This is a genomic window from Micrococcus sp. 116 (assembly GCF_902506395.1).
GTDB classification, from domain to species: Bacteria; Actinomycetota; Actinomycetes; order Actinomycetales; family Micrococcaceae; genus Micrococcus; species Micrococcus luteus.
The window spans coordinates 727,691-784,006 of record NZ_LR732370.1 but is presented as its reverse complement, the minus strand read 5'-3'; the positions used below and the strand labels follow the sequence as shown (position 1 = coordinate 784,006).

At 73.0% G+C, this 56,316-nt stretch carries 45 protein-coding genes, 4 tRNA genes and 2 pseudogenes (1 of these 51 running past the window's edge); 15 read left to right on the top strand and 36 right to left on the bottom strand.

Features of this window, described 5'->3' with window-relative positions:
* Together rplU and CITRIK5_RS03680 are read right to left on the bottom strand one after the other, a co-directional pair.
* On the bottom strand, nt 1-283 hold the 5' portion of the coding sequence (gene rplU, locus CITRIK5_RS03685) for a 50S ribosomal protein L21 (protein WP_002853919.1). Its footprint begins 23 nt before the window's first position; only the first 283 of its 306 coding nucleotides appear in the window; its start codon is at nt 281-283; the stop codon falls past the left edge of the window.
* A 232-nt stretch (nt 284-515) separates the two neighbouring features.
* Nucleotides 516-3,845, bottom strand: coding sequence for an Rne/Rng family ribonuclease (locus tag CITRIK5_RS03680; protein ID WP_370448954.1), 3,330 nt, complete (start codon nt 3,843-3,845; stop codon nt 516-518).
* A 244-nt stretch (nt 3,846-4,089) separates the two neighbouring features.
* On the opposite strand from CITRIK5_RS03680, the gene CITRIK5_RS03675 reads away from it, so the two are divergent.
* A complete protein-coding gene (locus CITRIK5_RS03675) occupies nt 4,090-4,749 on the top strand; it encodes a vitamin K epoxide reductase family protein (RefSeq protein ID WP_041104903.1) in 660 nt (219 codons plus the stop codon).
* Nucleotides 4,750-4,835: 86 nt separating this feature from the next.
* Here the strand turns inward: CITRIK5_RS03675 and ndk are convergent, their stop codons facing one another.
* Both ndk and CITRIK5_RS03665 read right to left on the bottom strand, forming a co-directional pair.
* A complete protein-coding gene (gene ndk / locus CITRIK5_RS03670; protein WP_012750845.1) occupies nt 4,836-5,258 on the bottom strand; it encodes a nucleoside-diphosphate kinase in 423 nt (140 codons plus the stop codon).
* 75 nt (nt 5,259-5,333) lie between these two features.
* Nucleotides 5,334-5,678, bottom strand: a complete 345-nt coding sequence (locus CITRIK5_RS03665; protein ID WP_354436019.1) for a DUF4233 domain-containing protein — start codon at nt 5,676-5,678, stop codon at nt 5,334-5,336.
* On the opposite strand from CITRIK5_RS03665, the pseudogene CITRIK5_RS12420 reads away from it, so the two are divergent.
* Nucleotides 5,653-5,715: pseudogene (locus CITRIK5_RS12420) on the top strand (hypothetical protein); the annotation flags it as partial. The gene CITRIK5_RS03665 and the pseudogene CITRIK5_RS12420 sit on opposite strands and share 26 nt — an antisense overlap.
* 115 nt (nt 5,716-5,830) lie before the next feature.
* Here the strand turns inward: CITRIK5_RS12420 and CITRIK5_RS03660 are convergent.
* The 13 genes from CITRIK5_RS03660 to CITRIK5_RS03600 form a co-directional block, all read right to left on the bottom strand.
* Nucleotides 5,831-7,384: a folylpolyglutamate synthase/dihydrofolate synthase family protein gene (locus CITRIK5_RS03660; RefSeq protein ID WP_073115424.1), complete on the bottom strand. Its 1,554-nt coding sequence runs from the start codon at nt 7,382-7,384 to the stop codon at nt 5,831-5,833.
* Nucleotides 7,384-10,800 carry an isoleucine--tRNA ligase gene (ileS, locus tag CITRIK5_RS03655; protein ID WP_113914190.1) on the bottom strand — a complete coding sequence of 1,139 codons (3,417 nt, stop codon included), beginning with the start codon at nt 10,798-10,800 and terminating at the stop codon, nt 7,384-7,386. Before ileS ends, CITRIK5_RS03660 begins: the two co-directional genes overlap by 1 nt.
* A gap of 278 nt (nt 10,801-11,078) precedes the next feature.
* Nucleotides 11,079-11,714 carry a TIGR03085 family metal-binding protein gene (locus tag CITRIK5_RS03650; protein WP_101965499.1) on the bottom strand — a complete coding sequence of 212 codons (636 nt, stop codon included), beginning with the start codon at nt 11,712-11,714 and terminating at the stop codon, nt 11,079-11,081.
* Nucleotides 11,715-11,795: 81 nt separating this feature from the next.
* Nucleotides 11,796-13,226 carry an FAD-dependent oxidoreductase gene (locus CITRIK5_RS03645; protein ID WP_123244141.1) on the bottom strand — a complete coding sequence of 477 codons (1,431 nt, stop codon included), beginning with the start codon at nt 13,224-13,226 and terminating at the stop codon, nt 11,796-11,798.
* The gene (cobA, locus tag CITRIK5_RS03640) at nt 13,223-14,491 is read right to left on the bottom strand and encodes a uroporphyrinogen-III C-methyltransferase (protein WP_113914188.1); all 1,269 of its coding nucleotides are present in this window, start codon (nt 14,489-14,491) and stop codon (nt 13,223-13,225) included. Before cobA ends, CITRIK5_RS03645 begins: the two co-directional genes overlap by 4 nt.
* Nucleotides 14,488-15,411 carry an ABC transporter permease gene (locus tag CITRIK5_RS03635; RefSeq protein WP_041104780.1) on the bottom strand — a complete coding sequence of 308 codons (924 nt, stop codon included), beginning with the start codon at nt 15,409-15,411 and terminating at the stop codon, nt 14,488-14,490. Before CITRIK5_RS03635 ends, cobA begins: the two co-directional genes overlap by 4 nt.
* A complete protein-coding gene (locus CITRIK5_RS03630) occupies nt 15,401-16,126 on the bottom strand; it encodes an ABC transporter ATP-binding protein (RefSeq protein WP_036316899.1) in 726 nt (241 codons plus the stop codon). The genes CITRIK5_RS03635 and CITRIK5_RS03630 overlap by 11 nt, the downstream gene beginning before the upstream one ends.
* A 31-nt stretch (nt 16,127-16,157) precedes the next feature.
* Complete coding sequence (locus tag CITRIK5_RS03625; RefSeq protein WP_036316896.1) at nt 16,158-17,498, bottom strand: sulfate adenylyltransferase subunit 1; 1,341 nt, start codon at nt 17,496-17,498, stop codon at nt 16,158-16,160.
* The gene (gene cysD, locus CITRIK5_RS03620; RefSeq protein WP_002855962.1) at nt 17,498-18,433 is read right to left on the bottom strand and encodes a sulfate adenylyltransferase subunit CysD; all 936 of its coding nucleotides are present in this window, start codon (nt 18,431-18,433) and stop codon (nt 17,498-17,500) included. The genes CITRIK5_RS03625 and cysD overlap by 1 nt, the downstream gene beginning before the upstream one ends.
* Before the next feature lie 32 nt (nt 18,434-18,465).
* The gene (locus CITRIK5_RS03615; RefSeq protein ID WP_036316893.1) at nt 18,466-19,191 is read right to left on the bottom strand and encodes a phosphoadenylyl-sulfate reductase; all 726 of its coding nucleotides are present in this window, start codon (nt 19,189-19,191) and stop codon (nt 18,466-18,468) included.
* Nucleotides 19,188-20,903 carry a nitrite/sulfite reductase gene (locus CITRIK5_RS03610; RefSeq protein ID WP_036316987.1) on the bottom strand — a complete coding sequence of 572 codons (1,716 nt, stop codon included), beginning with the start codon at nt 20,901-20,903 and terminating at the stop codon, nt 19,188-19,190. The genes CITRIK5_RS03615 and CITRIK5_RS03610 overlap by 4 nt, the downstream gene beginning before the upstream one ends.
* A 117-nt stretch (nt 20,904-21,020) precedes the next feature.
* Nucleotides 21,021-21,770 carry a sirohydrochlorin chelatase gene (locus CITRIK5_RS03605; RefSeq protein ID WP_036316890.1) on the bottom strand — a complete coding sequence of 250 codons (750 nt, stop codon included), beginning with the start codon at nt 21,768-21,770 and terminating at the stop codon, nt 21,021-21,023.
* Nucleotides 21,771-21,813: 43 nt separating this feature from the next.
* Entirely contained in the window at nt 21,814-22,608 is a 795-nt protein-coding gene (locus CITRIK5_RS03600) for an SDR family oxidoreductase (RefSeq protein ID WP_036316887.1), read from the bottom strand.
* Between the two features lie 139 nt (nt 22,609-22,747).
* Here CITRIK5_RS03600 and valS point away from each other — a divergent pair, with 139 nt between their 5' ends.
* Both valS and CITRIK5_RS03590 read left to right on the top strand, forming a co-directional pair.
* Nucleotides 22,748-25,432, top strand: coding sequence for a valine--tRNA ligase (gene valS, locus CITRIK5_RS03595; protein WP_100058645.1), 2,685 nt, complete (start codon nt 22,748-22,750; stop codon nt 25,430-25,432).
* Nucleotides 25,433-25,793: 361 nt separating this feature from the next.
* Nucleotides 25,794-26,129, top strand: coding sequence for a hypothetical protein (locus CITRIK5_RS03590; protein ID WP_123243907.1), 336 nt, complete (start codon nt 25,794-25,796; stop codon nt 26,127-26,129).
* An 83-nt stretch (nt 26,130-26,212) separates the two neighbouring features.
* Here CITRIK5_RS03590 and CITRIK5_RS03585 read toward each other — a convergent pair whose 3' ends face one another.
* From CITRIK5_RS03585 to CITRIK5_RS03555, 7 genes are all read right to left on the bottom strand, one after another.
* Complete coding sequence (locus CITRIK5_RS03585; RefSeq protein ID WP_036316880.1) at nt 26,213-26,830, bottom strand: DsbA family protein; 618 nt, start codon at nt 26,828-26,830, stop codon at nt 26,213-26,215.
* A gap of 62 nt (nt 26,831-26,892) precedes the next feature.
* A complete protein-coding gene (gene clpX, locus CITRIK5_RS03580) occupies nt 26,893-28,191 on the bottom strand; it encodes an ATP-dependent Clp protease ATP-binding subunit ClpX (RefSeq protein ID WP_036316877.1) in 1,299 nt (432 codons plus the stop codon).
* A 167-nt stretch (nt 28,192-28,358) separates the two neighbouring features.
* Nucleotides 28,359-29,024, bottom strand: coding sequence for an ATP-dependent Clp protease proteolytic subunit (locus CITRIK5_RS03575; RefSeq protein ID WP_041104792.1), 666 nt, complete (start codon nt 29,022-29,024; stop codon nt 28,359-28,361).
* Between the two features lie 41 nt (nt 29,025-29,065).
* Entirely contained in the window at nt 29,066-29,680 is a 615-nt protein-coding gene (locus CITRIK5_RS03570) for a ClpP family protease (RefSeq protein ID WP_169577765.1), read from the bottom strand.
* A 267-nt stretch (nt 29,681-29,947) separates the two neighbouring features.
* Nucleotides 29,948-31,402, bottom strand: coding sequence for a trigger factor (tig, locus tag CITRIK5_RS03565; protein WP_036316981.1), 1,455 nt, complete (start codon nt 31,400-31,402; stop codon nt 29,948-29,950).
* Nucleotides 31,403-31,444: 42 nt separating this feature from the next.
* Nucleotides 31,445-31,518, bottom strand: a tRNA-Pro gene (locus tag CITRIK5_RS03560).
* Nucleotides 31,519-31,601: 83 nt separating this feature from the next.
* On the bottom strand, nt 31,602-32,495 hold the full coding sequence (locus tag CITRIK5_RS03555) for an SDR family oxidoreductase (RefSeq protein WP_036316872.1): 894 nt from the start codon (nt 32,493-32,495) through the stop codon (nt 31,602-31,604).
* A 76-nt stretch (nt 32,496-32,571) separates the two neighbouring features.
* On the opposite strand from CITRIK5_RS03555, the gene CITRIK5_RS03550 reads away from it, so the two are divergent.
* Nucleotides 32,572-32,642 (top strand) — tRNA-Gly (locus tag CITRIK5_RS03550).
* Nucleotides 32,643-32,764: 122 nt separating this feature from the next.
* Here the strand turns inward: CITRIK5_RS03550 and CITRIK5_RS03545 are convergent.
* The 4 genes from CITRIK5_RS03545 to CITRIK5_RS03530 form a co-directional block, all read right to left on the bottom strand.
* Nucleotides 32,765-33,676: an Fpg/Nei family DNA glycosylase gene (locus CITRIK5_RS03545; protein ID WP_063190232.1), complete on the bottom strand. Its 912-nt coding sequence runs from the start codon at nt 33,674-33,676 to the stop codon at nt 32,765-32,767.
* A complete protein-coding gene (locus CITRIK5_RS03540; protein WP_060974239.1) occupies nt 33,677-34,150 on the bottom strand; it encodes a ribose-5-phosphate isomerase in 474 nt (157 codons plus the stop codon). It lies immediately after the preceding gene.
* A gap of 86 nt (nt 34,151-34,236) precedes the next feature.
* Nucleotides 34,237-35,802: an NAD(P)/FAD-dependent oxidoreductase gene (locus CITRIK5_RS03535; protein ID WP_049146108.1), complete on the bottom strand. Its 1,566-nt coding sequence runs from the start codon at nt 35,800-35,802 to the stop codon at nt 34,237-34,239.
* 14 nt (nt 35,803-35,816) lie between these two features.
* Entirely contained in the window at nt 35,817-36,671 is an 855-nt protein-coding gene (locus tag CITRIK5_RS03530; RefSeq protein WP_049146105.1) for an alpha/beta fold hydrolase, read from the bottom strand.
* Between the two features lie 181 nt (nt 36,672-36,852).
* On the opposite strand from CITRIK5_RS03530, the gene CITRIK5_RS03525 reads away from it, so the two are divergent.
* From CITRIK5_RS03525 to CITRIK5_RS03510, 4 genes and pseudogenes are all read left to right on the top strand, one after another.
* Nucleotides 36,853-37,623, top strand: coding sequence for an IclR family transcriptional regulator (locus CITRIK5_RS03525; protein WP_168196734.1), 771 nt, complete (start codon nt 36,853-36,855; stop codon nt 37,621-37,623).
* A 155-nt stretch (nt 37,624-37,778) separates the two neighbouring features.
* Nucleotides 37,779-40,400, top strand: coding sequence for an aminopeptidase N (gene pepN / locus CITRIK5_RS03520; RefSeq protein ID WP_051995310.1), 2,622 nt, complete (start codon nt 37,779-37,781; stop codon nt 40,398-40,400).
* 91 nt (nt 40,401-40,491) lie between these two features.
* A pseudogene (locus CITRIK5_RS03515) lies at nt 40,492-40,923 on the top strand (OsmC family protein); the annotation flags it as partial.
* A gap of 168 nt (nt 40,924-41,091) precedes the next feature.
* Nucleotides 41,092-41,565: a globin gene (locus CITRIK5_RS03510; RefSeq protein WP_158184944.1), complete on the top strand. Its 474-nt coding sequence runs from the start codon at nt 41,092-41,094 to the stop codon at nt 41,563-41,565.
* Nucleotides 41,566-41,602: 37 nt separating this feature from the next.
* Here CITRIK5_RS03510 and CITRIK5_RS03505 read toward each other — a convergent pair whose 3' ends face one another.
* On the bottom strand, nt 41,603-42,310 hold the full coding sequence (locus CITRIK5_RS03505) for a hypothetical protein (RefSeq protein WP_036316853.1): 708 nt from the start codon (nt 42,308-42,310) through the stop codon (nt 41,603-41,605).
* Nucleotides 42,311-42,387: 77 nt separating this feature from the next.
* Here CITRIK5_RS03505 and CITRIK5_RS03500 point away from each other — a divergent pair, with 77 nt between their 5' ends.
* Nucleotides 42,388-43,407 carry an acyl-CoA thioesterase II gene (locus tag CITRIK5_RS03500; RefSeq protein WP_036316850.1) on the top strand — a complete coding sequence of 340 codons (1,020 nt, stop codon included), beginning with the start codon at nt 42,388-42,390 and terminating at the stop codon, nt 43,405-43,407.
* 84 nt (nt 43,408-43,491) lie between these two features.
* Here the strand turns inward: CITRIK5_RS03500 and ettA are convergent, their stop codons facing one another.
* The gene (ettA, locus tag CITRIK5_RS03495; RefSeq protein WP_036341629.1) at nt 43,492-45,174 is read right to left on the bottom strand and encodes an energy-dependent translational throttle protein EttA; all 1,683 of its coding nucleotides are present in this window, start codon (nt 45,172-45,174) and stop codon (nt 43,492-43,494) included.
* A gap of 99 nt (nt 45,175-45,273) precedes the next feature.
* Nucleotides 45,274-45,822 carry a single-stranded DNA-binding protein gene (locus CITRIK5_RS03490; protein WP_036316845.1) on the bottom strand — a complete coding sequence of 183 codons (549 nt, stop codon included), beginning with the start codon at nt 45,820-45,822 and terminating at the stop codon, nt 45,274-45,276.
* A 198-nt stretch (nt 45,823-46,020) separates the two neighbouring features.
* On the opposite strand from CITRIK5_RS03490, the gene CITRIK5_RS03485 reads away from it, so the two are divergent.
* A tRNA-Arg gene (locus tag CITRIK5_RS03485) sits at nt 46,021-46,094 on the top strand.
* A 115-nt stretch (nt 46,095-46,209) separates the two neighbouring features.
* Nucleotides 46,210-47,655, top strand: a complete 1,446-nt coding sequence (locus CITRIK5_RS03480; protein ID WP_036316975.1) for a DUF2079 domain-containing protein — start codon at nt 46,210-46,212, stop codon at nt 47,653-47,655.
* Between the two features lie 36 nt (nt 47,656-47,691).
* Here the strand turns inward: CITRIK5_RS03480 and CITRIK5_RS03475 are convergent, their stop codons facing one another.
* From CITRIK5_RS03475 to mptB (CITRIK5_RS03465), 3 genes are read right to left on the bottom strand one after another with little or no spacing between them, the layout of a single operon-like run.
* Nucleotides 47,692-48,999 (bottom strand): glycosyltransferase family 87 protein, encoded by a 1,308-nt coding sequence (locus tag CITRIK5_RS03475; protein ID WP_235186460.1) that lies wholly within the window; start codon nt 48,997-48,999, stop codon nt 47,692-47,694.
* A 60-nt stretch (nt 49,000-49,059) separates the two neighbouring features.
* Entirely contained in the window at nt 49,060-50,733 is a 1,674-nt protein-coding gene (gene mptB / locus CITRIK5_RS03470) for a polyprenol phosphomannose-dependent alpha 1,6 mannosyltransferase MptB (RefSeq protein ID WP_083325332.1), read from the bottom strand.
* Between the two features lie 50 nt (nt 50,734-50,783).
* Nucleotides 50,784-52,439 (bottom strand): polyprenol phosphomannose-dependent alpha 1,6 mannosyltransferase MptB, encoded by a 1,656-nt coding sequence (gene mptB / locus CITRIK5_RS03465; protein ID WP_036316838.1) that lies wholly within the window; start codon nt 52,437-52,439, stop codon nt 50,784-50,786.
* A 90-nt stretch (nt 52,440-52,529) separates the two neighbouring features.
* On the opposite strand from mptB (CITRIK5_RS03465), the gene orn reads away from it, so the two are divergent.
* On the top strand, nt 52,530-53,156 hold the full coding sequence (gene orn, locus CITRIK5_RS03460; protein ID WP_002857127.1) for an oligoribonuclease: 627 nt from the start codon (nt 52,530-52,532) through the stop codon (nt 53,154-53,156).
* Nucleotides 53,157-53,259: 103 nt separating this feature from the next.
* Nucleotides 53,260-53,335, top strand: a tRNA-His gene (locus CITRIK5_RS03455).
* On the opposite strand, the gene CITRIK5_RS03450 is transcribed toward CITRIK5_RS03455, so the two are convergent.
* On the bottom strand, nt 53,314-53,889 hold the full coding sequence (locus CITRIK5_RS03450; RefSeq protein ID WP_369814512.1) for a hypothetical protein: 576 nt from the start codon (nt 53,887-53,889) through the stop codon (nt 53,314-53,316). The two genes, CITRIK5_RS03455 and CITRIK5_RS03450, sit on opposite strands and share 22 nt — an antisense overlap.
* A 208-nt stretch (nt 53,890-54,097) precedes the next feature.
* On the opposite strand from CITRIK5_RS03450, the gene CITRIK5_RS03445 reads away from it, so the two are divergent.
* A complete protein-coding gene (locus tag CITRIK5_RS03445) occupies nt 54,098-54,403 on the top strand; it encodes an antibiotic biosynthesis monooxygenase (protein ID WP_010078879.1) in 306 nt (101 codons plus the stop codon).
* Here CITRIK5_RS03445 and CITRIK5_RS03440 read toward each other — a convergent pair.
* Entirely contained in the window at nt 54,319-56,238 is a 1,920-nt protein-coding gene (locus CITRIK5_RS03440) for a cation-translocating P-type ATPase (RefSeq protein WP_159833705.1), read from the bottom strand. The genes CITRIK5_RS03445 and CITRIK5_RS03440 overlap by 85 nt on opposite strands.
* Nucleotides 56,239-56,316: the final 78 nt, after the last annotated feature.

The window sequence follows — 56,316 nt, the reverse complement described above, 5'->3', positions numbered from 1 at the left end:
CCGTGGACAGCTCAGAGCGGTGGCCCTGGCGCTTCTTGTAGCCGGTCTTGTTCTTGTACTTCATGATGACGACCTTCTTGCCACGGGAGTGGGAGACGACCTCGGCGGTCACCTTCACACCGGCGGCATCGGCGCCAGCCTTGACCTCGTCCCCGTCCACCAGCATCAGAGCGGGCAGCTCGACGGAGCCACCGGTCTCAGCGGGAACGCGGTCAAGGGTAACGAGGTCTCCGACGGAAACCTTCTCCTGGCGGCCGCCAGCGCGGACAATCGCGTACACCACTTGGGACTCACTTCTCTCGACGTTTCAATGGATCAGATCGGGTTCTGCTCGCCCGCACCTCGACCGCGGCTGCGTCCGGGTCCGGCGGTCCCTCACCGGGACATGCGGGAGCGTGCGGGCGGTGAACACCGATGGTCCAGCATACTCGCTGCCGGGCATCCGGACCAAACAGAGGCGTGTCGGCGCGTCGCCGCCGCCCTGGGCAGGCCCGGGGCGGCGGCACCGACGACGGTCAGCGGCCGCGACGGGCCAGGTCGGCGGCCTTCACGCCGACGCCGAGCATCACCGGGGCGGCACCCTGCGGCTCGGCGGGGGTGGACGCCTCGGCCACGGCCGCCGTGAAGCGGCCGCCCTGGGCGCCGCTGGGCGCGGCCTGGACCTGGACGTGGACGCCGTCGGACGACACGGCACGACGCGAGCGCCGGCGCGGCGATCCGGGCGCCGGGGCCGCCTGGGCCTCGGTCGGGGCGTCCGCGGCGGACGCCTGGTCCGCGTCCGCCGTGGGCTCCGCCGTCGGCTCGGTCGCCGCAGGCTCCACCATCACGGCCTCCTCGACGGCGGCCGGGGCGGCGGGCTGCTCGTGGACCTCGGTGGCGTCCGTGGACTCCTCGGGCGAGGGCTCGGTGGCCTCCACCGGAGCCGCGTCCGTGCGGTCGGCCGTCCGCTCGGCGGACGCGTCCGCACCGGCGGCCGGACGGACGACGCCGTCGCTCGAGGCCCGGCGGGACCGGCGGCGCCGGGGCGCCAGGGCATCCTCGGCGGGCACGGGCGCCGAGGCATCCTCGACCGGCTCCGATGCGTCCTCCGCGGGCGCGGCCGCCGAGGACTCGGCGTCCGCGGCGTCGTGCCGCGACGGCGTCGCGCGCTCCGCGCCCTGGTCCTCGGCGTCGGTCTCGGTCGAGGCCGCCTCGCCGTCCCGCCGGGACCGCCCACGGCCACCCCGACGACGCCGGGACCGGCGGGGACGGTCGTCCTGCGCGTCCGCGTCCTCCGGGGACTCGGCCTCCTCGGCCTGCGCGACCGGGTCCTGGTGCTCGGGGGCCTCGGCGGCGGCCGGCTCGGCCTCCTCCTCCGTCTGACGGGGCTGATCGGCGGACTCGGCGGGGCCGTCGTCGTGTGACCGCGCGGCATCCTCAGAGCCCGCGACCTCGGCGCCGGTGTCCCCCGACTCCTCAGCGCGGCCCCGGCTGCGGCGGCGGCCCCGACGACGCCGGCGACGCGGCGTCTCCTCCTCGTCCGTCCCGGCCGGCTGCCCGGCCTCCGCGGGCCCGGCCGACGCGGCCTCGACGGCCTCGGCCGCGGAGTCCTCGGCGGCGTCCGCCGCCTGCTCGGCGGGGGCGGACTCCTGGGCGGGGGCCTCGTCCTCGGCCACCTTGCCGGAGGCCTTCGCGATCGAGTGCAGGGCGACCCGGGCGGCCTCGGCCCGCTCACGGCGCTGCCGCTCGTCCTCCGAGTCGGCGTGCTCGGCGCCCGTCGTCGTGGCCGCGGCGGCGTGGGCGTGCTCGCCCTCGCCGTCGCCCCGACGCCGGCGACGACGGCGGCCCTCCGCCTCGCCGCGCTGCTCACCGCCGGAGCGGCCCCGCTCGACCGGCGTGTCCTGGATGAGGATGCCGCGGCCGGCGCAGTGCTCGCAGGTCTCCGAGAACACCTCCACGAGCCCGGTGCCCATGCGCTTGCGCGTCATCTGGACCAGGCCGAGCGAGGTCACCTCGGCGACCTGGTGCTTCGTGCGGTCCCGGCCCAGGCACTCCACGAGACGGCGCAGCACGAGGTCGCGGTTGGCCTCGAGCACCATGTCGATGAAGTCGATGACGATGATGCCGCCGATGTCCCGCAGGCGCAGCTGCCGGACGATCTCCTCGGCGGCCTCGAGGTTGTTCTTGGTGACGGTCTCCTCGAGGTTGCCGCCGGAGCCCGTGAACTTGCCGGTGTTCACGTCCACCACGGTCATGGCCTCGGTGCGGTCGATCACGAGCGAGCCGCCGGAGGGCAGGTACACCTTGCGCTCGAGCGCCTTGTGGAGCTGCTCGTCCACGCGGTGGGTGGCGTACAGGTCCTCGCCGTCGTGGTCCTCCGGCACCCAGTGGTGCAACCGGTCCAGCAGGTGCGGGGCCACGTAGGTCACGTAGGCCTCGATGTTGTCCCACGTGGCCTCGCCCTGCACGAGCATGGCGGAGAAGTCCTCGTTGAAGACGTCGCGGACCGTCTTGATGGTCAGGTCCGGCTCGGCGTAGAGCAGCTCGGGGGCGAGCACCTTGGTGCCGGACGCCTTCTCCTGGATGCCCTCCCACTGGGCGCGCAGACGGTTGATGTCGTTCTGCAGCTCCTGCTCGGAGGTGCCCTCGGCCGCGGTGCGCACGATCACGCCGGCGTCCTGCGGCAGGTGGTCCTTGAGGATCTTCTTCAGACGCGAGCGCTCCACGTCCGGCAGCTTGCGGGAGATGCCGGTCATCGAGCCTCCCGGCACGTACACGAGGTAGCGGCCGGGCAGGGAGACCTGGCTGGTCAGACGGGCGCCCTTGTGGCCCACCGGGTCCTTGGTGACCTGGACGAGCACGGTGTCGCCGGACTTGAGCGCGTTCTCGATCTTCCTCGGCTTGCCGTCCAGCTGGGCGGCGTCCCAGTTGACCTCGCCCGCGTAGAGCACGGCGTTGCGTCCGCGGCCGATGTCCACGAACGCGGCCTCCATGGACGGCAGCACGTTCTGGACCTTGCCCAGGTACACGTTGCCGATCATCGAGTCCTGCGTGGTGTGCGAGACGAAGTGCTCGGCCAGCACGCCGTCCTCGAGCACGGCGATCTGGATGCGCTGGTCGCGCTGGCGCACCAGCATCTTGCGGTCCACGGCCTCGCGGCGGGCCAGGAACTCGGCCTCGGTGATCACGGTGCGGCGACGCCCGCCCGAGCGGGAGTCGCGGCGGCGCTGGCGCTTCGCCTCGAGCCGGGTGGAGCCCTTGACGCTCTGGACGGTGTCCGAGGCGGTGCTCACGGCCTGGCGCGGCGCGCGCACGCGGGTGACGGTGTGCTCGGGATCGCCGGCCTCGCCGCCGTCGAGCTCCATGTCCACCTCGCCGCGGCGGCGTCGGCGGCGCCGGCGGGAGACCACGGCGCCCTCGGCCCGGTCCTCGGACTCTCCGGCGTCCTCGTCCTCGGAGCGCTGCCGGGACGTGGTCTCGGTGCGCAGGACCTCGATCAGGTTCGCCGGCACGGCGAACGGGTCGGTCGGGTCGACCTGCAGCGTCGGCGCGCTCGGCTCCTCGGGCGCGTCCGCGGCGTCGTCGGACGCGGGGGTCCGCTCCGGCTGAACCGCCCCGGCGGCGGTGTCCGCCGCGGTCTGCGTCACGGCCTGCTCGGCCGTCTCCTCCACGCGTTCGTCTGCGCGGGTCGTGTCCTCGTTGTTGGCCGCCATGGCAGCACCTCCCGCCGACCGACGACGCCACACTCGCCGCCGCCCGGCGTGTCCGCGTCCGCCGCCGGCCGCGTTGCCCCGGGCGCCGTGCGCCACGGGTGCGCCGGGAGGCGGACTCCGAGAAGTCATCGGGTGGACCGCGTCGACCGTCAGGGCCCGGCGCGGAACCGCTGCGCCCTCGAGATCGGGGCCTGGGCGTCACGTGCCGTCCGCCGGCCGGCGCACGGACGCGCACGGGCGAAGCCCGGCGTCCACCTCCCGCACGATGCTCGACGCGGGGGCGCCTCGGCGGCGGCCCGACGTCGGGCGCGCAGCGGGCTGCCCCGCGGTGTGGCCACGGGACGGCCAGGGCCGATTCTCTCACATCCGCCCCGGGCACGCGCCTAGAATCGTGTCCATGCCTGCGACCCCGCTGACGGACGACATCCGCCTCTCCCCCGCCGACGACATCCCCGCCGAGGAGGCCCGGCTCACCTGGTACGCCCGGCCCGCGGGCACGGCGGCGCTGCTCCTGATCACCTCGCTCGTGGCGCTGACGGCCACCATCATCATCATCGTCGAGCGCGCCCTCCTCACCGCGGACCCGACGCACCGCACGTCCTGCGACCTCAACCCGTGGGTGTCCTGCGGCCAGGTGATGCAGTCGTGGCAGGCCCACACCTTCGGCTTCCCGAACACGTACATCGGCGTGGTCGCGTTCTCCGTGCTCATCACCGTGGGGATGTCCCTGCTCGCCGGCGCCCGCTTCGCCCGCTGGTACTGGCTGCTGATGAACGCGGGGATCCTGGCGGGCTTCGCGTTCTGCGTGTGGCTCTGGTACTCGGCCGTCTACAGCATCGGCACGCTCTGCCTCTACTGCATGATCGTGTGGGCCATGGTCATCGCCCAGCTCGTGCTTGTGACGTCCCGGAACCTGCAGACCGGCACGCTGCCGGCCCCGGCCGGTCTCGTCCGCCTCGCCCGGGAGCTGGCCTGGCCCGTGATCGTGCTCCTCTACGTCCTGGTGTTCGCCTCGATCCTGCTGGAACTGGGCCTCGGGGTCGTCGGGATCGACTGAGCCTAAGCTCCCCCACCGGACACGACGACGGCGGCCGGTCACCCCACCAGGGTGACCGGCCGCCGTCGTGCGGGCCCGGAACGGGCTCAGCCGAACCAGATCGCGAGCTCGCGCTCGGCCGAAAGGGTCGAGTCCGAACCGTGGACGAGGTTCTTCTGGACGGCCTCGCCCCAGTCCCGGCCCAGGTCGCCGCGGATGGTGCCCGGGGCGGCCACGGTGGGGTCGGTCTTGCCGGCCAGCGAGCGGAACCCCTCAATCACCGAATCGCCCGTGACGCGCGCGGCCACCACGGGGCCGGAGGCCATGAACGCCACCAGCGGCTCGAAGAACGGCTTGCCCTGGTGCTCCTCGTAGTGGCGCTCCAACATGGCGCGGGTGGGCGTGAGCATCTTCAGGTCGGCGATCACGTAGCCCTTGCGCTCGATGCGCGCGAGGATCTCGCCGACCAGGTTGCGGGCCACCCCGTCCGGCTTGATGAGGACGAGGGTCTCTTCGGTGTGGTGCGTCATGGGGTGTGCTCCTAGCGTCGTCGGACGGCCGCGAGCGCGGCCCGGTTCCCGCTCCACCCTAGTGGGGCCCGGGACTCAGCGTCCGTGCTCGGCCTCCCAGGCGGCCTCGAGGCGGTCGCGCTGGGCGTTCTCGACGTCCATGGCACCGCCCTTGATCACGGCGTACGCCCACGTCAGCGCGAAGAGGGCCCCCACCACGAACATCGAGTACTCCCAGAAGCCGGAGGCCAGCAGGACGGCCTGGATCGCCCAGCCGATCGCGATGCCGACGGGCTTGCGCACCAGGGCGCAGGTCAGCACCGCGACGACGGCCAGCGCGGAGTAGCCCGCCACGAACCACCAGGCGCCCGGCTCGTCCCGGTGCATGCCGAACAGCATGAGCCCGAGGAAGAAGATGAGCACCGCCTCGAGCATGAGGATCGTGGAGGTGAACAGGGCGCGCACGGAGCGGCGGCGCCGACGAGTGCCGGGGCGCCACTGCCGCTGGGCTCGCGTCTCGCGCTCGGGGCGCCAGGACTCGTCGCCGAAGCGCCCCTGCTCCGGGGCGCCTCCGGTCTCCGGCTGGTCGGGGCTCATCGGTCCTCCTCCGTCCGGCGGCGGGCGCCGGCGTCGTCGCGGTCCTCGAGCAGCTCGAGGATCTCCGGGTCCAGGTCGTCCTCGTCGGCGTCCGCCAGCCCGACGGCGTCGAGCAGGTCGGCGGGGTCGAGGCCGCGGGCGGCCACGGTGACGGGGCCGGCATGGCGGGGCTCGCCCACGAGGGTGCGGACCTCGGCGGCCAGGGTGATCGAGCCGAGCACGAGCACACCGCCGCCGGTGCCGGAGGCCAGTTCGTCCGCGCTCGTCTCGAGGGCCTCCGCGCGGCCGACCGCCCACTCGAGGGCGTCCGGCACGGACTCGGTGGCGTACACGTCGTCCTCGGGCCAGCCGGCGTCGACGGCCATGCGGGCCAGCTCCCCGGCCGGGATGGCGCGGGCCGAGGAGGACTGCGTCACCGCGAGGTCCTCCACGTCGTCGCCGAACGCCCGGTAGAGCGCCGCGAGCATGCCCGGCGCGTCCTTCTCCTGGAGGATCCCGACGACCAGCGAGAGGCGGGTGAAGCCGAACGCCTCCTGCACCGCACGGGCCGTGGCCCGCACGCCGTCCGGGTTGTGGGCGGCGTCCACGATGAGCGTGGGGGCGGTGCGCAGCACCTCGAGCCGGCCGGGCGAGGTGACCTGGGACAGCCCCTCGCGCAGCAGCTCCTCGTCCAGCGGTCGCTCGCCGCCGCCCAGGAACATCTCCAGGGCCGCCACGGCCACCGCGAGGTTCTGCGCCTGGTGCTCCCCGAGCAGCGGCAGGAACAGGTCCCGGTACTCGGCCGCGAGGCCACGCACGGACACCTGCTGGCCGCCCACGGCCAGGGAGCGCTCGAGCACGCCGAACTCGACGCCCTCGAAGCGGAACGGCACGTCGGCCGCCTGCGCCGCCTCGAGCAGCACCTGGGCGGCGTCGCGCTCCTGGGCGGCGGAGACGAGGGCGCCGCCGGGCTTGATGATGCCGGCCTTCTCCTCGGCGATCTCGGCCTCGGTCTCCCCCAGCAGGTCCGTGTGGTCCAGGGAGATGGGGGTGACCACGGAGACGACGGCGTCCGCGACGTTGGTCGCGTCCGTCACGCCCCCGAGGCCCACCTCGAGGACGACGACCTCCACGGGCTCGTCCGCGAACACCGCGAAGCCCAGCGTGGTGACCGCCTCGAAGTACGTCAGCGGGACCTCGCCCGCGGCCTCGAGCTCCGCGTCCACGGTCTGCACGATCGGGAGGATCTCCCCCCACACGCGCACGAAGGTCTCGTCGGCCACCGGGGCGCCGTCGATGCTGATCCGCTCCGTGACACGCTGCAGATGCGGCGAGGTGTAGCGCCCGGTGCGCAGCCCGTAGGCGCGCAGGACGGCCTCGACCATCCGCGCCGTGGACGTCTTGCCGTTGGTGCCGGTCAGGTGGATCACCGGGGCCGCGTGCTGCGGGTCGCCGAGCAGCGCGAGCACGCGCCGCATCGGCTCGAGCCGCGGCTGCATCTTGTTCTCCGGGGCGCGGGCGAGCAGGTCCCGGTAGACCTCCTCGACCGTGCCCGGGGCGTCCCCGCGCATCACGCGTCCGCCTTCGCGACGGTGACTGCCACGGTCTTCATGGCGTCGTCGGCCGGGTCCTTGCGCGGGTCGGCCGCACCGGAGTCCACGAGCTCCAGGTCCACCGTGAGGGTCTCCTCCGCGACGAGGCCGCGGTGGGCCTCGAGCGCCGCCACGACGGCGGTGGGGCCCTCGATCCGCGTGCGCACGCGGTCGGAGACGTCCAGGCCGGCGTCCTTGCGGGCCGCCTGGACGGCGCGGACCACGTCCCGGGCGGTGCCCTCGGCGGCCAGCTCCGCGGAGACCTCGGTGTCCAGCACGAGGAAGCCGGCGGTGCCGGGCAGCACGCCCACCGCGGTCCCCTCGGGGGCGCCGGTGGAGACGGTGCGCAGCTCGTAGAGCGCGGGGGCCAGTGTCACGGTCTCGCCGTCGGCGAGCGTGACCGCCAGGCCCTCGGCCGTCTCCTCGTACGCGCCGGCGTCGACCGCCTGCTTCACGAGCGGCACCTGCCTGCCGAACGCCTTGCCGAGCTCGCGGAAGTTCAGCTTCAGCTCCGTGCCGATGCCGTAGCGGGCGATCGCCTCCTCCGAGAGCTCGGTGAGCTCGACGTCCTTGAGGTTCAGCTCGTCCGCCACGATGCGGGCGTAGGTGCCCTCGAGGCCCGCCGCGTCCGGGACGACGACGGACAGGCGGGGCAGCGGCAGGCGCACCCGGCGCCCGGCCCCCTTGCGCAGGGCCGAGCCGGCCGAGCTGATGCGGCGCACCGCGTCCATCCGGGCCACGAGGGAGTCCGCCTCGGGCCCGTGGGGGAACAGGTCGGCGTCCGGGTAGTCGGTCAGGTGGACCGAGCGGCCACCGGTGAGGCCGCGCCAGATCTCCTCGGCGATCAGCGGCATCAGCGGTGCGGCGGCCCGGGTGAAGGCCTCGAGAACGGTGTAGAGGACGTCGAAGGCGACGGTGTCCTCGTCGAAGAACCGCTCCCGGGACCGGCGGATGTACCAGTTGGTCAGCGTGTCCATGAAGCCGCGCAGCGCGTCCGTGGCGTCCGAAACCTCGTAGGCGTCCAGGCCGGCCTTGACCTCCCGCAGCATGCGGCCCGCGGCGGCCAGGATGTACTGGTCCAGGGGGTCCTCGGCGGTGTGCCGCTCCTGCGCGCGGTACCCCTCGGGGCGGGCGCCGCCGTCGTGCGCGGTGTTCGCGTACAGGGTGAAGAAGTGGTACGCGTTCCACGCCGGCAGCAGCACCTGGCGGACGCCCTCGCGGATGCCCTCCTCCGTGACGATCAGGTTGCCGCCGCGCAGGATGGGGCTGGCCATGAGGAACCAGCGCATGGCGTCCGCGCCGTCGCGGTCCAGGACCTCCGTGACGTCCGGGTAGTTGCGCAGCGACTTGGACATCTTCTGCCCGTCCGAGCCGAGCACGATGCCGTGCGAGATCACGTTGGAGAACGCCGGCCGGTCGAACAGCGCCGTGGCCAGGATGTGCATGGTGTAGAACCAGCCGCGCGTCTGGCCGATGTACTCCACGATGAAGTCCGCCGGGTTGTGCGTGGGGAACCAGTCCGCGCGCTCGAACGGGTAGTGCACCTGGGCGTACGGCATGGAGCCGGAGTCGAACCAGACGTCCAGCACGTCCTCGACCCGGCGCATGACCGCACCCGCCGCGGCGGCCTCGGGGTCCGGGTGGGGGCGGGTGAGGTCGTCCACCCACGGGCGGTGCAGGTCCACCTCGCCCTCGGCGTTGCGCGGCAGGCGGCCGAAGGCCTCCTCGATCTCCGCGAGCGAGCCGTAGACCTCCTGGCGGGGGAAGTCGGGGTGGTCGGACTCCCACACCGGGATGGGCGAGCCCCAGTACCGATTGCGGGAGATGGACCAGTCGCGCGCGTTGGCGACCCACGTGCCGAACTGCCCGTGCTTCACGTTGCCGGGGATCCAGGTGATCTCCTCGTTCAGCTCGAGCATGCGCTCCTTGATCTGGGTGACCTTGACGTACCAGGACGTCACCGCGCGGTAGATCAGGGGCGTGCGGCACCGCCAGCAGTGCGGGTAGGAGTGCTCGTAGGAGGCTTCGCGGGCCACGCGGCCCAGGGCGCGCAGGGCGCGGATGATCGTGCGGTTGGCCTCGAAGACCTGCACGCCGGCGATCTCGCGCAGGTCGCCGCGCCCGACGTCCTCGCGGGCGAACAGCGGCAGGAACCGGGCACCGGAGTCCACGGAGAGCAGCACGGGGATGCCGTTGGCCTCGCACACGCGCTGATCGTCCTCACCGTAGGCCGGCGCCTGGTGGACCACGCCGGTGCCGTCCTCGGTGGAGACGTAGTCGTCCACGAGGATGCGGTGGGCGCCCTCGACGCCGAGGTCACGGCCGTTGACGGTGAAGGTCTCCCCGCGGTGGGCGTCGAACACGTCCGTGAACAGCGGCGCGTAGGCCAGGCCGCCGAGGCGGGCGCCGGGGATCGTCTCGGTGACCGCGGCGCGGGCGGCGTCGGCATCGGCGTAGCCGAGCTCCCTGGCGTGGGCGCCCACCAGGTCCACGGCCAGGAGGAAGCGGTCCCCGTCCGCGGTCGCGCCCTCGGGGCCGGCCGGCACCACGGCGTACTGGATCTGGGGGCCGACGGCGAGGGCCGCGTTGGTCGGCAGCGTCCAGGGCGTGGTGGTCCAGGCCAGGACGTGGACGCCGGCCAGGTGCGCGGCGAGCGCCGCGTCGGCGCCGCCGTCGGGCACGAGGGCGGGGTCCGCCGGGAGGCCGGTGATCGGGAACGTGACGGTGACCGAGGGGTCCTGGCGCATCTTGTAGACGTCGTCGTCCATGCGCAGCTCGTGGTTGGACAGCGGGGTCTCGTCGTTCCAGCAGTAGGGCAGGACGCGGAAGCCGCGGTAGGTCAGGCCCTTGCGGTGCAGCTCGGAGAAGGCCCAGATCACGGACTCCATGAAGTCCGGGGTGAGGGTCTTGTAGTCGTTCTCGAAGTCGACCCAGCGGGCCTGGCGGGTCACGTAGTCCTGCCACTGGTCCGTGTACTTCAGGACCGAGGAGCGGCAGGCGTCGTTGAACGTGTCGATGCCCATGGCCTCGATCTCGGACTTGTCCGTCATGCCCAGCTGCTTCATCGCCTCGAGCTCGGCGGGCAGGCCGTGGGTGTCCCAGCCGAAGCGGCGCTCCACGCGGCGGCCCTGCTGCGTCTGGTAGCGGGCCACGAGGTCCTTGACGTACCCGGTGAGCAGGTGGCCGTAGTGCGGCAGGCCGTTGGCGAAGGGCGGGCCGTCGTAGAAGACGAACTCGTTCTGCGAGCCGTCCTCGTTCCGGGTGGGACGCTGGTCGATCGAGGCCTGGAAGGTGCCGTCCTCGTCCCAGTACGCCAGGATGCGGCGCTCGATCTCCGGGAAGCGCGGGGAGGCGGGGGTGCGGCCGTCAGGGGCGGAGGAGGCGAGGGGGTACACGGGGGTCCTTTGCGTCCGGGGCGTCGGTTCCGTGCAAGGACGCCCGAGGGCCCGACCCTCCGGCCGGCCGCGGACGCGGTACCACCTTGCTTGCCGGCGTCGGGAGGTCCCCGGGGTGCCGGCCGCTTGATGACTGCTGTGACGGGCTTACCCGTCCGGTTCTACTGGGGCCGTGCGGCCCGTTCTTCCGGAGGCTCGCCGGTGATGGCCGGGTCGACGCCTGTGCCCGCCAGTGTAGTGGACGCTGCGCCGGCCCGGGGCCGCGGGGCCGGAGCGCGTCAGAGGGCGGTGCGCACGGCCGCCGACGCGTCGCCGTCGATCTCCACGTGCACGGCGTCCCGGCCCGAGGCCCAGAGGAGGAGCTCCCCGACCTCGCCGGTCACCGTGACGGGCGCCCGCAGCGCCACGGCCCCACGGGTGACGGTGACCGGGGCGCGACCCGGGCCCTGGAGGACCACCGGCGCCGTGGACGTGCGCAGGAACAGCGGGGCCATGCGACGCAGCGAGCGGTAGAGGGCGTCCTCCTCGTCCGGGGAGAACGGGCGCGGGGCGGGCAGCGAGCCGCCGGTCGCGGACTCGCCGCGCCGGACGTCCTCGAGGTGGATGAAGTGCTCGGCCGCGTTCACGTGCCTGTCCGCCGCCCGCATGGGGTTCAGCGCCGACGGGCCCGCGGCCCACTCCCGCACGACCTCGGCGTAGTCGCGGCGCTTGGTGTCCGCGGTCAGGCGGTCGAGGTGGCGGGACAGCGGCGGGATGAACAGGGCGGCGAAGGCGTCGGGCCGGCTCTCCCGCAGCCAGAGGTGGGCGGCGAGGTCGCGGGTGCTCCAGCCGCCGCACAGGGTGGGCGCGTGGGGGCCCTTCTCGAGCAGGAGGTCAGCGAGACGGGCGCGTTCGGCTGCGGCGAAGGTGGTCATGGGCACCACGGTAGGGAGCGGGCCGCGGCGCGGGCGAGGGGTGGGCCGCGCCGCGGCCGCGAATCCGCCCGACGGGAGGACTCAGCCTCCGGCGCCGAGGAGGACGCTCTCCCGGGAGATGCGGGTCATCTCCTCCCGGTCCACGACCTTCACCCGCTCCCGCGCCACCGGACCGGCCTGCGTCGCCTGCGCACCCAGGGACTTCTCATGGTCATCCAGAGCATGCCAACCGGCCCACGTGGTGTACGGGACCTCACGGGACTCGAGCAGCTCGATCACCGACTCCTCGGAGGGCTCCTGGGCCGTCCACAGCCCCGGCTCGTCCTCGATCAGATGCTTGATCGTCTCCAGGGAGTCACCCTTGGTGTGCCCGATCAACCCCACGGGGCCGCGCTTGATCCAGCCGGAGGCATACAGGCCGGGGACGGGGGCGCCGTCCGCGTCGAGCACGCGGCCCTGCGCGTTCGGGATCACACCGCGCACCTCATCGAACTCCACCCCCTCCACGGGCGAACCGAAATACCCCACCGCCCGGTACACCGCCTGCACCGGGTAGTCCACGGTCTCCCCCGTCGGACGGACCCCACCGGAACCGTCCAACTCCATCCGGCGCATCCGCAGGCCGTCCACCCGGCCGTCGCCGTCCTCGTCCAGGAACTCCTCCGGGGCCTGGAGGAAATGCAGGTGCAGCCGACGCGAGGCGCTCTGCTGACGGTCCTCCTGCTCCATGAGCCAGTTCGTCAACGTGCCCACCATGGTGCGGACCTGGTTGTTCTCCTCGATCGCCTTCTCCGAGGCCTCATCGAAGTCGAAGTCCTCCTCGTACAACACGATGTCCACATCCCGGGAATGCGCCAGCTCCCGCAGCTCCAACGGGGTGAACTTCACCTGCGCCGGCCCACGCCGGCCGAACACGTGCACATCCGTGACCGGGGAAGCGGCCAGATCCCGGTACACGTTGTCCGGGATCTCGGTGGGCAACAGGTCCTCGGCATGCTTGGACAGGATCCGGGCCACATCCAGGGCCACGTTCCCGTTGCCGATCACCGCCACCTGCGTGGCCTCCAACGGCCAATGCCGCGGCACATCCGGGTGCCCGTCATACCAGGACGCGAAGTCCGCGCCACCGAACGAGCCGGCCAACTCCACCCCCGGCACGTCCAGGGCAGCGTCCCGCACCGCACCGGTGGAGAACACGATCGCGTCGTAATGCCGACGCAGATCCGCCAGGCTCAGGTCCGTGCCGTAGTCCACATTCCCCAGGAAACGGATGTCCCCGCGGTCCATGACCTTGTGCAGCGCGGTGACGATGCCCTTGATGCGCGGATGGTCCGGGGCCACCCCGTAGCGGATCAGGCCGAACGGGGCCGGGTACCGGTCGAACAGGTCGATGCTGACACGGAAGTCCCGTTCCTCCTTGGTCAGGATGTCCGCCGTGTACACCCCGGCGGGTCCGGCACCGATGATGGCGATGCGCAACGGGCGGTCAGGCCTCGAGGGGGTCAGGGTCATGCTCGTGCTCCTTCGGAGGTCGGGTTCAGGGTCAAGATCGGGGCAGGGACACCGGCTGCAGGCGCGCCGGTGGCGTAGGGGCTCAGGCGCACGACGTCGCCCACGACGATCACGGCGGGGTTCTCCACACCGACGGCGGCCGCCTGCGCGGCGATGGTCTCCACCGTGCCCACGGTGACCCGCTGGTCCGGCATCCAGCCGCGCTCGATGATCGCCACGGGCGTCGCGCCGTCGAGGCCGCGCTCCGTCAGTCGGCGCGCGGTGTCCGCGAGCCGGCGCACGCCCATCAGCAGGACGAGCGTGTGGTCGGCCCGGGTGGGCACTTCGGCCAGCTCTTCGTGGCCGGTCACCAGCGTGAAGCCGGTGGCGACGCCGCGATGGGTGACCGGGATCCCCGCGGCGGCGGGCACCGAGACGGCGCTCGTGACACCGGGGACCACCTCGACGTCGACGCCATGGGCGCGGCAGTGCGCTGCCTCCTCGCCGCCGCGGCCGAGCACGTACGGGTCGCCGCCCTTGAGCCGGACGACGAGGCGGCCGGCCCGGGCCTCCCGGACCAGGACGGCGTTGATCTCGTCCTGCGTGGCCAGGTGGTTCCCGGGGGCCTTGCCGACCTCGATCACGGGCACCGCCGGGTCCAGCTCGGCCAGGAGGGCGCGCGGGCCCAGCCGGTCGGCGACCACCACGTCGGCCTCCGCGAGCAGCTGTCGGCCGCGCACGGTGATGAGCCCGGAGTCGCCGGGGCCGCCGCCGACGAGGGCCACGCGGCCGGGCTCGGCGGACGCGCGCCGCCGGCGCAGCGGCAGCCGCCCCGTCGACAGGGCGAGGGTGATCGCATCCTTCAGGGCGCGGGCGCGGCGAGGGTCTCCCCCGGCGTTGACGGCCACGGTCACGTCCCCGGCCCGGACGACGGCGGGCGTCCAGGCGGCGGAGGACTCGGCATCGGAGGCGTCGACGCACCAGACGCGGCGGGCCTCGGCGTCGGAGGCCACGGCCCCGTCCACGGCCCGGTCGCCGGTGGCGGTCTGGGCGAACCAGACCCCGTCGAGGTCGGACGGGCGGTAGGGGCGGCGGTGCAGGGTGATCAGGCCGGCCGCCGCGAGCCGCTCCACCTCCTCCCCCGGCTCCGGGGCCACCACGGTGACGAGCGCGCCGGCGTCGAGGAGGGCGCCCATGCGGCGGCCGGCCACGCGCCCGCCGCCCACCATCAGGACGGGCCGGCCGAGCAGACGCAGGGAGGTGGGGTACAGATCGGACGCGGTCATCGCGTGCTCCCTTCCAGCAGCCCCCGGCGGCGCAGCATGCGCCGCTCGACGGGGCCGAATACGGCCAGTTCGACGAGGACGCCGACGGCCAGGATGGTCAGGACGGCGCAGAGGACGACGGCGAGGTCGGACGCGGCACGTCCCTCGTGGAGCAGGGTCCCGAGTCCCACGCCCATGGGCCCGCCGACGGCGATGATCTCGGCGGCCATGAGGCCTCGCCACGCGAAGGCCCAGCCCTGGCGCAGGCCGGAGACGAAGGCGGGCAGGGCGGCCGGGAGGACCACCAGCAGGGCGGTCTCGAGACGCGAGGCGCCCAGCACCCGGGCCGCGCGACGCAGCTGCGGCGGCACCTGGTCCGTGCCGGTGGTGAGGCCGGCGACCACGGCGGGGACGGCGCCGGTGAGCATCACGAAGTACGCGGTGGCGTCGCTGAGGCCGAACCACAGCACCGCGAGCGGCACCCAGGCCACGTTCGGCAGCACCATCAGGGCCGTGAGCAGCGGGCCGAACGCCCGCCGCAGGACGCTGACCTGTCCGAGCACCAGGCCCAGCCCGACGCCGACGACCACGGCGAGTGCGAAGCCGACGACGGCGCGGCCCACCGACGTCGCCACTGCCTGCTGGACGAGGCCCTGGGCCCACAGCGTCCCGAAGGCCCCGACGACGTCGCCGGGACCGGTGATCGGCTCACCGCGCGCACCGGCCAGCCACGCGAAGGCCTGCCAGATCGCCACGAGCAGGACGACGGCGGCCACCGGGAGCAGGACCCGGCTCCAGTCCCACCCGGCCAGACCCGTCCGACGGGTCGAGTCGACGGCCTGGAGCGCGTCGAGGCCGCTGTCGAGCTCGCGCAGCTCGTCGTCGGTGGCGGCCCCCGGCGCGCGGCCGGGGGCGTCGAGGGTGGGGGTGTCAGTGCGCATGGCGACGGATCTCCTGACCGAGTCGGGCGGTGATGGCGGCCGTGAGGGCGGCCGCGGCGGGCGCGTCGTGGCGGGCGGCCGCGGGCACGTCCCATTCGGCGACGACGCGACCCGGACGTGAGGACAGCAGCAGCACCCGCTGGCCGAGGCGGACGGCCTCGGCCACGTTGTGGGTGACGAACACGACCGTCCGACCGGTCTGCCGCCACACGCGCTCGAGCTCCCCATGCAGCAGGTCGCGGGTGATCGCGTCCAAGGCCGCGAACGGCTCGTCCATGAGCAGCAGGGGGCGGTCCTGGGCGAGGGCCCGGGCCAGGGCGACGCGCTGGCGCATGCCGCCGGAGAGCTGGTGGGGTCGCAGGTCGGCGGCGTCGTCGAGGTGGACGAGGCGCAGCAGCTCCCCGGCACGCTCCCGACGCTCCCCCGCGGCCACACCGGCGAAGCGGAGGGCGAGCTCGATGTTGCCGCGGGCGGTGAGCCACGGGAAGAGGGCGGCGTCCTGGAACATGAACGCGGCCCCCTCCCGGGGGGTCTTGACGACGCCCGCGGTGGGCGCCTCGAGCCGGGCGACGAGGTTCAGCAGGGTGGACTTGCCGCACCCGGACGCACCGAGCAGGCAGACGAACTCGCCCGGCTCGATCCGCACGGAGACGTCCTCCAGCACGGGCGTGGGCCCGCCGAAGCTCTTGCCCACGTCCTCCATCACCACCGTCATGACCGCTCCCGTCGCGCCGTCGTCATCCGGATCAGGCCTCGTCGCCGCCGCGCACCATGCCGGCGGCGAGCGTGGCCCCGTCGTGGGGGTCGATCACGAGGAACGCCCCGGTGCGCCGATGCACGGCGTAGGGCTCCACGGGCAGCGGCGCGGCCAGGTGCAGGCGCACCTGTCCGATGTCGTTGAGCCCGAGGGTCTCGGCCGGGTCGAGCCGCAGGGTGTCGAGGTCGAGCCGACCGGCCACCTCCTGGACGAGCGCCCGGACGACGGCGGTGCCGTGCTTGACGAGGACCTGCTGCCCGACGCGCAGCGGTGCGGCGGAGAGCCAGCACAGCGCGGCGGCCACCTCCGCGGTGGGGCGCGGGGCGGTGTCCGCGGCGGCGATCGTGTCCCCGCGGGCCACGTCCACCTCGTCGGCCAGGCGCAGGACCACCGACTGCGGGGAGGAGGCCTCCTCGAGGGATTCCCCGGCGGCGTCCACGCCCACCACGGTGGTGGTGCGCGCCGGCTGCCCCGGGGTGAGGACGGCGACGGCGTCCCCGGGCCGGACGGTGCCCGCGACCACCTGCCCGGCGTAGCCGCGGTAGTCGCGGAACACCTCGGGGTCGAGGCCGGGGGCCAGGGCGCCCTGGGGGCGCACCACGAGCTGCACCGGGAAGCGGAAGGAGGCGGCGGCGTCGTCCTCGGCGTCCGCCCCGGGCAGGGACTCGAGCAGCTCCATGAGCGTGGGGCCGGTGTACCAGTCCGTCCGCTCGGAGCGGGTGACCACGTTGTCGCCCTGCAGGGCGGACACCGGGACGCTCACCGCGTCGGAGAGGCCGAGCTCCCGGGCCACGCGCCGGACGTCCTCGGCGATCGCGGTGAAGACCTCCTCGGCGTAGTCCACGAGATCGATCTTGTTGACGGCGACGATCACGTGCGGCACCCGCAGCAGGGCCACCACGCTGAGGTGGCGCCGGGTCTGCTCCACCACGCCCTTGCGGGCGTCCACGAGCAGCACGACCGCATCGGCCGTCGAGGCGCCCGTGACGGTGTTCCGGGTGTACTGCACGTGCCCGGGGCAGTCGGCCAGCACGAAGGTGCGCCGGTCCGTGGCGAAGTACCGGTACGCGACGTCGATCGTGATCCCCTGCTCCCGCTCGGCGCGCAGGCCGTCGGTCAGCAGCGCCAGGTCCAGCCCGCCCTCGGCACCGCCGAAGCCGCGCTCGGCGGAGGTGCGGGCCACGGCCTCGAGCTGGTCGGCCAGGACGGCCTTGGAGTCGTGCAGGAGGCGGCCCACGAGGGTGGACTTGCCGTCGTCGACCGAGCCGGCCGTGGCCAGGCGGAACAGGGTCCCGGCGGGGGCGTGCCGGTCCAGCAGTGCGGTGCTCATCAGAAGTACCCGTCCTTCTTGCGATCTTCCATGGCCGCCTCGGAGATGCGGTCGTCGGCGCGGGTGGCCCCGCGTTCGGTCAGGGTGGAGGCGGCGACCTCGAGCACGACGTCCTCGACGGTGGCGGCCTCCGAGAGGACGGCGCCGGTGCAGGACATGTCGCCCACCGTGCGGTAGCGCACCGTCCGCGTGGTGACCTCCTCGCCCTCGGCCGGGCGGGAGTGCTCCCCCACGGCGCGCCACATGCCGTCGCGGCGGAAGACCTCCCGCTCGTGCGCGTAGTAGATGGAGGGCAGCTCGATGCCCTCGCGGGCGATGTACCGCCACACGTCCAGCTCGGTCCAGTTGCTGATGGGGAACGCGCGGACGTGCTGGCCGGGGGTGTGACGGCCGTTGTAGAGGTTCCACAGCTCGGGGCGCTGGTTGCGCGGGTCCCACTGGCCGAACGCGTCCCGCAGGCTGATGATCCGCTCCTTGGCCCGCGCCTTGTCCTCGTCACGGCGGCCTCCCCCGAAGACGGCGTCGAACCGGTTGGTCCGGATCGTGTCCAGCAGGGGGGTGGTCTGCAGGGTGTTGCGGGTGCCGTCGGCGCGCTCACGCAGCTCGCCGCGGTCGATGTACTCCTGCACGGAGCCCACCACGAGCCGCAGGCCGAGCCGCTCCACCGTGCGGTCGCGGAACTCGAGGACCTCGGGGAAGTTGTGGCCGGTGTCCACGTGGACCACCGGGAAGGGGATCCTCCCCGGCCAGAAGGCCTTCGCGGCCAGGTGGAGCATCACCACGGAGTCCTTGCCGCCCGAGAAGAGCATGGCGGGGCGCTCGAACTCGGCCACCACCTCGCGGATGATGTGGATCGCCTCGGCCTCCAGGGCGTCCTGGACGTCGGGCCCGGCGGGGCTCACGGTCCCCGGGTCGGGGGCATGGGTGAGGGTCATCGTGTCTCCTTGGTCTGTCTCGGGTGCGGCGCTCAGACGTGGATGCCGCACTCGGTCTTCGCGGTCCCGGCCCAGCGCCCGGCACGGGGGTCCTCCCCGGGGGCGACGGGGCGGGTGCAGGGGCGGCAGCCGATCGAGGGGTAGCCGTTCTGCAGGAGCAGGTTCACGGGCACGTCGTGGTCCGTGGCGTAGCCGACCAGGTCGTCGAAGCTCCACGGGGCGACGGGGTTGACCTTGACCATGCCGTGGGCCTCGTCCCAGCCCACCAGCGGGGTGTTCGTGCGCGTCGGCGCCTCGTCCCGGCGGACGCCGGTGAACCACAGGTCGTATCCGGCCAGCGCCCGGTTGAGGGGCTCGACCTTGCGCATCGCGCAGCACAGCCCCGGGTCGCGGGCGAACAGGTCCTTGCCGTGGCGCTCGTCCTGCTCGGCCACGGTCAGCTCCGGGAGCACGTCCACCACGGTGACGGCGAGGCGGCGGGCCACCTCGTCGCGCGTCGCGAGCGTCTCGGTGAAGTGGTAGCCGGTGTCCAGGAAGAGGACGTCCACGCCGGGCATCCGCTGCGCCACCAGGTGCGGCAGGACGGCGTCGGCCATGGAGCAGGCCACGGCCGCCCGGCGGAGGTCCACATGGCGGGCGGCCCAGTCGACCACCGCCTCGGCGGGGGCGTCCCAGCCGAGCTCGGCGGCGCCGGACTCCGCGAGCGCCTGCAGGCGCTCGAGGTCCTCGGTCGGACGGGTGGGGGGAACGGTGCTCATCGGAGGGCCTCCTCGTCGACTCGGTGCGCCCACCGGGCGAAGGTCTCGCCCGGCTCACGCTGCTCGTCGTACCGGCGGACGACGCGCTCGACGTAGTCGACCAGCCCGTCCGCGCGGACCTTCAAGCCGCGGACGCTGCGTCCGAGGCCGGCCTCGGCGCGGTCCACGGAGGCCAGCCCGCCGCCCAGGTGAACCTGGAAGCCGGGCGTCTGGCCGCCGTCGTCGTCCGGGAGCAGCTGGCCCTTCAGGCCGATGTCCGCGGTCTGGATGCGGGCGCAGGAGTTGGGGCAGCCGTTCACATGCAGGCTCAGCCGCTCGGGGAGGCGGTCGGCGAGGTCGGCCAGGCGCTCCTCGAGCTGGGCGATCGCGGCGGTGGCGGTGTCCTTCGTGTCCACGATGGCGAGCTTGCAGAACTCCAGGCCCGTGCAGGCGATGGTGGAGCGGCGGAATACGGACGGCTCCGGGTCCAGTCCCAGCTCCTTCAAGCCGGCCACGACGGCGTCCACCCGGTCCCGCTCCACGTCCAGCACCACGATCTTCTGGTGGGGGGTGGTGCGCAGCCGCGTGGAGCCGTGGGCCTCGAGCAGGTCCGCGAGGGCGGTGAGGGTGGTGCCGCTGGAGCGGCCGACGACGGGAGCGGCGCCGATGTAGAAGCGGCCGTCCTTCTGCTCGTGGACCCCCACGTGGTCGCCGGGACGGGTGGGCGGGGCCGGGGCGGGTCCGTCGGGCAGGGCGTAGCCGAGGTACTCCTCCTCCAGCACGGTGCGGAACCTCTCCGGCCCCCAGTCCTCGAGCAGGTACTTCATGCGGGCCTTGTTGCGCAGGCGCCGGTAGCCGTAGTCACGGAAGATGCTCACGACGGCGTGCCACACCTCGGGGGCGCGCTCGGCCGAGACGAAGGCACCGATCCGGTCGGCCAGGCGGGCCTTCGTGGACAGGCCGCCGCCGACCCACAGGTCGTAACCGGGGCCCAGCTCGGGGTGCACCACGCCGATCAGGGAGACGTCGTTGATCTCGTGGACCACGTCCTGGGAGGGGTGTCCGGTGATGGCGGTCTTGAACTTGCGGGGCAGGTTGGAGATCTCGAGGTCGCCGATCCAGCGGTCCGCGATCTCCCGGATCACGGGCGTGGGGTCGATGATCTCGTCCGCGGCGATCCCGGCCACCGGTGAGCCGAGGATCACGCGCGGCACGTCGCCGCAGGCCTCGGTGGTGGACAGGCCCACGGACTCCAGGCGCCGCCAGATCTCGGGGACGTCCTCGACGCGGATCCAGTGCAGCTGGACGTTCTGCCGGTCGGTGATGTCCGCGGTGTCACGGCCGAAGTCGGTGGAGATCCCGCCGATCACGCGCAGCTGCTCGGTGGTGAGGTCGCCGCCGTCGATGCGCACGCGCAGCATGAAGTAGCGGTCCTCGAGTTCGTGGGGCTCCAGGGTGGCGGTCTTGCCGCCGTCGATCCCCTGCCGACGCTGGGTGTACAGGCCCCACCAGCGGAAGCGGCCGTGCAGGTCGTCCGAGGGGATCGAGTCGAAGCCCTCGTGGGCGTAGACCTGCTCGATGCGCTCGCGGACGTTCAGGCCGTCGTCCTGCTGCTTGAACTCCTCGTTGTGGTTCAGGGGGGCGGTCCCGTCCACCTTCCACTGGCCGTGCGGCTTGGCGGAGGGACGGCGCGGAGTGCGCGCCGGCCTCGACGTCTCGTTCACCTGGGTCATGGCCGCCACGCTAGGAACCCGGCATGCCGGCCCCAAGATCGTCGACGCGGTTCGTCACGTTCCCGGGGCCGGGCCGCGGCGGGGACCCGGTCCGGCCCCGGTCGTGTGACGGACGGCTCAGCGGCCTCCGGCGGCTCCCCTCGGGGCCTCTACGAGGGCGGACCGCAGCCGGTCCAGGGCGATCCGCGCCACCAGCGGATGCGGCAGCAGGGGGTCGGTGACCGCGTCCGCGCCGGCCTCGCCGAGCCGGTCGTGGAAGTACCCGGGGGCCAGCAGGTGGGCGGCCACCACGGCGCGACGGCCGGCGGCGTGCACCCGGGCGACGGCGTCGGGCACACGGGGGGTCGCCGCCGCCCCGAACGCCGCGGTCACGGGCAGTCCCGTGGCCCGGGCCAGGGCCCCGGCCAGGGCGTGCACCTGGGCCTGGCCGTCCGCGGCGCGGGTGCCGGCCGCCGCCAGGATGACGTCCGATGTCGCGGCCTCACCGGCCGGCACCGCCCGGGCCACCCGCTCGGCCAGAACGGTCACCAGGCGCGGCTCGACGTCGTCCCCGGCCCCGGCCAGCGGTGCGGCGGCGATCGTGCCGGGTCGGGCGGCTGCGGCGTGGTGGATGTCGTGGTGGACGTGATGGCCCAGGGACAGCAGCAGCGGCACGATCACGGCCGGCTCCCCCGGGGGCAGGGCCGCCACGACCTCGTCGAGGGAGGGGCTCTGCACGTCCACGTAGGCCTCGTGGACCTGGGCGCCCGGCCCCTCGGCGGCCAGGAGGGCCGCCAGGTCGGCACGGAGGCCGTCGATCACGTCGCGGCCGGCCGCGTCGTGCGTGCCGTGGGCGCAGGCGATCACGTGCAGCACGGGCGCGCTCATGCCGAGCCCACCGCGTCGGCCCACACGTTCTGCGGCCCGCCGCTCACCGGCGGATCACCTTGTGCTGGGCGGCCTGGGCGACCGGCCGCATCACGATCTGATCCAGGTTCACGTGGTGGGGCAGCTCGACGGCGTGGACGCACACCTCGGCGACGTCCTCGGCGGTGAGCGGCTTCTCCACGCCCGCATACACGGCGTCCGCGGCGGACTGGTCGCCGCCCAGGCGGTTGCGGGAGAACTCCTCGGTGTGGACCATGCCCGGCAGCACCTCGATCACCCGCACGTTGTGCTCGGCCTCCTCCAGGCGCAGCGCGCCGGTGAGCCCGTGCTGGCCCATCTTCGCGGCGTTGTAGCCGGCGCCGCCCTCGTAGGCGGTGACGGCGGCGGTCGAGGTCAGGTTGAGCACGGTGCCCTCGCCGTGGGCGCGGAGCATGGGCAGGAACGCCTGGCACATCGTGAGGGTGCCGAGCACGTTGACGCGGTACATCCACTCCCAGTCGGCGCGGTCGCCGTCGCCCACCGCGTCCGTGCCGAGCGCGCCGCCGGCGATGTTGACGAGGGTGTCGGCGCCGCCGTCGGCCTCGACGCGCGAGGCCAGCGCGGCGACGGCGGCCTCGTCCGTGACGTCCAGGGCGGCGGGGACGACGTCGCCGCTCACGCCCTCGGCCCGGGCGTCGGCAGCGAGGGTCTCGAGGCGCTCGGCCCGGCGGCCGACCGCGTACACGCGCCAGCCGCGGCGGGCGAGCTCGAGGGCCGTGGCGCGGCCGATGCCGCTCGTGGCCCCCGTCACGACGGCGGCGCGGGCGGGGTTCTTCGCAGGTTCATGGGTGTGGCTCACGCCTCCGACCGTAGCCGAGCCGCGCCGTTCGGAGCACCGCCCGGATCACCTCCGCCAGGTCGAGCGACTGAAAGGGCGGGACGTCCCGGGCGTCGTCGCAGGCCCGGCCCGCCGCCCCGGTCATGGGAGGATGGCGGGCATGGCTGAGAACACGCAGGGCACAGACACGCCCATCGACGCATCGACCCCGTCCACCCCCGCCGCCGGCGCCGTGGCCGTGCCGGACAAGCCGGCCCTCGAGGGCCTCGAGGAGAAGCTGACCGCCCGCTGGGCCGACGAGCGCACCTACGCGTTCGACACGCAGACCACCCGCGAGCAGGTCTACTCGATCGACACTCCCCCGCCGACCGCCTCCGGCTCGCTGCACGTGGGCCACGTCTTCTCCTACACGCAGACCGACGTGCTCGCCCGCTACCAGCGCATGAACGGCAAGAACGTGTTCTACCCGATGGGCTGGGACGACAACGGCCTGCCCACCGAGCGCCGCGTGCAGAACTACTACGGCGTCCGCTGCGACCCCGCCAAGCCGTACGTGGAGGGCTACCGCCCGCCGGAGAAGCCGGCGAAGAACCAGCGCGACTGGGACGTGATCTCCCGCAAGAACTTCATCGAGCTCTGCGAGGAGCTCGCCGTCGAGGACGAGAAGGTCTTCGAGGACCTCTTCACCCGTCTCGGCCTGTCCGTCGACTGGGACATGACCTACCGGACCATCGACGACGTCTCCCGCGCCGTCTCCCAGCGCGCCTTCCTGGCCGGCATCGCCTCGGGCGACGCCTATCTGGCCGAGGCCCCCACCATGTGGGACGTGACCTTCCGCACCGCCGTGGCCCAGGCCGAGCTCGAGGACCGCGAGGTCCCCGGCGCCTACCACCGCTACGCCTTCACCGCTGCGGACGGCGAGCAGGTCTTCATCGAGACCACCCGCCCCGAGCTGCTGGCCTCCTGCTCCGGCCTGGTCGCCCACCCGGACGACGAGCGCTACCAGCACCTGTTCGGCACGACCGTCACCTCCCCGCTGTACGGCGTGGAGGTCGAGGTCTTCCCGCACCCGCTGGCCAAGCCGGACAAGGGCTCCGGCATCGCCATGGTCTGCACCTTCGGCGATCTCAACGACGTCACCTGGTGGCGCGAGCTGCAGCTGCCGACCCGCACCCTGATCGGCCGTGACGGCCGCTTCGCCGCCGACACCCCCGAGTGGATCACCACGGACGCCGGCCGACAGGCCTATGCGGACACCGTGGCCGGCAAGACCGTCTTCTCCGCCAAGCAGGGTGTGGTGGACGCCCTCACCGCGGCCGGCCTGCTGGACGGAGAGCCGAAGAAGATCATGCACGCCGTGAACTTCTACGAGAAGGGCGACAAGCCGCTCGAGGTCGTCACCTCCCGCCAGTGGTACATCCGCAACGGCGGCCGCGACGCCGACCGCCGCGCGGAGCTGATCGAGCGCGGCCGCGAGCTCTCCTGGCACCCGGAGCACATGCGCCACCGCTATGAGAACTGGGTCGAGGGCCTCAACGGTGACTGGCTCGTCTCCCGCCAGCGCTTCTTCGGGGTGCCGATCCCGGTCTGGTACCCGCTGGACGCGGAGGGTGAGCCCGACTATGAGAACCCGATCCTCCCGGCCGACGAGCAGCTCCCCGTGGACCCGGCCGCCGAGGCCGCCCCGGGCTACTCCGAGGACCAGCGCGACGTCCCCGGCGGCTTCACCGGCGACCCGGACGTCCTGGACACCTGGGCCACCTCCTCGCTGACCCCGCAGATCGTGGGCCGCTGGTCCCGTGACGAGGCGTTCTTCAACAACGTCTTCCCGTTCGATCTGCGCCCGCAGGGCCACGACATCATCCGCACCTGGCTGTTCTCCACCGTAGTGCGCGCCCACGCCCTCAACGGCTCCGTGCCGTGGACGGACACCGCGCTCTCCGGCTGGATCCTCGACCCGGACCGCAAGAAGATGTCCAAGTCCAAGGGCAACGTGGTGGTCCCGACCGACATCCTGGACCAGTTCGGCTCGGACGCCGTCCGCTACTGGGCCGCCTCGGCCCGCCTCGGCGCGGACACCGCCTACGAGGTGGCGCAGATGAAGATCGGCCGCCGACTGGCCATCAAGCTGCTCAACGCCGCCAAGTTCGTTCTGAACCTGGGCGCCACGCAGGACGCCGTCATCCGCACGGCCGACGACGCCGCGGCCATCACCAACCCGCTGGACGCCTCCCTGCTGGCGCGCCTCGCGGCCACCATGGAGCAGGCGACCCGCGCGTTCGAGGCCTACGACTACGCGCGTGCCCTCAACGTGACCGAGCAGTTCTTCTGGGCCTTCACGGACGACTACGTGGAGCTCGTGAAGGACCGTGCCTACGGTGGCCACGGCGAGGCCGAGCAGGCCTCGGTGGTGACCACGCTGGCCACCACCCTGGACGCCCTGCTGCGTCTGCTGGCCCCGTTCCAGCCGTTCGCCACCGAGGAGGTGTGGAGCTGGTGGCGCGCCGGATCCGTGCACACCGCCGCCTGGCCGGGCGCCGCGGACGAGGCGGCGGCCCTGTCCTACGCCGCCTCCGCCGGCGACGCCGAGGTCCTGCCCACCGTGGCGCAGGTCCTGGGCGGCGTCCGCAAGGCGAAGTCCGAGGCCAAGGTGAAGCAGCGGACCGAGGTGCGCTCCGCCGTGGTGACCGGACCGGCCGAGTGGCTCGAGAAGCTGCGCGGCGGCCTGGCGGACCTCAAGGCGGCCGGCAACATCGCGGACCTGTCCCTCACGCAGGGCGAGGCCGGCGAGTCCGCGCCGCTGACCGTCTCCGACGTGCAGCTCGCACCGGTCGAGGACGACTGATCCGCGCCGCGCGTTCCCGGAAGGTGTCTCGGGAGCGCACGCGGCACGACGACGGCCCCGTCGCCCATCACGGGCGGCGGGGCCGTCGTCGCGCCCGTGCTGCGAACCCGAGTCTGCCCGTCAGCGTGGGATGTTCGTGGCCGGGATCCGGTAGGGCACAGCGCACGTCGGACAGTCCGCCGCCGGATCGGAGTTCGTCGGGAGGCGGCCCTCCCGGGGGTGTCGTGGTGCACCTCCCGGTCGTGCTCCTGCCGCATGTCGCAGTGCGGTCACCGCGGCAGGGGTGGACACTGAGAGGATGAGACCGACACCCGATCCCGCCCCGGCCGGCCGCCGCGCCTGCGACTCCTCCGCCCGGCGGATGTCCGCCGCCCTCGCCGCCATGGGCGTGCTCCACTTCGTCCGACCTGAGCCCTTCGACGGGCTGATCCCGCCGTTCCTGCCCGGCTCGGCCCGCGCGTGGACCCACGGCTCCGGCGTGGCCGAGCTGGCCGTGGCGGGTCTGCTGGCCGTCCCGCGCACCCGGCGCGCGGGCGGACGCGCCGCGCAGGCGCTCTTCCTCGGCGTGTGGCCCGGCAATGCGTGGATGGCCTGGCGGTGGCGACGCCGGCCCTGGCCGGCGCAACTGGTCTCCCTCGGGCGGCTGCCCCTGCAGGTCCCCCTGATCCGCGCGGCCGGCAGAGTGGCGCGCGGCTGACCCCCGCCGCCCCGCACCCCGACGACGCCGGCCCCACACCTTCGCGCTGAAGGTGTGGGGCCGGTCTCGTGCGAGCCGGGGGCTCAGTCGAACTGCGGATCCGTGGTGCGGGCCCGCTTGATCTCGTAGAAGTACGGGAAGTCGGCCAGGGCGACGGCGCCGTCGAAGATGCGGCCCGCCTCCTCGCCGCGCGGGATGCGGGTCATCACGGGACCGAAGAAGGCCGTGCCGTTGAACGCCACGACGGGCGTGCCGACGTCGTTGCCCACGAGGTCCTCCGCCTCCTTCTGGCTGGCGCGCAGCTGCTCGTCGGCCACGTCGGTGCGGGCGGCGTCCAGGATGTCCGCGTCGTGGCCCAGCTCCTCGAGGGCCTCGGCCACCACGGCCTCGTAGTCCGTGCGGCCCTGCTCGTGGATGCGGGTGCCGACCGCGGTGTACCACGGGCCGAGCGCCTCGGCACCGTGCCGCTCGCGCACCTGCACGGCGGCGCGGGCCGGCAGCCAGGCCTTCTCGAGGCGGGCCAGGTAGTCGGGGTCCAGGTCGCGGCCCTCGTTCAGGACGGCGAGCGACATGATCTTGAAGACCACCCGCACGTCGCGCACCTTCTGGACCTCCAGGATCCACCGGGAGGTGATCCAGGCGAACGGGCACGTGGCGTCGAAGTAGAAGTCGACGGTGGGCTGCTGCGTGGTGTCGGTCATGCTGTGCTCCTTGCGGTCAGGGAGCCGTCTCGGCTCCGGTCGGTCCTGCTGGGCGACGGCGGTCAGGCGCTCCGGCCGCGTCGACGTCGTTCCACCTCGGCCGGGATGAGCGTGGGCTCGGCCTCGCCGCGCACCACGTCCCCGGAGATGACGACCGTGCCCACATCCGAACGGGAGGGCAGCTCGAACATCACGGGCTTGAGGACGTTCTCCATGATGGAGCGCAGGCCGCGGGCGCCGGTGCCGCGGGCCTCGGCCTGGGCGACGACGGCGTCCAGGGCGTCCTGCTCGAACTCGAGCTCCACGCCGTCCATGAGGAACATCTTCTGGTACTGCTTGAGCAGGGCGTTCCTCGGTTCGGTCAGCACCCGCACGAGCTGTTCGTGCGTGAGGTCCTCGACAGTGGTGATCACGGGCAGGCGGCCGATGAACTCGGGGATGAGGCCGAACTTCAGCAGGTCCTCCGGCCGCACGTCCGCGTAGGTGACGTCCCCCGCGCCCAGGTGGTTCAGGGGCGCGCCGAACCCGATGCCCTTGCGTCCGGCACGGGAACCGATGATCTCGTCCAGGCCCGCGAACGCGCCCGCCACGATGAACAGCACGTTGGACGTGTCGATCTGCAGGAACTCCTGGTGGGGGTGCTTGCGCCCGCCCTGCGGCGGCACCGACGCCACCGTGCCCTCGAGGATCTTCAGCAGGGCCTGCTGCACCCCCTCGCCGGAGACGTCCCGGGTGATGGAGGGGTTCTCGGACTTCCGCGAGATCTTGTCGATCTCGTCGATGTAGATGATGCCCTGCTCGGCCTTCTTCACGTCGTAGTCCGCGGCCTGGATGAGCTTGAGGAGGATGTTCTCCACGTCCTCGCCCACATAGCCGGCCTCGGTGAGGCTGGTGGCGTCCGCGACCGCGAACGGGACGTTGAGCCGCCGGGCGAGGGTCTGCGCGAGATACGTCTTGCCGGAGCCGGTGGGGCCGACCATGAGGATGTTCGACTTGCCGACCTCGACGTCCGCGAGGTCGTCCCGCTCGGTGAGGCGGTCGGCCAGGTCACCGCCCCGCGCCTGCGGCCCACGCACGCGCTTGTAGTGGTTGTACACGGCGACGGCGAGGGAACGCTTGGCCGCCTCCTGACCGATCACGAAGCTCTCGAGGTGGTCGAAGATCTCCTGCGGGGTGGGCAGGACGGTCTCGTCCGCCTCCGCCGCCTCGCCGAGCTCCTCCTCGATGATCTCGTTGCACAGCTCGATGCACTCGTCGCAGATGTAGACACCCGGGCCGGCGATGAGCTTGCGCACCTGCTTCTGGCTCTTCCCGCAGAACGAGCATTTCAGCAGGTCAGCGCTCTCTCCGATACGCGCCATGGTGGTACTCCTCGAAGGCCGGGCGGAGACGTCCGCCCCGCGCGGGCGTCGTCGCTGTCAGATTCCGTCCAGCATACGGCCGTGGACGGACACGTTAAGGGACCGGGTCCCCGGTCGGCGCCGAGGGGCCCGGCCGCGCGGCCGGACCCCTCGGCGGGCGTCGTCGGTCAGGCAGACGGGCGGGTGATCTTGCGGGAGGCGAGGACCTCGTCCACGAGGCCGTACTCGAGGGCCTGCTCGGCCGAGAGGAACTTGTCCCGGTCGATGTCCTGCGAGACCTCCTCGGGCGTGCGGTTGGTGAGGGAGGCCAGCGTCTCCTCCATCCACACGCGCATCCGGTTGATCTCCTGGGCGTGGATCTGCAGGTCCGTGGCGGTGCCGCGGTCGCCCTGCATCGCCGGCTGGTGGATCAGCACGCGCGCGTTGGGCAGCGCCAGACGCTTGCCGGGGGCGCCCGCGGCCAGCAGCACGGCCGCGGCGGAGGCGGCCTGGCCCAGGCACACGGTCTGCACCTCGGGGCGGATGAACTGCATGGTGTCGTAGATCGCCGTCATGGCCGTGAACGAGCCGCCCGGCGAGTTGATGTACAGGGTGATGTCACGTTCGGAGTCCATCGCCTCGAGCACGAGCAGCTGGGCCATCACGTCGTCGGCCGACGCGTCGTCCACCTGCGCGCCGAGGAAGACGATGCGGTCCTCGAAGAGCTTGGCGTAGGGGTCCTGACGCTTGAAGCCGTAGGGGGTGCGCTCCTCGAACTGCGGGAGGATGTAGCGCGCGTCCGGCGTGGGCAGGGAGGGCATCCCGGTGGGGAGCCCGGCGGGGAACTGGGTCATTCTTGGTCTCCTGGAGAGGGTCGGGACGGTCCGGGCCGGGCTCAGCCCCGGACGCCGCCGCCGCCGGTCACGGACGCGGCACGGTCGGCGATGTGGTCGATGAAGCCGTACTCGAGGGCCTCCTGCGCGGTGAACCACTTGTCACGCGCGTTGTCCTCGAGGATGGTCTCCACGGACTGGCCGGTCTGCTCGGCGGTCAGCTCCGCCATCACCTGCTTCATGTGCAGGATCAGCTGGGCCTGGATGCGGATGTCCGACTCGGTGCCGCCGATGCCGCCGGAGGGCTGGTGCATCAGCACGCGGGCGTGGGGGGTGGCGTAGCGCTTGCCCTTGGTGCCGGAGGCGAGCAGGAACTGGCCCATGGACGCGGCGAGGCCGGTGGCCACCGTCACGACGTCGTTGGGGATGTACTGCATCGTGTCGTAGATCGCCATGCCCGCGGTGACGGAGCCGCCCGGGGAGTTGATGTACAGGTAGATGTCCTTCTCCGGGTCCTCGGCCGAGAGCAGGAGCAGCTGGGAGCAGATCGCGTTGGCGTTGTCGTCACGGACGTCCTCGCCCAGCCAGACGATGCGCGACTTCAGCAGCTGGGTGTAGAGGAAATCCTCGCGCTGCGCCGGGTCCACCGAACGCATGCTGGGGGTGATGTCGGTCATCACTTCCGCCTTCCTGTCGAGATGTGCACGGGCCTCCCGAACGGCGGCCGCTCGCGCGGACGGACGGGTCCCTGATCGAGTCCGACACTAGCCGGGCGTCCGGGCCAGCGCGCGGGACGCCGTCGGCGTTTCGCTGTTGGCGCAGGTTGTCGCGGACCCCGCCCGGGGCCGCCCACCGGGGCCCCGGGACGACGACGGCGCCCCCACCGGCGTGGGCGGGGGCGCCGTCGTCGTGGCTCGGCGGGGGTGCGTCCCCACCGGCCGGGATCAGGCCTGCTCGGCCGCCTCGGCGTCGTCGGCCTGCTCGGCCGGGGCCTTCTTGGCCGTCGACTTCTTCTTGGCCGGGGCCTTCTCGGCGGGCTTCTCCTCCGCCTCGTCGGCGCCCTCGGCCTCGGCGCCCTCGGCCTCAGCGTCGAGGGCCTCCTGGCCGCCCGGGGTCACGAACGCCGTCAGGTCCACGGCCTTGCCGTCGGTGTCGGTGACCTCGGCGTACTCGAGGACCTTGGCCAGGGCCTTGCGGCGGCGGACCTCGCCCATGATCATCGGGATCTGCCCGCCCTGGTCGAGCATCATGGCGAACTGGTTCGGGTCCATGCCGTACTCGGAGGAGGTGGCGATGATGTACTCGATCAGCTCACCCTGGTCGACCGTGACCTCCTCGGCCTCGGCGACCTCGTCCAGGATGACCTCGTTGGCGAACGCCTCGCGGGTGTTCTGCTCGAGCTCGGCACGGTGCTCGGCGGTGTCGTGGTCGTCGCCCGCGGTGTGGCCGCCGGCGGAGAAGTGCTGCTCGACCTGCTCGGCGATGACGCCGTCCGGCACCGGGACCTCGACGAGCTTGGCCAGCTCCTCGAGGACCTTGTCGCGGGCCTCGACGCCCTGGCGGTTCACGGCCTCCTCGGCGGCCTGCTTCTTCAGGTCCTCCTTGAGCTCGGCGATGGTGTCGAACTCGGAGGCCAGCTGGGCGAACTCGTCGTCGGCCTCGGGCAGCTCGCGCTCCTTGACGGCCGTCAGCTCCAGCTTGACCACGGCGGTCTCGCCGTCGTGCTCGCCGCCGTTGAGCGTGGTCTCGAAGGTGGCGTCCTCGCCGGCGGACAGGCCGTCGAGGGCCTCGTCGATGCCCTCGAGCATGGTGCCGGCGCCCACCTGGTAGGACAGGCCCTCGGCCTGGTCGACCTGCTCGCCGTCGACCGTGGCGGTCAGGTTCATCGTGACGAAGTCGTCCTGGGCGGCCGGGCGGTCCACATCCTTGAGGGAGCCGAAGCGCGAGCGCAGGGCGTCGAGGGCCTTCTGCTCGTCCTCCTCGGTGGCCTGGGCGGGCTCCACCGTCACCTTGAGGCCCTTGTAGTCGGGCAGCTCGATGGTCGGGCGCACGTCGAACTCGGCGGTGAAGGCCACCGGGCCCTCGGCGTTCTCCGCGTCCGGGGTGGCGGTCACGTCGACCTCGGGGCGGGAGATCGGCGTGACCTCGGCCTCGGCGATGGCGGCGGAGAACCAGGTGTTCAGGCCCTCGTTGACGGCCTGGTCCACGACGATCTCGCGGCCGAAGCGCTGCTCGATCAGGCGCGCCGGGATCTTGCCCTTGCGGAAGCCCGGGATCTGCACCTGGTTGGCGATGTCCTTGAACGCCTTGTCCAGGGCGGGCTTCACCTCCTCGAACGGCACCTCGACGGTCAGCTTGACGCGGGTCGGGCTGAGGTTCTCTGCGGTGGACTTGACCACGGATGACTCCTGTTGGTGGTGGTGGATGGTCTTGACGTCGAGTCGGGGTGACAGGATTTGAACCTGCGGCCTCACGCTCCCAAAGCGCGCGCTCTACCAAGCTGAGCTACACCCCGCCGTCGTCCCCGACGCCGGCGGGCTCACGCGGTGGAGGCTCGCCGGACACCCGAGGGACTGCCCGAGGGCAGACTGTGGAATCCTAGCGCGCCGTCTCGCGCCCCGCGAAAAGCCGCGACCGCCGGCCCGTGAAGCCGTCCATCGTGGCGTTGACCCCGAGGACGTCCATCGCGCGGTCGAAGACGGGCGCCGGCAGGGCGCGCAGGGGCGCGATCAGACCGACGGCGCGCGGCAGCAGCAGGCGGGTGCGGCCGGCCTCGACGGCGTCCAGCACCTCCTGCGCCACGTGGCGCGGATCCAGCACGGGCAGCAGCCAGGGCACCCGGCTGCGCACGCCCGCGAACATCCCGGTGTCGATGTAGAAGGGGCAGACGGCGAGGGAGGTGACGCGGCTGCCGTCCTTGCGCAGCTCCGCGGCGAGGGACTCGGCGAAGCCGACCGCGGCGTGCTTGGTGGCGGAATAGTCCGTCTGGCGCGCGACGCCGACCAACCCCGCGGCCGAGGCCACCGTGACCACGGCCCCGCGGTCCCGGGCCCGCATTCCGGGCAGGACCGCCCGGGTCAGCCAGTACGGCGCGAGTGCGTTCACCTCGAAGGTGCGGCGGATGCCCTCCTCCGTGGCGTCCTCGAGGCGCACGCCCGTCACGACGCCCGCGTTGTTCACGGCGACGTCCACCTCTCCGGCGCGGGCGGCGGCGGCCTCGACGGCGGCCGCGTCCGTCACGTCCACGCGCTCGGCCTGGGCGTCCGCGCCCTGAGACCGGATCTCGGCGGCGACGGCCTCAGCCCCCTGCAGGTCGAGGTCCCAGACGACGACGCGGCCCGCGCCGCGGCGGGCGGCCCCCAGGGCGATCAGTCGACCGATGCCGGACGCGCCGCCCGTCACGAGGACGGTGGCGCCGCGCAGGGACAGGGGACGACGGCCGGCGAGGGCGGACGCGGCCCTGCGGAGGGCGGGACGGGAGCCGTGCATCATGCCTCTTCCCCCACGGCCGACGCGGGCCCGCCGTGATACGGTGTCAGCCGCTGGTCCGCGCCGAGCGCGGCCCCGCGGGGATGTAGCTCAATGGTAGAGCCCCAGTCTTCCAAACTGGCTACGCGGGTTCGATTCCCGTCATCCCCTCCGGACCTCATGAGCCGGGTCATCGTGTGCACACGATGGCCCGGCTCATGGCTTTCTCGGGTGCGTCGTCGTCCGCGCCGGTGCCTTGACCGCTGTGCCCGGTCGGGCCTGCTACAGGCCCCTCAGCTCTGACAGGTGAGGCACCGGTAGAGCTTCCGGGCCGCCATCTCCTCCACCACGATCGTCTCGCGCCCGCACACGAGGCACGCCAGGCCCTGCCGCTGGTACACGTAGCTCGCGTGCTCGGGCCAGGCCGCTTCGGCAGGGATCCCCGGCCGGTGCTCGGGCCGGGTGGTGACGATCCGCCCGAGCCGCACGCCCTCCCGCATGAGCGCGGCGTTGTCCGCCCAGAGGGACTCCAGCTCCGACGCGGAGACGTCCCGGGCCGGCCGCCACGGGTCGATGCCGACCCGGAACAGCGCCTCGGCCCGGAAGATGTTGCCGATCCCGCTGACGGCCGCCTGGTCCATCAGCACGACGCCGATCGGCCGCCGTGTCCGCCGGGCGAGGTCGTAGAACGGCGCGGGATCGTCGTCGCTCAGCGGATCCGGGCCCAGGCCGGCGACGACGTCGGCAGCCTCGGCCGGAGTGAGCGCGCGGCACCGGCTCGCGCCGATCAGGTCGGCCCAGCCGTGCTCGGCGCGCAGTCGCAGCCGGACCGTGGCGGCCGGCGGCGGGGGCTGGACCCAGCCGTCGGCGTCGCGAGCGGGCTCGGCGGCCGGGGCGCCGTCGTCGTGGACCTCCCGCTCGCCGATCCGGCGGGGTGCGCCGATCGAGGACGCGGCCGCGAAGTCCTGATCCCCGCCGAAGGTCCACGCCCCGTACATGCCCAGGTGGACGTGGAGCACGTGGCCGCCGGAGACGTCGGCGAAGAAGTGCTTGCCGTGGGCCCGGGCGCGCTTCAGGACCTGGCCGTCGAGCAGGGCGGCCCCCTCGGCGAAGCGGCCCTGCGGACTCGTGGCGCGGATCCGGCGGCCGCCGAAGACGTCGGTGAACTGGCGCGCGAGACGGTGGACGGAGTGGCCCTCAGGCACTCACATCAGCACCTCTCCGGTGGTCTCGTAGTGCGCGATCTTCCCGATGCGGCGCACGTGGCGCTCGTCCTGGGAGAACGGTTCGGCCAGGAACGCCTCGATGAGCTCGGTGGCCTCCTCGAGCGAGTGCTGTCGACCGCCGACGGCCACGACGTTCGCGTCGTTGTGCGCGCGGGCCAGCCGCGCCGTGTCCAGGTTCCAGGCCAGGGCGGCTCGGACGCCGGCCACCTTGTTGGCGGCGATCTGCTCGCCGTTGCCGGAGCCGCCCAGCACGATGCCGAGCGAGTCCAGTCCCTGCTCGCGGTCGGCGACGACGGCGCGGGCGGCGTTGATGCAGAAGCCCGGGTAGTCGTCCTGCGCGTCGTACTCGGTGGGTCCGTGGTCCACCATCTCGTAGCCAGCGGTGGTGAGGTGCTCCACCAGGTGGGCGGACAGCTCCATGCCGGCGTGGTCGGTGGCGATGTGGACGCGCATGCGCAGACTCCTCCAGAAGGACGACGGTCGGGTGGGGTCAGTCTACTGACGGCCCCACCCGACCCCCTGCCCCGGGGCGGGCCGGCTCAGATCAGCGCGACCGATCGCTCGGGCTCGCGCACCGGCATGGGCTCGGGCTCCCCACTCGCCGAGGAGAGGAAGCCCTCCCCGGTGAAGTGGCCGTTGCGGGCGCGGAAGTCGTAGGCGTAGTCGGGCCAGATCAGCGTCAACTTGCCCGAGCGGGGGTCGACGTACCAGGAGTGGCAGCCGCCGTCCACGAGCCACACCGAGGTGGCGGCCCGCTCCTGGAGACGGTCCACGTACTCCTCCTGGGCGAGTGTCTCGGGGACCATCGTCCTAATTCCCTCGTGCTCCACCCGGTCCAGGGCCTCCAAGATGTACGCGATCTGCGACTCGATGATGTAGACGATCGAGTTGTGCCCCAGCGAGGTGTTCGGCCCGTTGATGGCGAACAGATTCGGGAATCCCGCCACGGCCGTGGAGTCGAACGCCGCCATGCCGCTGCTCCAGTGATCGGCCAGGGAACGGCCCTCACCGTCGTGGACGCGCTCGGCGAACGGCGGCTGGGCCGCCTCGAAGCCGGTGCAGAGGACGACGACGTCGACCTCGTACCCGTGACCGCTCACGCCGAACAGCCGGCTCCCCTCGACGCGGTCCAGCGCGCTGTCCTCCAGGGTGACGTTGTCCCGGGCCATGGCCGGGTAGTAGTCGTTGGAGACGAGCACACGCTTGCAGCCCGGCAGGTACCGCGGCGTGAGGCGCTCGCGGAGCTCGGGGTCAGAGACCGCGGCGGCCAGGTGCCCGAGGGCCTGGGCCCGGACCTGGTCCAGTGCGGCCGGCACACCGCGGCGCTGGGCATAGTTCGACTCGGCGAACCAGAAGATGTCGTCGCGCTCGCGCTGCATGGTGTGCGGGGCGCGCTCGAACATGCGGCGCACGGCCGCGGAGTACGGCTTGACCACGCGCGGGGTGACCCACGCGGGGGTGCGCTGGAAGACGACGAGCTCGGCCGCCGTCGCCGCCAGCTCGGGGATGACCTGGATCGCGGAGGCGCCGGTGCCGACGACGGCGACACGCTTGCCCTTCAGGTCCACCGTGTGGTCCCAGCGGGCGGAATGGATGACCTCGCCCTCGAAGGCGTCGAGACCCGGGACGTCCGGCAGGCGGGGGTCGGCGAGGTGCCCGGTGCCCATGATGAGCCAGCGTCCCGTGTAGGTCCCGCGCGGCGTCCGCACCGTCCACCGCTCCGTCTCGGGGTCCCAGTGCGCTTCGAGCATGTCCGCCCCGAGACGCAGGTGCGGGGTGAGGCCCTCGTCCTCGGAGAAGCGCACGAGGTAGTCCTGGATCTCCGGACCCGGTGTGTAGAAGCCCGACCACTGCGGGTTCGGCGCGAAGGAGAAGCTGTAGAGGTGGCTCGGGACGTCGCACGCGGCACCCGGGTAGGTGTTGTCCCTCCAGGTCCCGCCGACCTGCTGGGCGCGGTCCAGGATGAGGAAGTCCTCGCGGCCGTGACGCCGCAGCTGGGCGCCCATGCCGAGGCCGGCGAATCCGGAGCCGATGATGAGGATCTCGGCGGACTCGTCGCGCGGTGCGGGGCGCACGTCGGTGGTGGTGGTCATGGCGGTGGTCATGGCTGGCCCCTCTCTCAGGCGTGGGTCTCGGGGATGATCGCGCCGGCCGGGTGGCGGTCGGGCTCGCGCAGGTACAGGTCGACGATCTGCATGAGTTCGGCCGGGCGCTCGAGGAAGAAGGCGTGGCCGCTCGTCATGGTCGTCAGCCGCGCGTCGTCGATGATGCCGAGCAGCTCGTACTGGTGATGGGGCGGGACCATGATGTCCTCGGCACAGGAGACGATCAGTGTCCGCGCGGTGACGGCGGAGAGACGGTCGGCGACGTCCACGCGGGCGTTCAGGTCCATCTGCCGGGCGGTGAACTCGTCCGCGGTCAGGGAGGCGAGCGCCCCGTCGAGCATGGCCGGGGTCAGGGAGCGCAGGGCCAGCGGGGACAGGCCGCAGAAGGCCGTGTAACGGGCCAGGGCATCAGGGCTCGTGGCGTACAGGTGCCGCCAGACCTCGTTGCGCAGGCGCTGGTGGACATCCGTCGTCGCCCAGCCGGCCACGAGCACGAGGTTCTCCACACGGCGACCGAGGTCGGCGGCCAGCTGCCCGGCCACGACGGCGCCGAGTGAGTAGCCCAGCAGGTCGAACGCGGCGTCGGGGCCGAGGAGCTCGTCGACGACAGCCCGCACCTGGCCGACCAGCAGGTCGACGGTCAGGTCTGCGGCGGGGTCGGCCGTCGGCGCCCAGTCCACGGCGATGACGCGCGTCCGCGTGGCCATCATCGGGAACAGGTGGCCGAAGTGCGAGGCGGTCGTCCCGCCCGTGCCGTGGACCAGCACGAGAGGCCGGTCGAGCTCCCCGGGTGTCACCGAGTCGTGGCAGGTGACGGAGGCACCGTCCACGCTGACGGTGCGCGTGACGGTCGATGCGGTCAGTGGCATGAGGCTCCTCCTGGAAACCGATATGTGGACTATGGGGACGACACCCGCGATGTGACCCGCCCTACATTTCCCAGCATGGCGCGTTCATTTCTCGGAATGCAAGTAGAGCGGCAATCATTTAGTCCATCAGATGGAACTGGCTCCGACGCCGGAGCTGCGGCACGATCGACCGGTGACCCCTATGACCCCACCCACCGGCGTCCTGCCCCGTGCCGCCCTCGTGATGCGCCTGCTGCACGAGGCCGGACCCGCCGGCCTGCGGCTGAGCCAGCTCGTCCAGCGGACGGGTCTGCCCCAGCCCACCGCCCATCGACTGCTGGCCGACCTGGCGGAGCAGGGTGCCGTGACCCGGCGCGGGGCCGCCTATGCGCTCGGTGATCGGTGGGGCCCGGTCGGGTTCGAACCGGTGACGCCGCGGTGCCTGATCGAACGCGAGGCCAGCCGGGCCGTGGTCCAGGCCGCCGCGGACGAGCTGGGGGACACGGTCTACCTGGCGGCACGGGCTGCGGGCGGAGTGGCCTACCTCCTGCGATGCGACGGCGACTCCCCCGTGCGCGTCTTCACCGTGGAGGTCGGCGAGGTCAAACGGCTTGCCGCCGGGTACGCCGGCATCGCGCTCCTGGCCTCCCTGCCGCCCGAGCGCCGGCGAGCGGAAGTGGACGCGGTCGTCGCCCGGCCTCCCCGCCGCTGGAACCTGACGGATGACGGGGCCCTGCACGACCTGCTGGACACCCTGCTGCGTCAGATGGACGAGCAGGGGTGGTGCGGCGGTGTGCCGGTCGTGCCCGGGGTGGCCGGAGTCGCCTGTGGCGTCCCGGCGCGGACGGGAGGCATCCCCCAGGTGTCCCTCACCGCCTCGGCGGCCGAGCAGCGGATGCCACCGGCACGCGTGCCCGAGGTGGCTGAGGTGCTGCGTGCGGCGGCGACCCGACTGGCCGAGATCGGGGGCTGAGCACGCCGGCCGGCCCGCCCTTCCGCGGCCGTCCACGACGCCCGGGCCAGGTGGCACACTGGGGAGCACCGTGCCATGGCCCCCATCACAGGCGCCCGGCCGTGCCGCATCCACCCGACCCCAGGAGGAGTCCGACCGTGACCACCGCCGCCGCCATGAACATCACCCGCGAAGAGGCCGCCGCGCGCGCGGCCGCCCTCACCGTGGACGCGTACGAGGTGAGCCTGGACCTCACCCGCGGAGCGGAGCACTTCCACACGGCCACCACCGTGACGTTCGCGGCCACGCAGGACGCGGTGGGCACCCACACGTGGATCGACTTCGTGGCGGAGCAGGCTCCCACGGTGACCCTCAACGGCGAGGCCCTGGACGTGGCGGACTTCGACGGCGCCCGACTGCGGATCGGCCCGCTGGCGGCGCAGAACACCCTCGTGGTCGACGGGCTCGGGGACTACAGCAACACCGGCGAGGGCCTGCACCGGTTCGTGGACCCCGTGGACCAGGAGGTCTACCTCTACACCCAGTTCGAGGTGCCGGACTCCCGCCGCATGTTCGCGGTGTTCGAGCAGCCCGACCTCAAGGCCGCGTTCCGCTTCACGGTGACCGCGCCGGCGCACTGGGCCGTGGTGTCCAACCAGCCGGAGGCCTCCCGCCGCACCCTCGGCGTCGTGGCGAACGAGGAGAACCCGCAGGGGGTGGACGCCGCGGTCTGGGAGTTCAAGCCCACCCCGCGCATCCCCTCCTACATCACCGCGCTCGTCGCCGGCCCGTACGCCTCCGTGCACTCGGAGCTGACCAGCGCCGACGGCCGCACGATCCCCCTCGGCGTCTACTGCCGCGCGTCGCTGGTGGAGCACCTGGATGCGGAGAACGTCTTCGAGCTCACCCGCCAGGGATTCGAGTTCTTCGAGGCCCAGTACGGCCACGCCTACCCGTTCGAGAAGTACGACCAGCTGTTCGTGCCCGAGTTCAACGCCGGCGCGATGGAGAACGCCGGTTGTGTGACCTTCCTCGAGTCGTACGTCTTCCGCGGGACCGTGCCGGAGGCGCTGATCGAGCGCCGCGCCATCACGATCCTCCACGAGCTCGCCCACATGTGGTTCGGCGACCTGGTCACCATGCGCTGGTGGAACGACCTGTGGCTCAACGAGTCGTTCGCCGAGTTCATGTCCACGCTCGCCGCCGCTGAGAACACGCAGTACACCGGCGCCTGGACCACCTTCTCCTCCATGGAGAAGAACTGGGCCTACCGCCAGGACCAGCTCTCCTCCACGCACCCCATCAAGGCCCGGATCCGCGACCTCGACGACGTGCTCGTCAACTTCGACGGCATCACCTACGCCAAGGGCGCCTCGGTGCTCCGCCAGCTCGTGGCCTGGGTGGGCCAGGAGAACTTCATGGTCGGCGTCCGCGCGTACATCGCCAAGCACGCGTGGCAGAACACGGAGCTGCCGGACCTCATGACCGAGCTCGAGGCCGCGTCCGGCCGCGACCTGTCCGAATGGACCCGCGTGTGGCTCGAGACCTCGGGCGTGAACACGCTGCGCACCGAGGTGGAGACGGATGAGGCCGGCACCATCACCGCGCTGCGTCTGCGCCAGAGCGCCCCGGACGGCTCACCGTCGGCGCCCGGCGACGACGTGCTCCGCCCCCACCGTCTGGCCGTGGGCTTCTACGACGTGGACGAGGCCACCGGCCGCCTGATCCGCACCGAGCGCTTCGAGCTCGACGTGGCCGGGGAGGTGACCGAGGTCGTCGAGGCCGCCGCCCGCCGTCGTCCCGCCGTGATCCTGCCCAACGACGACGACCTGGCCTACGCCAAGCTGCGCCTCGACGACGCCTCGTGGGAGGCCGCGTCCACCCGTCTGAAGGATGTGGACGGCTCCCTGGCGCGCACGCTGCTGTGGGGGGCGGCCTGGGACACCGTGCGCGACGGCGAGGCCTCCGCCGCCTGGTTCGTCGACCTCGTCCTCGCCAACGTCGGCCACGAGCGGGACTCCTCCGTGGTGCAGACGCTGCTGCGCCAGCTCGCGACGGCGATCGGCCTGTACCTGCCCGAGGACCAGGCCGAGGCCGTGCGGGTCGCGGCGGCCGACCGTCTGTGGGGCCTCGTCGCGGAGGCCGAGGACGGCTCGGACAACCAGCTGCAGTTCGTCAAGGCGTTCGCCCTGCACGCGCGCACCACGGCGCAGCTGGACCGCCTGTCCGCCCTCGTCGACGGCACCCGCACCGTGCCCGGGCTGGACCTCACCACGGACCTGCGCTGGGAGCTGCTCACCGCGCTGGTGGCGGCCGGCCGCGCCGGGGAGGCCGAGATCGCCGAGGCCGAGCGCGCCGACGCGACCGCCACGGGCGCGCTCGCCGCGATCCAGGCCCGGGCCGCCGTGCCGACGGCCGAGGCGAAGCGCGCGGTCTGGGACCGGGTGATGGCCGGCGAACTGTCCAACACGGAGCAGCGCCAGGCCCTGATCGGGTTCGCCCGGGTCCATGACGCCGCGCTGATCGCGCCCTTCGCGGACGCCTACTTCGAGGGCGTCGAGGCGATGTGGGACTCCCGTTCTCACGAGATGGCCGAGACCGCCGCGACGCTGGGCTACCCGACCGCCCAGGTCACCCCGGAGATCGCCGACCGCGCCACCGCCCTGTCCGAGCGGCTGGCCGACACCCGCGCGGGGCTGTCCCGCGTCCTCGCCGAGGGCCGGGACGAGACGATCCGCGCCCTGGCCGCGCGCGAGCACGCGACGGCGCACGTGCATCAGGTCCACGCCGGGGCCTGAACCGGGCGGGGGCTGGTGGGCATTCCACGGAAGATGCCCTCCAGCACCGCCCCCGCCGCCGTCGAGGCGCGGGCTGGCTAGGCTGGAACCCATGAAGCACACCTTCTCCCTGCGCACCGAGTGGACGGGCGACCGCGGCTCGGGCACCTCCGGCGTCCGCGACTACGACCGCTCCGTGGTGATCCAGGACGCCGCCGTCGGCGAGATCCAGGCCTCGGCCGCCCGCCCCTTCCGCGGCGACGACTCGAAGTGGAACCCGGAGACCCTCCTGCTCGGCGCGCTCGCCGAGTGTCACGTGCTCTCGTACCTCCATGTCGCGGCGACCTCCGGGGTCGTGGTCACGGGGATGACGTGCGGGGTCGAGGGCGAGCTCGAGGTGGACGGCGACGGCGCCGGTCGGTTCACCGCGATCACGCTGCGGCCCGAGGTCACGCTGCAGGACGAGGCCGACCGGGAGCGGGCCGAGGCCCTCCACGCCGAGGCGCACCGGCTGTGCTTCATCGCGAACTCGCTCTCGGCCCCGGTCGCCGTCGAGCCGGTCCGCCCCGAGGCCCTGCCCACCGGCACGCCGACGCTGCCGGACCACTCCGCGCGCCTGGGCGCCCCCCTGGCGGTGCTGCGGCCGCGCGTCGCCAAGGGCCCGTCCCGTGTGACGGGCCTGGCGGAGCGGCCCACCGAGGTCGAGCCGGTGATGCAGGAGGGCACGCCCGCCCCGGTGGAGCAGGTGCGCGCCCGCGACGCCGCGGCGGGCCCCGCCGGTGCGACCCCGGGGACCCCGGCCGCGCCCGGTCAGGCCACCAGCTTCTACGACGCCGTCGGCGGCCGCCCGACCTTCGACCGGCTGACCGCCGAGTTCTACGCCCGCGTGCGCGAAGACGAGATCCTCGCCCCGATGTATCCGCAGGACGACTTCGAGGGCGCCCAGCGCCGGCTGCTGATGTTCCTGGAGCAGTACTGGGGCGGACCGCGGACGTACTCCGAGGAGCGCGGCCACCCCCGCCTGCGCATGCGCCACGCCTCGTATCGGATCGACCCGGCCGCGCGCGACGCGTGGCTGCGCCACATGCGCGCCGCCGTGGACACGCTGGAGCTGTCACCGCTGCACGAGGCCGAACTCTGGGACTACCTGGAGCGGGCCGCCCACTCCCTGCAGAACTCGGCCTGACCGGCCCGCGGTCCGCGCCCCGACATGGGGCGCGGGCTCACACCGCCATGGCGGGGCGGCCCAGTACGAAGCCGCCGGGGGCGTCCAGGCGCGTCCATGGCCCCGCCGTGCTGAGCCGGGCGCGGCCGCCGGGCCGCAGGAAGCCCAGCGCGTGCGCGCCGAAGGCCATGCCGGCCGGGAACTGGAGCGCCTCGCCCCCGAGCAGGGGTCCCCACATCTGCGCCCGGACCCTGCGGACCAGCGCCTCCCCCGGGTTCTCGGGCAAGGCGTCCCGCACGGCGTCGGCGCCGCGTGTGGCCACCTCGGTCAACTCCTCATCGGCGACCTCGGCCACGGGCGTCCAGCCGCCGCGGGGCGGGGTCAGCGCGGTCCAGGTGACGTGCTCGCGGCCCGGCGGCACGGCGAAAGCCAGGTCGACGGGGTCCTGGCCGCGCATCCGGGCGGTGCGCTCGGTGACGGAGCCCAGGGCGACGACGGCGTCCAGGTCCGCCACGCCGTCGGCGGTCGCCAGGGGCACGGTGCGCAGCCCCAGGACGACAGGCACCCCGTCTCCCAGCCCGGCCGGCTGCAGCACGGAGACCCACTGGGCGAGCATCGGGGTGCGAGAGCGCCCCGCCTCGGGCACGACGTGCAGGCGCATCCCCGTATCGGCGACGCGACGCGCGCGGGTGGCCAGCTGCTCGAGATCCCGCACAGCGCGGTCGTCGACGAAGCGGAGGACGGGGGCGGCGGAGTGCTCGGTCATGCAAGCATTGTCCCAGGTCCGCCGCGTCCCGGGCCGCCCCGCCGTCGCGGGGTCCATCCACGTCGAAGGAGCCGTTCGTGCCGCAACGCCATCCCCGTCCCCGCCCCAGTCGCGCACCGGGCCGTCCGGCCTCGGCCCCGAAGGACCCCACCGACGTGCTGCGCGGGATCCTGGAGCTGACGCCGGCCGCGCCGGACCCGGTGACGGGTCAGGTCCGCTTCACGGGCACGACTCCCCGGCAGACGCGCGGCCGGGTGTTCGGCGGCCAGGTGCTCGCCCAGTCGCTGGCGGCCGCCTCCCGCACGGTGCCGGGCGCCCGCCCCGCCCACTCGCTCCACGGCTACTTCATCCGCCCCGGGGACGCGCTGCAGCCCATCACGTTCACCGTCGAGACGCTGCGGGACGGCCGCTCCTTCTCCGTCCGCCGGGTGCTGGCCTCTCAGAACGAGAAGGCCATCCTCGCCCTGACCTGCTCCTTCCAGGAACCCGCCGGCAGCGCGCTGGACCACCAGGTGGCCATGCCCGAGGGCGTGCCCCGGCCCGAGGACCTGCCCACGACAGCGGACGTGCTGGGCGGCATCAACCACCCCGTGGCTCAGGAGTGGGCGTGGGCCCGGCCGTTCGACATCCGTCACGTCACCCCGGCCCTCTACGTGGACCCGGCCCCGGAGACCGAGAACCGCAACATGGTGTGGATGAAGACGTTCACGCCGCTGGCCGACGACCCCGCGCTGCACCGGGCGGCGCTCACCTACGCCTCGGACTACACGCTTCTCGAGCCGATCCTGCGGCAGCACGGCGTCGCCTGGATCCAGCCCGGCATGTCCGTGGCGTCCCTGGACCACGCGATGTGGTTCCACCGGCCCGCCCGCGTCGACCAGTGGCTGCTCTACGTCCAGGACTCCCCCAGCGCCCAGGGCGCGCGCGGCCTCGGCACGGGCGCCGTGTTCACCGAGGACGGGACGCTCGTGGCCACGGTCGCCCAGGAGGGCATGATCCGCCTGCCCGAGGGGGCCGCCGCCCGGCGGGCGCGCGTGCGTGGCGCGGCCCAGCGCATGGCCCTGCGGACGGTGCTGCGCCGCAGCTGGCGGCGCTGACCCCGCCCCGGCACGACGACGGCCCGTCGCGATCACGTGATCGCGGCGGGCCGTCGTCGGCGCGGCGCCCGGGGGCGCGTCGGCTCAGTCGCGCGTGAGCTTGCGGTGCGTCATGCGGTGCGGGCGGGCGGCCTCGGGGCCGAGCCGATCGACCTTGTTGGCCTCGTAGGACTCGAAGTTGCCCTCATACCAGTACCAGTTGGCCGGGTCCTCCGCGGTGCCCTCGTAGGCCAGCATGTGGGTGGCGACGCGGTCCAGGAACCAGCGGTCGTGGGAGACGACCACCGCGCAGCCCGGGAACTCGAGCAGCGCGTTCTCGAGGGAGGTCAGGGTCTCCACGTCGAGGTCGTTGGTGGGCTCATCGAGGAGCAGCAGGTTGCCGCCCTCCTTGAGGGTCAGGGCCAGGTTCAGGCGGTTGCGCTCACCGCCGGAGAGCACGCCGGCCTTCTTCTGCTGGTCCGGGCCCTTGAAGCCGAACGCGGACACGTAGGCGCGCGAGGGCATCTCGACGTTGCCGACCTTGATGTAGTCCAGGCCGTCCGAGACGACCTCCCACAGCGACTTCTCGGGGTCGATGTTGGAGCGGGACTGGTCCACGTACGAGATCTTCACGGTCTCGCCGATCTTCAGCTCGCCGCCGTCCAGGGGCTCGAGGCCGACGATGGTCTTGAACAGGGTGGTCTTGCCGACGCCGTTCGGGCCGATCACGCCGACGATGCCGTTGCGGGGCAGGGAGAAGGACAGGCCGTCGATGAGGACGCGGTCCCCGAAGCCCTTCTTCAGGTCCTTGGCCTCGATCACGACGGTGCCCAGTCGCGGGCCCGGCGGGATCTGGATCTCCTCGAAGTCCAGCTTGCGGGTCTTCTCGGCCTCGGCCGCCATCTCCTCATAGCGGGCCAGGCGGGCCTTGGACTTCGCCTGGCGGCCCTTCGTGTTGGAGCGGACCCAGTCGAGCTCCTCGGCCAGGCGCTTGGCGAGCTTGGCGTCCTTCTTGCCCTGCACCTCGAGGCGGGCGCGCTTGGTCTCCAGGTAGGTGGAGTAGTTGCCCTCGTACGGGTAGAGGCGGCCGCGGTCGACCTCCGCGATCCACTCAGCGACGTGGTCGAGGAAGTACCGGTCGTGGGTGACGGCGATGACGGCGCCCGGGTAGGAGGCCAGGTGCTGCTCGAGCCACAGCACGGACTCGGCGTCCAGGTGGTTGGTGGGCTCGTCGAGCAGGAGGAGGTCGGGCTTCTCCAACAGCAGCTTGCACAGCGCGACGCGGCGCTTCTCGCCGCCGGAGAGGTTCGTGACCGGCTCGTCCCCCGGGGGCGTGCGCAGGGCGTCCATCGCCTGCTCGAGCTGGGAGTCGATGTCCCACGCGTCCGCGGCGTCGATGGCGGACTGCAGCTCGCCCATCTCCTCCATGAGGGCGTCGAAGTCCGCGTCCGGGTTCGCCATCTCCTCGGAGATCTGGTTGTAGCGCTGGATCTTGCCGTAGATCTCGCCGACGCCCTCCTGGACGTTCTCGAGCACGGTCTTGGACTCGTCCAGCTTGGGCTCCTGCATCAGGATGCCCACCGAGTAGCCGGGAGAGAGCCGCGCCTCGCCGTTCGAGGGCTCGTCCAGCCCGGCCATGATCTTCAGGATCGTCGACTTGCCGGCGCCGTTGGGGCCGACCATGCCGATCTTCGCCCCGGGGTAGAACGACATGGTGACGTCGTCCAGGATCAGTTTGTCGCCCACCTTCTTGCGGGCCTTGACCATCGTGTAGATGAATTCCGCCATGCGGCCCAGGCTAGTCGGTGGCCGCGGGATTCCACTCATCGTGCCGATCCCGCGACCACCGAGCCCGCTCCCCCCTCCGTGCTCCGTGCCGCTTCGTGGTCAGGCGACGCCGGCCGCCGCCGGCTCGCGCTCGGGGGCGCCCGCGTCCGACTCGTCCGGGCCGGGCGAGGCCGGGGCGTCGCCACCCTGGAACCCGTCCGGCAGGCCCGCGCTGAACCCGTCGCCGACCGCGCCGGCCCGTCCGCCCGACGCGTCGTCGCGCGGGGCCGACTCGGGGCGCGGCACGGCCGCGCGCTGGCTGCGCTGGAACGCCGCCGAGCCGAAGCCCAGGTCCAGCCCGACGGCGTCCGCCACCACGTCCACGGACGTGCCGGAGCGATCGCCCGAGGACCAGTCGCGGACCCGGAGTCGACCGGTGACGATCACGGGGTTGCCCTTCTTCACGGACTGGGCGGTGTTCGAGCCGAGCTGGCCGAACGCCGAGATGCTGTACCAGTTGGTGTGGGCGTCCACCCACTCGGCGGTCTCGCGGTCGAAGCGCCGCTCGGTGGTGGCCAGGCGGAAGCCGGTCACGGCGGCCCCCGATGCGGTGTGGCGGGTGGCGGGGTCCGTGGCCACGAAGCCGCGCACGGTGATGAGGTCCTGCATGGTGTGCCTCCTGGGCTGGGCCCCGGTGGGCGCCGGGGCGGGTCGTCGGCGCATCGGCTGATCCGCCATGGCCAGACAACCCCACCGCGGGGCACCCCGGCAGGATCGGGGCCGGTCTGGGGACGCGCGGAGGTCCCCGGGCGACTGTGCAGGAGCCGACGGCGCCGCGGCCGGCGGCCGTTAGACTGACACGGCCCAGCCCCAGTAGCTCAGCTGGACAGAGCAGCGGCCTTCTAATCCGCCGGTCGGGGGTTCGAATCCCTCCTGGGGCACCCAGACCAGGGGCGGAGCCGTCCGAGCACGCCCGACGACCGCCCGAAGGAGACCGTCCTGGACCGTCTGCGCTCCTGGCTCCGCGCCCCGCGACCCGCCGTCCCCGAGGTCCGTGTGACCCGTCGCGAGGGCGTCCAGCTGGCCGCCCTGCTCGTCGCGGCCGCGGTCCTGTACGTGACGCACTCCTTCCTCCGGTACGCCACCTACGAGGCCAAGGGCTACGACCTGGGCATCTTCGACCAGGTGGTGCGGCAGTACGCGCTGTTCAACGCCCCCCTCAGCTCCGTCAAGGGCGTGGACTTCCACATCCTCGGCGACCACTTCCACCCGATCCTCGCGCTGCTGGCGCCCTTCTACTGGGTATGGCCGGACCCCCGCATGCTCGGCGTGGTCATGGCGCTGGCCCTCGCCGCGTCCGCCGTGCCGGTGTACCTGTTCGCCCGTCGTCGCGCGGGACACGGGGTGGCCCTGGCCGCCGTCGCCGCCCTGCTGCTCTCCTGGCCCTTCCAGGCGATGGTGAACTGGGACTTCCACGAGGTCACCCTCGGCGTGCCGATCCTCGCCTGGCTCGTGTGGGCCCTGGACGGGCAGCGGGCGTGGCTCGCCACCGGCCTGGCGGCGCTGCTGCTCACGGTCCGAGAGGACATGGGCGTGACCCTGCTGGCCGTGGCCCTGGTGATGGCGATCCGTCGCTTCTGGCCGCAGGCCGCGGTCACCGCCGTGCTGGGCGTGCTCGGCTACTGGTTCGCCACGTCCGTGGTGATCCCCCACTACTCCCCCACCGGCGCGTTCGGCTACTGGCAGTTCACCGCCCTGGGCCCGGACATGCGCAGTTCGGTCCTGTTCCTGCTGACCCAGCCGTGGAACGCCGTCGCGGTGCTGTTCGACCACCCGCTGAAGGTGGCCCTCTGGCTCCTGCACTTCGTCCCGCTGCTGTTCCTGCCGGTCCTGAGCCCGCTCACGCTGATGGCCCTGCCGATCCTGCTCTCGCGGCTGTTCAACGACCGCCTCAACGTGTGGGCCCCCGTGTACCAGTACGACGCGATCCTCGCCCCGCTGCTGCTCATGGCCGCGCTCGAGGCGGCCCACCGGCTGGCCGGACGCCGGGACACGCTGCGCCGGCTGCCCGCCGTCCTCGTCTCCGCGGCACTGGCCGCCGGTCTGATCGGCACCGCGTTCTTCCCGCAGGTGTACCCGCTGCACCGCACGATCGCCGGCGACATGACGATGACGCAGCACGCCCGCGACCTCGACCACGCGGTCGGGCTGATCCCGGACGGGGTGTGCGTCGAGGCCGCCGACAACGCCGTGCCGCACCTGACGGCCCGCACCCACGTCGGGCTGCACGGGGACATCGGCGACGAGCTGGCCACGTGGATGATCGTGGACACCTCGGTGCCCGAGCTCGGCGGCTGGGACCCCCTCACCCCGGAGCAGGCGCTGGCCCGCGCCGAGCGGCTCGGCTTCGAGCGGGTCTGGTCCGCGGGCGACGTCGTCGTCCTGCACCACCCGGACCGCGCGGTCTCGCCCACCTGCACGACGTACCTCGAACACCGCTGAGCCGCGCCCCACGGCGTCGGCGGACCCGCCCCGCCGTCAGCGGTCCGCGGACCCGCCGAGCGGCTGCAGGCCGCGTCCGGCCGGGGGCAGGAGCAGTCGGTCAGGTGCACCGGTGAAGACGCCGGCGTGTGGGTCCTCCGCCACCCCCGGGGCGATCTCGGGGGCGCCCTGGTCGAGGGCGGTGCGGCGCACCGGGTCACGGGCGGGGTCCAGGACGTCCTTGACCACCGTGGTCATGAGCCACACGAGGGCGACGATGTGCGCCACGATCCCCGAGGCGTACCAGGCGGTGATCCACCAGGCGCCGCCGGCGAACGCCCCGTCCGAGGTGATGCGGGCCGACTCCATCCACACCCCGCCCCAGTGGTAGACCTCCACGGCCTGCCAGATCCAGAACGCGCGCCACCGCGGCGTCGCGAGGACCACGAGCGGGATCAGCCACATCACGAACTGCGGCGAGTACACCTTCCCCCACAGGATGAAGGACGCCACGATCAGGAAGCACAGCTGGGCCATGCGCGGACGGTGCCGCGCCGCGAGGGCGAGGTAGGCGATCCCCGCGCAGCACACCAGGAACAGGCCGTTCTGGAGCGTCGTGAACGTCTCCCCGGACCATCCCGTCCAGGCCAGCGCCAGCCAGGTCGAGGAGAAGGAGACCGCGCGGTCCCCCGAGAACGTGTAGAAGCGGGACCACTGGTCGAACGCCGTCAGCATGAACGGGAGGTTCACGGCGAGCCAGGCCGCCGCCCCGGCCACGGCCGCCTTCACGAACCCGGCCCAGCGGCCCGTGCGCAGCGCCAGCACGAAGATCGCGCCGAAGAAGAACAGCGGGTACAGCTTCGTGGCGGTGCCGAGTCCGATGAGCATGCCGGCGAGGGTCGGACGGCCCGCCGTCCACGCCCACAGGGCCAGGGCGGCCAGCATCACGGCCCACAGGTCCCAGTTGAGCATCGAGGTGAGGATGATCCCCGGGGCCAGGGCCACGAGCAGGGCGTCCCGGGAGCGGCCGCGCGCGGTGTACGCGGTCGCGACGACCAGCACGATCCAGCACAGCACCACGCCGATCGCGTTCACGTCGAAGTAGGTCACGGTGCGCTCGTGCAGGTCGCCGGACGCGGGCACGAACCACATGGTCACACCCGCGACCACGGCCAGCAACGCCGGGTACTCCATCCACTGCTCGGGCGGCAGCGGCGTGTAGAAGGGGAAGTGGCCGTCGGAGAGGCCACGCGTGGGGAACAGCTGGGCGAAGTCCGAATAGCACATGTGCGCGTGCACGCCGGGGGCCGCCCAGCCGTTCACGCGGCACCACTGCTTGGTCAGCACGCCGACGGCGGCAGCCACCACGGTCAGGCCGACGAGCAGGCCGACCCAGCGGGCGCTCGGGCGGGTCGGGGCGGGAGGTCACGGTCTCTCCTGGGGGATGCGGGTGGACGAGGAGGCGGAGTGCGAGGCGGTCGACGGCGGCCCGTCGGGCGGTGCGTCCGGCGGCACGCCCGCCTCCGGAGGCGTCGACGACGCCGCCTCGGCCCGCGGCTCGACCACCTCCAGGGGAGGACGCCGCCGCCCGGGGAACAGGGGCGCGGTGACGGGATCGCGGTGGATGATCCATCCGATCCCCGCGAGCATCAGGACGAGGGTGAACACGCGGACGGCCAGGACCGGCAGCCACTGTGCCACCGAGAGCTGGTCCACCACGCCGACGCCGGTGAGCAGCAGCACCGCGAGCGCGGTGACCCACCCGAGCCAGCGGGGATGGTCGGCGCCCCACGGCAGCGGGCGGAGGGCGCACGCCAGCAGCGGCAGGACCCAGAGCAGGTACCACGGCTGGATGATCGGGGCGGTGGCGACGGCCACCACGAGCACGGCCGCCGCGCTGAACACCGGGTCCAGGGGGCGGCGGCGCAGGGCCAGCCACGCCGTGAAGCCGAGGGCCGCCACCGTCATCACGGTGTAGAAGGCCGCGGCCACGTCGCGCGCCCCCAGGGGCGTCACGGCTTCGACGACCGCGCCGAGCAGCAGGCCGAGCAGGCCCACGGGGGCGTACGGGAACGCCGCGTCCCCGCTCGTGAGCATGGCCGGCACCCAGCCGAACCAGAGGCCGGAGCCGGCGCCGAGGATCGTGAGGACGGCCAGGGAGATCACCGCCGTCGTGAACCACGGGCCGAGCCGGTCCCGCCGGCGCAGGCGCGGATCAGCCGCGCGGAACCGGGCCCAGCCGGTGGGCAGGAGCAGGGCCACGAAGGGCAGCACCAAAGCTGTCAGGGGCTTGATCGCGACGGACAGGGCGATCAGCACGATCCCCCACAGCGCATGCACGCGGCGGCGGGGCGGGCGGACCATGAGCAGGATGCCCGCGAGCATCAGCCCCGACATCAGCGCGTCATTGTGCGCGCCGGCGATCATGTAGAGCAGGAACAACGGGTTCGCCACGGCCACCCACGTGGCCCACGGCCCGCACCGGCCCGCGACGGCGGCCAGCCGCGGCACCGCCCACAGGCACAGTGCCAGGCCCGCCAGGGCGAGGAGGCGGAACGCCGTGACGGACAGTTCGATGCTGCCGCCCGTGGCCCGCCACGTCGTCTCGGCGAACAGCAGGAACAGCGGCCCGTAGGGGGAGGGGGACTCGGCCCAGATGGAGTCCGCCCCCTGCATGAACCACCCGGGCAGGGCGGACACGCCCTGGGAGTACGGGTCGAGACCCGACGCGAGGAGCCGGCCCTGCTGGAGGTAGGAGAACACATCGCGGGAGAAGATCGGCAGCGCGAGCATCAGCGGGGCGGACCACCACCAGGCGGCGTGGGCCACCAGCCGGCCGTGCTCCTCCCAGCGGCCCCGCAGCGCGCGGCCCAGCTCGAGCCAGGATCGGACGAGGAGCAGCGAGCCGGCGGCCAGCAGCACGGTGCTGAGCAGCACGCCGGGAAGGTAGACCCGCAGCGGGTTGAGCAGGGTGGTCCCGGAGAACACCGAGTCGGGCGTCATCGGCAGCCATCCCACGCCCCAGGAGCCCACCGTGATGAGCACGGACGCCCACGTGCCCCGGCGGACGGCCGCCTCCGGCTCGGGCTGCGCCGCCACGCGGCTCGGACGGGGCCGTCGGGCGCCGGTCGTCGCGGAGGCGGCGGGCCTCACTCCCCCGGCTCCACGGGTCGAGGGGCGCCGCGGAGCCGGGCCAGGCCGGCGCGTACGGCGGGGCGCACGTGCCAGTGGTCCTTCACGAACCGGCTGGTGCGGCGGTCCACGACGAGGATCCACAGCAGACACACGGCGGAGACGATCAGGGACACGGCCTTGACCTGGTCCGCGATGTCCAGGAACTGCCAGGTGAAGAGCTGGTCCGACGCGCCGAACGCCAGGAAGTAGCCGACCGTGAACACGACCCACTTGATCTGCCAGTTGTCCCGGATGCCGATCACGGCGAAGAACGGGAGCAGCCACAGCAGGTACCAGGGCTGGATGATGGGCGAGAGGATCACCAGCGCGGTGAACGCCCAGGTCATGCGCGTCATCACGCGGTCCTGGCGGCCGAGGAACATCAGGGCCAGCACGATGAGCACCGAGAGCACGCGTCCGGCGGTCTTGTACACCCCCTCGACGGCCTGCACGTCCGCCCCCTGCCCGAGGAGCTCGCTCGCCCCCACCGTGATGAGGGACAGCATGCCGATCGGCCCCCACGGCACGGTGCCCGTGCCCGTGCCGACCATCACGGCCACCCAGCCGAAGCCGAAGCCGTTGAGCACGCCCACCAGGGCCATGAGGCCGAAGGAGATCCCGGCGGTGAGGGCCCAGAAGGCGAACCGGCGCGGCCATCGGGCCGTCGGGCCGGCCCACAGCAGGCCGATGAACGGGAGCAGCACGAGGGTGATGGGCTTGATGCCCAGGGACAGGGTGACCAGCACGACGCCGGCCACCCCCCACGCGACGGACTGCCCGGGTCGCTGGGGGCGGAGCGGATGTCCGGCGCGCAGCGCGCACCACGTGCCGGCCAGGGCGAGGCCGACCATGAGGGCGTCGTTGTGCCCGGACGCGACGAAGCTGATGGTGAAGAGCGGGTTGGCGGCGCTGATCCACTGCGCCCACGCACCGTTGACGCCCAGCCGGCGGGCGAGCAGCGGCACGAAGACCATGATCAGCGCGACGCCGGCCACCGCCACCAGGCGGAACAGGAAGATCGCCAGGTCCGGGTTCATGTCCCCCGAGATCGCGACGACGGCCTGCTCGATCCACAGGAAGATCGGACCGTACGGGGTCTCGGAGTCCGCCCAGGTCGCGTCCGCTCCGAGCTGGAACCAGTTGGACAGCGAGGAGATCGTGTCCACGTAGGGGTCCTGCCCCGCCACCATGAGACGGCCCTGCCCCACGTAGGCGAAGATGTCCCGGCTGAAGATCGGCAGTGCCACGACCTGGGGCAGGCACCACAGGACGGTGGCGAGGTTGACCGTGCGCAAAGCGCCGCGGCCGAAGGGGCGGATCGTCTGGCCCAGCCGCAGCCAGGCCCAGAACATCACCCAGCAGCCGAGGGTGAGGAGCACCGTGCCGGCCAGCACGCCGGTCTCCTGGGTGCGCCACGGGATCAGCCACTGCCAGCGGTTGATCGGGGAGGCCGAGGCCAGCCAGCCGACGGAGTACGAGCCCACCACCAGGAGGAGGGAGCCGAGGGTCCCCACCAGGATGGGCCACCAGTCCGCACCGGCGACCTGGGGGTCCGCGCGGAGGCCGCCGACGCCGACGTACTCCGGCCGGTGGGCCGTGGACCCGGACGGACGCGGGGTCGACACGCTCATGCGACGGGTCCTTCCGTGCGGTCCTGCGTGGGCGCGCGAGGGCGCGGCTCGCTCGAATCTACCATCGTGACACGCGAGTAGCCTGGGGGCATGAGCGAGACGAGCACCCCCGCGCCGGAGAGCGCCCCCCTGGTCTGGATCGACTGCGAGATGACCGGCCTGCACCCCCAGGTCGACGAGCTCGTCGAGGTGGCGGTGCTCATCACGGACGCCGAGCTGAACATCCTGGACGAGGGCATCGACCTGGTGATCCGTCCCTCCGCGGCCGCCCTCGAGCAGATGGACCCGTTCGTCCGGGACATGCACACCACCTCGGGCCTCCTGCCGGAGCTCGCGGAGGGCCTCGAGCTCGACGACGCCGCCGCGCGCGTCCTCGAGTACATCGCCGCCCGCGTGCCCGCCGGCAAGGGCCTGCTGGCCGGCAACACGGTGGGCCAGGACAAGCTGTTCCTCGCCCGCTACATGCCCGCCGTCGTCGACCACCTGCACTACCGGATCGTGGACGTGTCCACCGTGAAGGAGCTGGCCCGGCGCTGGTACCCGCGCGCCTACTACCAGGCCCCCGCCAAGACCGGCGGCCACCGCGCCCTCGGGGACATCAAGGACTCCATCACCGAGCTGCGCTACTACCGGGCCGCCGTCATGGCCCCCGCCCCCGGCCCCACCACGGAGGAGGCCCGCGCCATCGCGGAGGTGGTGTCCGGGGCGCAGGCCTGAGCAGGCACTCCCGGCCCCACTGCCCCGATTCGGCGCTGCGCGGGATCTCGTGTACTGTGGACCCCGCTGCGCCGCGCGGATCCGTCCGTGTGAAGCAGACATGGTGGGCGTAGCTCAGTCGGCAGAGCGTCTGGTTGTGGTCCAGAAGGTCGCGGGTTCAATCCCCGTCGCTCACCCCACTCGAAGCCCCCGGAATCCTTACTGGTTCCGGGGGCTTCTTCGTGTGCTCCCCGAGCGGGCCGCGCTCCCCCTGCGCCCGCAGCTGCGGGATCGTGGTGCCAGCCGAGTCCCGCGTGGCCGCGGCGAGCGAGTCGGCCGCCGGACCGGTGAGGCCGGCGTCGTCCAGGGCCGCGGGCAGCGTGGCGGCGAGGGCGATGGACAGGGTGGCCCCGGCGAACGCGGTGCCCAGCGCTGAGCCGATCTGCCGGACCGTGCTCTGCGTCGCGGCGCCCTGACCCGAGATCTGCACGGGGATGTCCTGGAGCACCATGTCCGTCAGCTGCGCCGAGGCCAGGCCGAGCCCGAGGCCGTACACGACGAGGGGCACGGCGACGAGCCAACCCGAGGTGTCCGGGCCCAGGAGCAGGGCGAGCGCCACGACCCCGGCCACCTCCAGGCCCAGCCCGATCAGCACGGTGCCCGGGGCGCCGAACCGGGCCGCCAGGTGACGGGCCGCGGCGTCCGAGAGGAACGCGCCTGCGGCCATCGCGGCCAGGACCAGGCCCGCCCCCATCACGTCCAGGCCGAGCGGCGCACCTTCTCGCGGTGTCGCTCCAACCCTTCGAACAGCGCGAGGGCGAGCGCCGCGACCGCGAGCGCGACGGGGACGACGCCGCCGGGCATCAACCGCTCGACGGATCCCCGGTCCGCTGCCGGGCGTAGAGTCGGCCGGTGAGGGCGTCGACCCGACGCCGCACCCCCGCCGACGAGGAGGCCAGCCCATGTCCGTCGTGAAGATCAACGCCATCAGCGTCCCCGAGGGCGCCGGCCCGGAACTCGAGAAGCGGTTCGCCGCCCGCAAGCACGCGGTGGACCAGGAGCCGGGCTTCGAGGGCTTCCAGCTGCTCCGGCCCACCGCGGGCGAGGACCGCTACTTCGTGGTCACGACGTGGGCGTCGGAGGAGGACTTCCAGCGCTGGCGGGACGGGCGCATGCCCGCCGCTCACGCCGCCGAGCAGGGCGGCCGCCCGGCGCCGGTCGCCACGGGCGCCGACCTGCTCGAGTTCGAGGTCGTGGACCTGGGCTGACCCGGGCGCCGCAGCAGGCGCATCGCGTTCACGATGACCAGCAGCACGGACGCCTCGTGCACGAGCATGCCGACGGCCATCGTGACGCCGCCGGCGAAGACGCCGGCCAGCAGGGCCACGACGGTCACGAGGGAGATCGCGATGTTCTGCCGCATCACCCGCACCGTGCGCCGGGCCAGATCGAGCGCCTGCGGCAGCCGCTCGAGCCGGTCGCCCATCAGGGCGATGTCCGCGGTCTCGATGGCCACACCGGAGCCGGCCGCGCCCATGGCCACGCCGATGTCCGCCGTCGCCAGGGCCGGGGCGTCGTTGACGCCGTCACCGACCATCGCGACGACGCGGCCCTCGGCCTGCAGGGCCTCGATCGCCTCGAGCTTGTCCTGAGGCAGCAGGCCCGCCCGTACGTCGTCGACGCCCACCTGCCGGGCCACGGCCTGCGCGACGCCGGGCTGGTCGCCGGTCAGCATCACGACCTCGCGGACGCCGATCCCGTGCAGCGCCCGGATCATGCCCGCGGCCTCGGACCGGAGGGTGTCTGCGATGGCGAGGACGCCGAGCGGGATGCCGTCGACGACGACCGCCACCGGGGTCCGGCCCGCCTCCGCGAGCTCGGCCGCGACGGTCTCGACCCGGTCGGTCGCGGCCGGATCCACGCCGCGCTCGCGCAGCATCGCCACGTTGCCCACGGCGACGACACGGCCGTCCACCTCTCCGGTGAGCCCGCGGCCGAGGACGACGTCCACATCGGTGGCCAGCGGGCCGTCCAGCAGGCCGCGGTCCCGGCCCGCCGCGACGACCGGTGCGGCCAGCGGGTGGTCCGAGGCCGCCTCGAGCCGTGCGGCCCAGCGCAGCACCTCGTCCTCGGCCCCGGGCTCGAACGCGACGACGTCTATCAGCTCGGGGGTGCCCGAGGTGAGGGTGCCGGTCTTGTCGACGGCGACGGCGTCGACCTTCGCGGAGCGCTCGAGGAACTCCCCTCCCTTGATGAGCACGCCGTCCTTGGCGCCGCGGCCGATCCCCGCCACGATCGCGACCGGGATGGAGATCACGAGGGCGCCCGGGCAGCCGATGACCAGCAGGGTCAGGGCCAGGGGGGCGTCCCGCGTGATCAGACCGGTCGCGAAGGCCAGCACCATGATCGCCGGGGTGTACCAGCGGGAGAAGCGGTCCATGAACCGCTGGGTCCGAGCGCGGGCCTCCTGCGCCGCCTCGACGCGGTGGATGATGCGCGCCAGCGTGGTGTCGGCGCCCACGCCCCGCGCCTCCACCTGCAGCAGGCCTGCCGTGGCCACGGTGCCCGCGTACACGGCGTCGCCGTCGGTCTTCTCCGCCGGGATGGACTCGCCCGTGATGGATGCCTCGTCCACGGCGCCGACCCCGGTGAGCACCACGCCGTCCACGGGCACCCGGGCGCCGGCCTTGACGAGGACGGTCGCGCCGGGGGCCACCTCGTGGGCGGGCACGGTGCGCTGGGTCCCGTCTGCGTCCACGACGACGGCGGTCTCGGGCGCCGTGGAGACGAGGTCCGCGAGCGCCGAGCGAGTCTGAGACAGGGTTGCGTCCTCGAGGGCGTGGCCGAGGGCGAAGAGGAAGGTCACGGCGGCGGCCTCCCAGAAATTGCCGAGCAGGGACGCGCCGATCGCGGCGGTGGCGACGAGCAGGTCGATGCCGACGGTCTTCACCCGCAGGGCGGCGATCGCGTCGCGCGCGATCGGCAGGCCGGCCACGACGGCGGCGGCGAGCATCAGGCCCGCCGCCACGAGGTGTCCGGTCCCGTGGGCCAGCTGCTCGGGCGCCAGCACGAGTGAGACGGCGATCAGCAGGCCGGCCACCACGGGGCGCCGCCAGCGGCGGGACAACGTGAGCCGGGCACGGGTGCGGTCCGGACGTGTGACGGCGGGGGTGGGCATGGC

Excerpts from the sequence above, each read along its gene's own strand:
- CITRIK5_RS03675 (WP_041104903.1), top strand. The coding sequence starts at position 4,090 with ATGCCTGCGACCCCGCTGACGGACGACATCCGCCTCTCCCCCGCCGAC.
- ndk (WP_012750845.1), bottom strand. The coding sequence starts at position 5,258 with ATGACGCACCACACCGAAGAGACCCTCGTCCTCATCAAGCCGGACGGG.
- CITRIK5_RS03660 (WP_073115424.1), bottom strand. The coding sequence starts at position 7,384 with ATGCGCGGGGACGCCCCGGGCACGGTCGAGGAGGTCTACCGGGACCTG.
- CITRIK5_RS03650 (WP_101965499.1), bottom strand. The coding sequence starts at position 11,714 with ATGACCACCTTCGCCGCAGCCGAACGCGCCCGTCTCGCTGACCTCCTG.
- CITRIK5_RS03645 (WP_123244141.1), bottom strand. The coding sequence starts at position 13,226 with ATGACCCTGACCCCCTCGAGGCCTGACCGCCCGTTGCGCATCGCCATC.
- cobA (WP_113914188.1), bottom strand. The coding sequence starts at position 14,491 with ATGACCGCGTCCGATCTGTACCCCACCTCCCTGCGTCTGCTCGGCCGG.
- CITRIK5_RS03635 (WP_041104780.1), bottom strand. The coding sequence starts at position 15,411 with ATGCGCACTGACACCCCCACCCTCGACGCCCCCGGCCGCGCGCCGGGG.
- CITRIK5_RS03630 (WP_036316899.1), bottom strand. The coding sequence starts at position 16,126 with ATGACGGTGGTGATGGAGGACGTGGGCAAGAGCTTCGGCGGGCCCACG.
- CITRIK5_RS03625 (WP_036316896.1), bottom strand. The coding sequence starts at position 17,498 with ATGAGCACCGCACTGCTGGACCGGCACGCCCCCGCCGGGACCCTGTTC.
- cysD (WP_002855962.1), bottom strand. The coding sequence starts at position 18,433 with ATGACCCTCACCCATGCCCCCGACCCGGGGACCGTGAGCCCCGCCGGG.
- CITRIK5_RS03615 (WP_036316893.1), bottom strand. The coding sequence starts at position 19,191 with ATGAGCACCGTTCCCCCCACCCGTCCGACCGAGGACCTCGAGCGCCTG.
- CITRIK5_RS03610 (WP_036316987.1), bottom strand. The coding sequence starts at position 20,903 with ATGACCCAGGTGAACGAGACGTCGAGGCCGGCGCGCACTCCGCGCCGT.
- CITRIK5_RS03605 (WP_036316890.1), bottom strand. The coding sequence starts at position 21,770 with ATGAGCGCGCCCGTGCTGCACGTGATCGCCTGCGCCCACGGCACGCAC.
- valS (WP_100058645.1), top strand. The coding sequence starts at position 22,748 with ATGGCTGAGAACACGCAGGGCACAGACACGCCCATCGACGCATCGACC.
- CITRIK5_RS03590 (WP_123243907.1), top strand. The coding sequence starts at position 25,794 with ATGTCCGCCGCCCTCGCCGCCATGGGCGTGCTCCACTTCGTCCGACCT.
- CITRIK5_RS03585 (WP_036316880.1), bottom strand. The coding sequence starts at position 26,830 with ATGACCGACACCACGCAGCAGCCCACCGTCGACTTCTACTTCGACGCC.
- clpX (WP_036316877.1), bottom strand. The coding sequence starts at position 28,191 with ATGGCGCGTATCGGAGAGAGCGCTGACCTGCTGAAATGCTCGTTCTGC.
- CITRIK5_RS03575 (WP_041104792.1), bottom strand. The coding sequence starts at position 29,024 with ATGACCCAGTTCCCCGCCGGGCTCCCCACCGGGATGCCCTCCCTGCCC.
- CITRIK5_RS03570 (WP_169577765.1), bottom strand. The coding sequence starts at position 29,680 with ATGACCGACATCACCCCCAGCATGCGTTCGGTGGACCCGGCGCAGCGC.
- CITRIK5_RS03555 (WP_036316872.1), bottom strand. The coding sequence starts at position 32,495 with ATGATGCACGGCTCCCGTCCCGCCCTCCGCAGGGCCGCGTCCGCCCTC.
- CITRIK5_RS03540 (WP_060974239.1), bottom strand. The coding sequence starts at position 34,150 with ATGCGCGTCCACATCGCCACCGACCACGCCGGCATGGAGCTGTCCGCC.
- CITRIK5_RS03535 (WP_049146108.1), bottom strand. The coding sequence starts at position 35,802 with ATGACCACCGCCATGACCACCACCACCGACGTGCGCCCCGCACCGCGC.
- CITRIK5_RS03530 (WP_049146105.1), bottom strand. The coding sequence starts at position 36,671 with ATGCCACTGACCGCATCGACCGTCACGCGCACCGTCAGCGTGGACGGT.
- CITRIK5_RS03525 (WP_168196734.1), top strand. The coding sequence starts at position 36,853 with ATGACCCCACCCACCGGCGTCCTGCCCCGTGCCGCCCTCGTGATGCGC.
- pepN (WP_051995310.1), top strand. The coding sequence starts at position 37,779 with ATGAACATCACCCGCGAAGAGGCCGCCGCGCGCGCGGCCGCCCTCACC.
- CITRIK5_RS03510 (WP_158184944.1), top strand. The coding sequence starts at position 41,092 with ATGCAGGAGGGCACGCCCGCCCCGGTGGAGCAGGTGCGCGCCCGCGAC.
- CITRIK5_RS03505 (WP_036316853.1), bottom strand. The coding sequence starts at position 42,310 with ATGACCGAGCACTCCGCCGCCCCCGTCCTCCGCTTCGTCGACGACCGC.
- ettA (WP_036341629.1), bottom strand. The coding sequence starts at position 45,174 with ATGGCGGAATTCATCTACACGATGGTCAAGGCCCGCAAGAAGGTGGGC.
- CITRIK5_RS03490 (WP_036316845.1), bottom strand. The coding sequence starts at position 45,822 with ATGCAGGACCTCATCACCGTGCGCGGCTTCGTGGCCACGGACCCCGCC.
- mptB (WP_036316838.1), bottom strand. The coding sequence starts at position 52,439 with ATGAGCGTGTCGACCCCGCGTCCGTCCGGGTCCACGGCCCACCGGCCG.
- orn (WP_002857127.1), top strand. The coding sequence starts at position 52,530 with ATGAGCGAGACGAGCACCCCCGCGCCGGAGAGCGCCCCCCTGGTCTGG.
- CITRIK5_RS03450 (WP_369814512.1), bottom strand. The coding sequence starts at position 53,889 with ATGGGGGCGGGCCTGGTCCTGGCCGCGATGGCCGCAGGCGCGTTCCTC.
- CITRIK5_RS03445 (WP_010078879.1), top strand. The coding sequence starts at position 54,098 with ATGTCCGTCGTGAAGATCAACGCCATCAGCGTCCCCGAGGGCGCCGGC.